The organism is Nocardioides candidus (assembly GCF_041321175.1).
GTDB lineage: Bacteria > Actinomycetota > Actinomycetes > Propionibacteriales > Nocardioidaceae > Nocardioides.
Map to the genome: position 1 here is coordinate 1 of NZ_JBGGWC010000002.1, position 55606 is coordinate 55606.

Annotated in this window: 57 protein-coding genes (1 of these 57 cut by a window edge); 29 read left to right on the forward strand and 28 right to left on the reverse strand. The window is 73.0% G+C overall.

Going from position 1 to position 55606, the window contains the following annotated elements:
- Positions 1-194: 194 nt before the first annotated feature.
- Positions 195-935, reverse strand: a complete 741-nt coding sequence (locus ACAX67_RS09815) for an SDR family oxidoreductase (protein ID WP_370703662.1) — start codon at positions 933-935, stop codon at positions 195-197.
- An 85-nt stretch (positions 936-1020) separates the two neighbouring features.
- Here ACAX67_RS09815 and ACAX67_RS09820 point away from each other — a divergent pair, with 85 nt between their 5' ends.
- On the forward strand, positions 1021-1743 hold the full coding sequence (locus tag ACAX67_RS09820) for a DUF2278 family protein (RefSeq protein ID WP_370703663.1): 723 nt from the start codon (positions 1021-1023) through the stop codon (positions 1741-1743).
- A gap of 6 nt (positions 1744-1749) precedes the next feature.
- Here ACAX67_RS09820 and ACAX67_RS09825 read toward each other — a convergent pair whose 3' ends face one another.
- Complete coding sequence (locus ACAX67_RS09825; protein WP_370703664.1) at positions 1750-2334, reverse strand: DUF4396 domain-containing protein; 585 nt, start codon at positions 2332-2334, stop codon at positions 1750-1752.
- Positions 2335-2473: 139 nt separating this feature from the next.
- Here ACAX67_RS09825 and egtB point away from each other — a divergent pair, with 139 nt between their 5' ends.
- Positions 2474-3793, forward strand: coding sequence for an ergothioneine biosynthesis protein EgtB (egtB, locus tag ACAX67_RS09830; RefSeq protein WP_370703665.1), 1320 nt, complete (start codon positions 2474-2476; stop codon positions 3791-3793).
- Positions 3790-4764, forward strand: a complete 975-nt coding sequence (egtD, locus tag ACAX67_RS09835) for an L-histidine N(alpha)-methyltransferase (RefSeq protein ID WP_370703666.1) — start codon at positions 3790-3792, stop codon at positions 4762-4764. Before egtB ends, egtD begins: the two co-directional genes overlap by 4 nt.
- Here the strand turns inward: egtD and ACAX67_RS09840 are convergent.
- Positions 4678-6174, reverse strand: a complete 1497-nt coding sequence (locus ACAX67_RS09840) for an MFS transporter (protein WP_370703667.1) — start codon at positions 6172-6174, stop codon at positions 4678-4680. The two genes, egtD and ACAX67_RS09840, sit on opposite strands and share 87 nt — an antisense overlap.
- Positions 6175-6234: 60 nt before the next feature.
- Between ACAX67_RS09840 and ACAX67_RS09845 the strand changes: the two genes are divergently transcribed.
- On the forward strand, positions 6235-6696 hold the full coding sequence (locus tag ACAX67_RS09845) for a MarR family winged helix-turn-helix transcriptional regulator (protein WP_370703668.1): 462 nt from the start codon (positions 6235-6237) through the stop codon (positions 6694-6696).
- Positions 6697-6723: 27 nt separating this feature from the next.
- Here the strand turns inward: ACAX67_RS09845 and ACAX67_RS09850 are convergent, their stop codons facing one another.
- The 3 genes from ACAX67_RS09850 to ACAX67_RS09860 form a co-directional block, all read right to left on the reverse strand.
- On the reverse strand, positions 6724-7458 hold the full coding sequence (locus ACAX67_RS09850; RefSeq protein WP_370703669.1) for an acyltransferase: 735 nt from the start codon (positions 7456-7458) through the stop codon (positions 6724-6726).
- Between the two features lie 23 nt (positions 7459-7481).
- Positions 7482-9623: a DEAD/DEAH box helicase gene (locus ACAX67_RS09855; RefSeq protein WP_370703670.1), complete on the reverse strand. Its 2142-nt coding sequence runs from the start codon at positions 9621-9623 to the stop codon at positions 7482-7484.
- Positions 9624-9736: 113 nt separating this feature from the next.
- Positions 9737-10378 carry a LysE family translocator gene (locus ACAX67_RS09860; protein WP_370703671.1) on the reverse strand — a complete coding sequence of 214 codons (642 nt, stop codon included), beginning with the start codon at positions 10376-10378 and terminating at the stop codon, positions 9737-9739.
- 80 nt (positions 10379-10458) lie between these two features.
- On the opposite strand from ACAX67_RS09860, the gene ACAX67_RS09865 reads away from it, so the two are divergent.
- Positions 10459-11301, forward strand: a complete 843-nt coding sequence (locus ACAX67_RS09865; protein WP_370703672.1) for an SDR family oxidoreductase — start codon at positions 10459-10461, stop codon at positions 11299-11301.
- A gap of 25 nt (positions 11302-11326) precedes the next feature.
- Positions 11327-12445: a CDP-glycerol glycerophosphotransferase family protein gene (locus ACAX67_RS09870; RefSeq protein ID WP_370703673.1), complete on the forward strand. Its 1119-nt coding sequence runs from the start codon at positions 11327-11329 to the stop codon at positions 12443-12445.
- A 3-nt stretch (positions 12446-12448) separates the two neighbouring features.
- On the opposite strand, the gene ACAX67_RS09875 is transcribed toward ACAX67_RS09870, so the two are convergent.
- Positions 12449-13312 (reverse strand): TIGR03619 family F420-dependent LLM class oxidoreductase, encoded by an 864-nt coding sequence (locus ACAX67_RS09875; RefSeq protein WP_370703674.1) that lies wholly within the window; start codon positions 13310-13312, stop codon positions 12449-12451.
- 34 nt (positions 13313-13346) lie between these two features.
- On the opposite strand from ACAX67_RS09875, the gene ACAX67_RS09880 reads away from it, so the two are divergent.
- From ACAX67_RS09880 to ACAX67_RS09920, 9 genes are all read left to right on the forward strand, one after another.
- On the forward strand, positions 13347-15287 hold the full coding sequence (locus ACAX67_RS09880) for an oxidoreductase (protein ID WP_370703675.1): 1941 nt from the start codon (positions 13347-13349) through the stop codon (positions 15285-15287).
- Positions 15288-15343: 56 nt separating this feature from the next.
- Positions 15344-15547 (forward strand): hypothetical protein, encoded by a 204-nt coding sequence (locus tag ACAX67_RS09885; RefSeq protein ID WP_370703676.1) that lies wholly within the window; start codon positions 15344-15346, stop codon positions 15545-15547.
- Between the two features lie 85 nt (positions 15548-15632).
- The gene (locus ACAX67_RS09890) at positions 15633-16025 is read left to right on the forward strand and encodes a hypothetical protein (protein ID WP_370703677.1); all 393 of its coding nucleotides are present in this window, start codon (positions 15633-15635) and stop codon (positions 16023-16025) included.
- A gap of 13 nt (positions 16026-16038) precedes the next feature.
- Positions 16039-16851 carry an acyl-CoA thioester hydrolase/BAAT C-terminal domain-containing protein gene (locus ACAX67_RS09895; RefSeq protein ID WP_370703678.1) on the forward strand — a complete coding sequence of 271 codons (813 nt, stop codon included), beginning with the start codon at positions 16039-16041 and terminating at the stop codon, positions 16849-16851.
- Positions 16852-16886: 35 nt separating this feature from the next.
- Positions 16887-17753, forward strand: a complete 867-nt coding sequence (locus ACAX67_RS09900; protein WP_370703679.1) for a hypothetical protein — start codon at positions 16887-16889, stop codon at positions 17751-17753.
- A gap of 9 nt (positions 17754-17762) precedes the next feature.
- Complete coding sequence (locus tag ACAX67_RS09905) at positions 17763-18098, forward strand: hypothetical protein (protein ID WP_370703680.1); 336 nt, start codon at positions 17763-17765, stop codon at positions 18096-18098.
- A 73-nt stretch (positions 18099-18171) separates the two neighbouring features.
- Positions 18172-18645, forward strand: coding sequence for a VOC family protein (locus ACAX67_RS09910; RefSeq protein ID WP_370703681.1), 474 nt, complete (start codon positions 18172-18174; stop codon positions 18643-18645).
- Between the two features lie 36 nt (positions 18646-18681).
- Entirely contained in the window at positions 18682-19308 is a 627-nt protein-coding gene (locus ACAX67_RS09915; RefSeq protein WP_370703682.1) for a maleylpyruvate isomerase family mycothiol-dependent enzyme, read from the forward strand.
- A 65-nt stretch (positions 19309-19373) separates the two neighbouring features.
- Positions 19374-21662: a catalase gene (locus tag ACAX67_RS09920; RefSeq protein WP_370703683.1), complete on the forward strand. Its 2289-nt coding sequence runs from the start codon at positions 19374-19376 to the stop codon at positions 21660-21662.
- A gap of 16 nt (positions 21663-21678) precedes the next feature.
- Here the strand turns inward: ACAX67_RS09920 and ACAX67_RS09925 are convergent, their stop codons facing one another.
- A complete protein-coding gene (locus ACAX67_RS09925) occupies positions 21679-23076 on the reverse strand; it encodes a pyridoxal phosphate-dependent decarboxylase family protein (protein ID WP_370703684.1) in 1398 nt (465 codons plus the stop codon).
- Between the two features lie 67 nt (positions 23077-23143).
- On the opposite strand from ACAX67_RS09925, the gene ACAX67_RS09930 reads away from it, so the two are divergent.
- The 4 genes from ACAX67_RS09930 to ACAX67_RS09945 all read left to right on the forward strand — a co-directional run bounded on the left by ACAX67_RS09930 (position 23144) and on the right by ACAX67_RS09945 (position 26992).
- The gene (locus ACAX67_RS09930; protein WP_370703685.1) at positions 23144-24241 is read left to right on the forward strand and encodes an alpha/beta fold hydrolase; all 1098 of its coding nucleotides are present in this window, start codon (positions 23144-23146) and stop codon (positions 24239-24241) included.
- Positions 24178-25578 carry a chromate efflux transporter gene (gene chrA / locus ACAX67_RS09935; protein WP_370703686.1) on the forward strand — a complete coding sequence of 467 codons (1401 nt, stop codon included), beginning with the start codon at positions 24178-24180 and terminating at the stop codon, positions 25576-25578. Before ACAX67_RS09930 ends, chrA begins: the two co-directional genes overlap by 64 nt.
- A 65-nt stretch (positions 25579-25643) precedes the next feature.
- Positions 25644-26540: an alpha/beta fold hydrolase gene (locus ACAX67_RS09940; protein ID WP_370703687.1), complete on the forward strand. Its 897-nt coding sequence runs from the start codon at positions 25644-25646 to the stop codon at positions 26538-26540.
- Entirely contained in the window at positions 26537-26992 is a 456-nt protein-coding gene (locus ACAX67_RS09945; protein ID WP_370703688.1) for a PaaI family thioesterase, read from the forward strand. Before ACAX67_RS09940 ends, ACAX67_RS09945 begins: the two co-directional genes overlap by 4 nt.
- Before the next feature lie 14 nt (positions 26993-27006).
- Here ACAX67_RS09945 and ACAX67_RS09950 read toward each other — a convergent pair whose 3' ends face one another.
- Entirely contained in the window at positions 27007-27828 is an 822-nt protein-coding gene (locus tag ACAX67_RS09950) for an oxygenase MpaB family protein (RefSeq protein WP_370703689.1), read from the reverse strand.
- Positions 27829-27891: 63 nt separating this feature from the next.
- Positions 27892-28104 (reverse strand): hypothetical protein, encoded by a 213-nt coding sequence (locus ACAX67_RS09955; RefSeq protein WP_370703690.1) that lies wholly within the window; start codon positions 28102-28104, stop codon positions 27892-27894.
- Positions 28105-28244: 140 nt separating this feature from the next.
- On the opposite strand from ACAX67_RS09955, the gene ACAX67_RS09960 reads away from it, so the two are divergent.
- Positions 28245-29462, forward strand: coding sequence for a PucR family transcriptional regulator (locus ACAX67_RS09960; protein WP_370703691.1), 1218 nt, complete (start codon positions 28245-28247; stop codon positions 29460-29462).
- On the opposite strand, the gene ACAX67_RS09965 is transcribed toward ACAX67_RS09960, so the two are convergent.
- Both ACAX67_RS09965 and ACAX67_RS09970 read right to left on the reverse strand, forming a co-directional pair.
- Positions 29435-30823: a fatty acid desaturase gene (locus ACAX67_RS09965; protein WP_370703692.1), complete on the reverse strand. Its 1389-nt coding sequence runs from the start codon at positions 30821-30823 to the stop codon at positions 29435-29437. The genes ACAX67_RS09960 and ACAX67_RS09965 overlap by 28 nt on opposite strands.
- A gap of 95 nt (positions 30824-30918) precedes the next feature.
- On the reverse strand, positions 30919-31308 hold the full coding sequence (locus ACAX67_RS09970) for a DUF3054 domain-containing protein (protein ID WP_370703693.1): 390 nt from the start codon (positions 31306-31308) through the stop codon (positions 30919-30921).
- A gap of 59 nt (positions 31309-31367) precedes the next feature.
- Between ACAX67_RS09970 and ACAX67_RS09975 the strand changes: the two genes are divergently transcribed.
- Positions 31368-32213 carry a uracil-DNA glycosylase gene (locus ACAX67_RS09975; protein WP_370703694.1) on the forward strand — a complete coding sequence of 282 codons (846 nt, stop codon included), beginning with the start codon at positions 31368-31370 and terminating at the stop codon, positions 32211-32213.
- Here ACAX67_RS09975 and ACAX67_RS09980 read toward each other — a convergent pair.
- Positions 32192-33025, reverse strand: a complete 834-nt coding sequence (locus ACAX67_RS09980) for an SCO6745 family protein (protein ID WP_370703695.1) — start codon at positions 33023-33025, stop codon at positions 32192-32194. The genes ACAX67_RS09975 and ACAX67_RS09980 overlap by 22 nt on opposite strands.
- Positions 33026-33120: 95 nt before the next feature.
- Positions 33121-34758 carry an acyl-CoA synthetase gene (locus ACAX67_RS09985; protein ID WP_370703696.1) on the reverse strand — a complete coding sequence of 546 codons (1638 nt, stop codon included), beginning with the start codon at positions 34756-34758 and terminating at the stop codon, positions 33121-33123.
- Between the two features lie 30 nt (positions 34759-34788).
- Between ACAX67_RS09985 and ACAX67_RS09990 the strand changes: the two genes are divergently transcribed.
- Positions 34789-35754, forward strand: a complete 966-nt coding sequence (locus tag ACAX67_RS09990) for an NADPH:quinone oxidoreductase family protein (protein ID WP_370703697.1) — start codon at positions 34789-34791, stop codon at positions 35752-35754.
- A gap of 15 nt (positions 35755-35769) precedes the next feature.
- Here the strand turns inward: ACAX67_RS09990 and ACAX67_RS09995 are convergent, their stop codons facing one another.
- Positions 35770-37503 carry an acyl-CoA dehydrogenase gene (locus ACAX67_RS09995; RefSeq protein WP_370703698.1) on the reverse strand — a complete coding sequence of 578 codons (1734 nt, stop codon included), beginning with the start codon at positions 37501-37503 and terminating at the stop codon, positions 35770-35772.
- Between the two features lie 170 nt (positions 37504-37673).
- Here ACAX67_RS09995 and ACAX67_RS10000 point away from each other — a divergent pair, with 170 nt between their 5' ends.
- A complete protein-coding gene (locus ACAX67_RS10000) occupies positions 37674-38729 on the forward strand; it encodes an AraC family transcriptional regulator (RefSeq protein ID WP_370703699.1) in 1056 nt (351 codons plus the stop codon).
- Positions 38730-38763: 34 nt separating this feature from the next.
- Positions 38764-39786: an RNA methyltransferase gene (locus tag ACAX67_RS10005; protein WP_370703700.1), complete on the forward strand. Its 1023-nt coding sequence runs from the start codon at positions 38764-38766 to the stop codon at positions 39784-39786.
- A 24-nt stretch (positions 39787-39810) separates the two neighbouring features.
- Here ACAX67_RS10005 and ACAX67_RS10010 read toward each other — a convergent pair whose 3' ends face one another.
- Positions 39811-40434, reverse strand: a complete 624-nt coding sequence (locus tag ACAX67_RS10010; RefSeq protein ID WP_370703701.1) for a TetR/AcrR family transcriptional regulator — start codon at positions 40432-40434, stop codon at positions 39811-39813.
- A gap of 76 nt (positions 40435-40510) precedes the next feature.
- Here ACAX67_RS10010 and ACAX67_RS10015 point away from each other — a divergent pair, with 76 nt between their 5' ends.
- Both ACAX67_RS10015 and ACAX67_RS10020 read left to right on the forward strand, forming a co-directional pair.
- Complete coding sequence (locus ACAX67_RS10015) at positions 40511-41902, forward strand: amidase (RefSeq protein ID WP_370703702.1); 1392 nt, start codon at positions 40511-40513, stop codon at positions 41900-41902.
- A gap of 24 nt (positions 41903-41926) precedes the next feature.
- Entirely contained in the window at positions 41927-42643 is a 717-nt protein-coding gene (locus ACAX67_RS10020) for an enoyl-CoA hydratase/isomerase family protein (protein WP_370703703.1), read from the forward strand.
- Here ACAX67_RS10020 and ACAX67_RS10025 read toward each other — a convergent pair.
- The 3 genes from ACAX67_RS10025 to ACAX67_RS10035 are packed head-to-tail and all read right to left on the reverse strand — an operon-like array spanning position 42537 to position 45558.
- Positions 42537-43283, reverse strand: a complete 747-nt coding sequence (locus ACAX67_RS10025; protein ID WP_370703704.1) for a CPBP family intramembrane glutamic endopeptidase — start codon at positions 43281-43283, stop codon at positions 42537-42539. The two genes, ACAX67_RS10020 and ACAX67_RS10025, sit on opposite strands and share 107 nt — an antisense overlap.
- The gene (locus tag ACAX67_RS10030; RefSeq protein WP_370703705.1) at positions 43280-44176 is read right to left on the reverse strand and encodes an NAD(P)H-binding protein; all 897 of its coding nucleotides are present in this window, start codon (positions 44174-44176) and stop codon (positions 43280-43282) included. The genes ACAX67_RS10025 and ACAX67_RS10030 overlap by 4 nt, the downstream gene beginning before the upstream one ends.
- Positions 44173-45558 (reverse strand): cryptochrome/photolyase family protein, encoded by a 1386-nt coding sequence (locus ACAX67_RS10035; protein ID WP_370703706.1) that lies wholly within the window; start codon positions 45556-45558, stop codon positions 44173-44175. The genes ACAX67_RS10030 and ACAX67_RS10035 overlap by 4 nt, the downstream gene beginning before the upstream one ends.
- A gap of 92 nt (positions 45559-45650) precedes the next feature.
- On the opposite strand from ACAX67_RS10035, the gene ACAX67_RS10040 reads away from it, so the two are divergent.
- The gene (locus ACAX67_RS10040) at positions 45651-46535 is read left to right on the forward strand and encodes a MerR family transcriptional regulator (protein WP_370703707.1); all 885 of its coding nucleotides are present in this window, start codon (positions 45651-45653) and stop codon (positions 46533-46535) included.
- On the opposite strand, the gene ACAX67_RS10045 is transcribed toward ACAX67_RS10040, so the two are convergent.
- Positions 46522-47355: a calcium-binding protein gene (locus ACAX67_RS10045; protein WP_370703708.1), complete on the reverse strand. Its 834-nt coding sequence runs from the start codon at positions 47353-47355 to the stop codon at positions 46522-46524. The two genes, ACAX67_RS10040 and ACAX67_RS10045, sit on opposite strands and share 14 nt — an antisense overlap.
- Positions 47356-47627: 272 nt before the next feature.
- Here ACAX67_RS10045 and ACAX67_RS10050 point away from each other — a divergent pair, with 272 nt between their 5' ends.
- Positions 47628-47990: an STAS domain-containing protein gene (locus ACAX67_RS10050; RefSeq protein WP_370703709.1), complete on the forward strand. Its 363-nt coding sequence runs from the start codon at positions 47628-47630 to the stop codon at positions 47988-47990.
- A gap of 19 nt (positions 47991-48009) precedes the next feature.
- Here the strand turns inward: ACAX67_RS10050 and ACAX67_RS10055 are convergent, their stop codons facing one another.
- Positions 48010-48435 carry a MarR family winged helix-turn-helix transcriptional regulator gene (locus ACAX67_RS10055; RefSeq protein WP_370703710.1) on the reverse strand — a complete coding sequence of 142 codons (426 nt, stop codon included), beginning with the start codon at positions 48433-48435 and terminating at the stop codon, positions 48010-48012.
- A gap of 64 nt (positions 48436-48499) precedes the next feature.
- On the opposite strand from ACAX67_RS10055, the gene ACAX67_RS10060 reads away from it, so the two are divergent.
- Positions 48500-49144, forward strand: coding sequence for a GDSL-type esterase/lipase family protein (locus ACAX67_RS10060; RefSeq protein WP_370703711.1), 645 nt, complete (start codon positions 48500-48502; stop codon positions 49142-49144).
- A gap of 46 nt (positions 49145-49190) precedes the next feature.
- Here ACAX67_RS10060 and ACAX67_RS10065 read toward each other — a convergent pair whose 3' ends face one another.
- The 7 genes in view from ACAX67_RS10065 to ACAX67_RS10095 are tightly spaced (each overlapping or abutting the next) and all read right to left on the reverse strand, a layout consistent with a single transcriptional unit that may run on beyond the window.
- Positions 49191-50681, reverse strand: a complete 1491-nt coding sequence (locus ACAX67_RS10065) for an oligosaccharide flippase family protein (RefSeq protein WP_370703712.1) — start codon at positions 50679-50681, stop codon at positions 49191-49193.
- Positions 50678-51754 (reverse strand): GNAT family N-acetyltransferase, encoded by a 1077-nt coding sequence (locus ACAX67_RS10070; RefSeq protein ID WP_370703713.1) that lies wholly within the window; start codon positions 51752-51754, stop codon positions 50678-50680. The genes ACAX67_RS10065 and ACAX67_RS10070 overlap by 4 nt, the downstream gene beginning before the upstream one ends.
- Positions 51751-52548: a phosphotransferase gene (locus tag ACAX67_RS10075; protein ID WP_370703714.1), complete on the reverse strand. Its 798-nt coding sequence runs from the start codon at positions 52546-52548 to the stop codon at positions 51751-51753. The genes ACAX67_RS10070 and ACAX67_RS10075 overlap by 4 nt, the downstream gene beginning before the upstream one ends.
- Entirely contained in the window at positions 52548-53543 is a 996-nt protein-coding gene (gene galE / locus ACAX67_RS10080) for a UDP-glucose 4-epimerase GalE (protein ID WP_370703715.1), read from the reverse strand. Before galE ends, ACAX67_RS10075 begins: the two co-directional genes overlap by 1 nt.
- Entirely contained in the window at positions 53543-54322 is a 780-nt protein-coding gene (locus ACAX67_RS10085) for a hypothetical protein (RefSeq protein ID WP_370703716.1), read from the reverse strand. The genes galE and ACAX67_RS10085 overlap by 1 nt, the downstream gene beginning before the upstream one ends.
- Complete coding sequence (locus ACAX67_RS10090) at positions 54319-55416, reverse strand: glycosyltransferase (protein WP_370703717.1); 1098 nt, start codon at positions 55414-55416, stop codon at positions 54319-54321. Before ACAX67_RS10090 ends, ACAX67_RS10085 begins: the two co-directional genes overlap by 4 nt.
- Positions 55413-55606, reverse strand: the 3' end of a protein-coding gene (locus ACAX67_RS10095) for a glycosyltransferase family 4 protein (protein WP_370703718.1). The gene runs 913 nt beyond the window's last position; the window shows 194 of its 1107 coding nt (coding positions 914-1107); the start codon falls outside the window, past its right edge; its stop codon occupies positions 55413-55415. Before ACAX67_RS10095 ends, ACAX67_RS10090 begins: the two co-directional genes overlap by 4 nt.

Genomic DNA, 55606 nt, shown 5'->3' on the forward strand with positions numbered 1-55606 from the left:
CGATCGCCTGCTGGGCGCAGGAGGTGATCGGGTGCGGCTGCTGGACGAGCTCTGCGACCACCGATCCGACCTTCCCCCGAGTTGATACCCCAATCGTACACGTGTTCGATCCCAAATGCAACAGCAATGCGTCGGATGACTTGAATGCCAGCTCGCCCCACCGGCGAACGAAACCCACCGCGGCGACGAGGGCCCTACTGGGTCGCCAGCCAGGCGCCGTACGTCTCGGGCAGGATCACCGCACCCTCACCCGTCAGCAGCCCGCCGCCCTTGATCTGGCGGCCGGCCTTCCCGGGCACCGGCAGGGAGACCACCTTGGTGCGGTCACCGCGGTGCGCGACGAGGCGCCGGGCGAGGTCGGGCATCCGGTGCTGCTCGGGGCCGCCGACGTCGGGAGCGAGCCCGGCGGGTGCCCCCAGCGCCACGTCCACGACGTGCTCCGCGAGCTGACGGGCCGAGACCGGCTGGCTCAGCATGTCCGGGACGAGCTTGACCGGCCCCGGCGAGCGCTCGAGGAGCTGCCCGGCGAAGTCGTGGAACTGCGTGGCGCGCACGATCGTCCACGGCACCGGACCGCCCCGCACCAGCTCCTCCTGGCGGCGCTTGCCGTAGTAGTAGCCCATGTCGACCCGGTCGCAGCCGACGATCGAGACGACGACGTGGTGGCGGACGCCGGCGCGTTCCCCCGCGGAGAGCAGGTTGCCGCCCGCAGCCTCGAAGAACGCGATGGCCGGCTTCGCCCGGAGCGCGACCACGTTGGAGACGTCGACCACGGCGTCCACGCCGGCAAGCGCGTCGTCGAGGCCGTCGCCGGTGACGAGGTCGATACCAAGGGAACGGGCGATGACGACAGCGGAGAGGTCACGGCGTCGTACGGCGTCGACGACCTGGCGCCCCAGCACGCCCGTGCCGCCGGCCACTGCGATGGTGGTCACCGGGTCAGGCTAGCGACGAGCGACGACGCAGATGTATCAAGGGAGGTGGACCGGCGCTCCTCGATCCAGAAGCAGGAGGTGGGTCATGCCACTCAGCCACGGATACGGCGTCGCCATCGGCACCTTCGCGTCCTTCGCGCGCGAGAACCCGACCGACTACGGGACCTGGTACCACGGCAAGCTCCGCATCGACACGCCCGCCGGTCAGTACGAGGCGGCCCTCGACGTCGACACCCCGAGCGGCGTGGGGGTGAGCTATCGCGTCGTCGCCGACCTGACGACCCACGACATCCCGCTGCTCGCGGCGCTTCCCGACGGCTACTCGCCGCTCGTGCGGACCAGCACCTCCGGCGCCCTCGACTACGTGCGCAGCCCCGTGCTCCAGGACGGCTGGGTGGTCCGACGGCTGCGCTGGTGGATCGGGGCCATCAGCGCCCGACGTCGCGCGGAGCCGTGGGGACCCACCCTGCTCGACCGCACCATCGGCTGGATGCGCTGGCTCTGGCAGTGGCGATGGCGCTCCTTCCCGTGGGTCAGCAGCAACGGCGACAACGCGCTCGACGTGCTCGAGGCCCTGTTCCCGACGGCCACCCGCATCTACGTCCTGGGCGAGCCGTACACGTCGGGTCTCGGCGTGCACAACGTGCACATGAACCAGGGCGACCCGCCCGGGTCTCACCAGGACGACGACGGGACCTGGCAGGACGGCGCCGTGCTCGTGCAGCGGTCCGACGGCTCCGTGACCGCATGGCAGGTCAAGTTCAACACCCAGTCGCTGCACACCGACGACGACGGCCTGCCGGCCTGAGCGGCCTCACGCGGCGATCGACACCAGCAGTCCCCCGAGCACGAAGGCGAGGAGCCCGACCACCAGGGTCGAGGTCGCGATCGAGGGCAGCAGACGGCGCCAGCCGGTCGCGACCGCTGCCCCGTGGTAGCCGTGGGTCAGCGCGTGCCCCTTGCCGCGGGCCAGCAACCAGGCGTTGACCGGGTAGGCCGCGAGGAACGCGACTGCCAGCGCGAGCACCAGCGAGACCCAGAAGGTCGGGTTGACCAGGCCGGCGTCCATCGCGCCGGGGATGACGAGGACCACCGCGTTGTCGACCACCTCCATGGTCGCGATCGACAGGGTGTCCGCGGCGAGCACGACGCCGAGCGCCGCGGCCAGTCCGGTGCCGGCCTTGAGCACCGGCAGGGTCGAGAGCGCGTAGCCGAAGGTGAACGCCAGCGCGATCGAGATCGCGACGGTCCAGCCGTTGGCCAGCCCCGCCGCCGTACCGATCACCAGGCCCAGGATCTCGCCGATCGCGCAGCCGGTGAGGCAGTGCAGCGTCGCGGCGAGCGCCAGGGTGCGGGTCGACCCGGCGTGGTGGTCGTGGTGGTCTCCGTGGGTGTCCATGCCGGCTCGAACGATACCCCATAGGGGTATATTCCCTCCCGGCTACTCCTTGTTCACCACCGCTCCCCTTTGCTTGTCGGTGGTGCCTCCTACGTTGGTGGGTACCTGAAGGCCGGACCGACGACAGCGAGGTACGCGCATGACCAGCACGATCCGACAGGGGCTTGGCTGGGACCCCACCACGTTGCAGGACAGGTACGACGAGGTGCGGGCCTACACCGAGACGCTGGCCGCGCCGCTCTCCCCCGAGGACCAGACGGTCCAGTCGATGCCCGACGTGTCACCGACCAAGTGGCACCGCGCCCACGTCACGTGGTTCTTCGAGACCTTCCTGCTCGCGGACAACGAACCGGACTTCACGCCCTTCCAGGACAAGTACTGGTTCCTCTTCAACTCCTACTACGAGGCCGTCGGACCGCGCTACAGCCGCGCCGACCGCGGCTTCATCAGCCGACCGGGTGCTCATGACGTCGGCACCTACCGGTCCAACGTTGACGACCGCGTGCGCGACCTGCTGGCCCGCCTCGACGAGGGCACGCTGTCCAAGCTGGCGGGCACGATCGAGCTCGGCTTCCACCACGAGCAGCAGCACCAGGAGCTGCTGCTGATGGACATCAAGCACGTGCTCTCGCGCAACCCGCTGCAGCCGGCCTACGCCGGCTCCCCCACGGCCGCCTCGACCCCCGACCGGCTCGGCTGGGTCGAGGTCGACGGCGGGCTCGTCGAGATCGGCCACGAGAGGACGCGCGACGGCGACTTCTGCTTCGACAACGAGCTGCCCCGCCACGAGCAGTGGCTGCGCCCGTTCCGGATCGCCGACCGGCTGGTGACCAACGGCGAGTGGCTCGACTTCATGGCCGACGGCGGCTACCGCCGCCACGAGCACTGGCTCTCCGACGGCTGGGCGAAGGTGCAGACCGAGGGCTGGTCGGCGCCGTTCTACTGGACCGAGGTCGACGGCACCTGGTTCGAGCACACGCTGCACGGCACCTGGCCGGTCGACCCCGGGCTGCCCGTCTCCCACGTGAGCTTCTACGAGGCGGAGGCCTACGCCGCCTGGGCCGGGAAGCGGCTGCCGAGCGAGGCCGAGTGGGAGCACGCCGCCCGCTCCCTGCCGGTCGAGGGCAACCTCGCCAACACGACGAGCTGGCACCCCGAGGCCGCACCTGCCGCAGGGTCGGCCCCCGGTGGCTTGCGGCAGATGTTCGGCGACTGCTGGGAGTGGACCTCCTCGGCCTACCACCCCTACCCCGGATTCCACCCGCCCGCAGGGGCGATCGGCGAGTACAACGGCAAGTTCATGTCCAACCAGATGGTCCTCAAGGGCGGCTGCGCGTTGACCCCCGCCGGTCACGCGCGCGCCTCCTACCGCAACTTCTTCCCCCACCAGTCGCGCTGGGCCCTGAGCGGCGTGCGGCTGGCCGACGACGAGCCCACGAGCACAGGAGCCCGCGCATGAACCAGCCCAAGGTCGACGTGCTCCTCGCCGCCAACTGGGCCGCGTCGGGCCTGGTCCAGGACGTCCGGCGCGGGCTCGGGTCCGTGCCGCGCACCCTGCCACCCAAGTGGCTCTACGACGACGAGGGCTCGCGGCTCTTCGACCGGATCACCCGGCTGGAGGAGTACTACCCCACGGAGTGCGAGCGCACGATCCTGCGCGACCACGCCGCGGAGATCGCGGCGACCTCGGGAGCGACCACCCTGGTCGAGCTCGGGTCTGGCACGAGCGACAAGACCCGGCTGCTGCTCGACGCGTTCGCCGACGCGGGCCGGCTGGACAGGTTCGTGCCGGTGGACGTCTCGGAGGAGACCCTGCGCGACGCCGCCGCCATGCTGGCCACCCGCTACCCCGACACCGACGTCGAGGCCGTGGTCGGCGACTTCACCCTCCACCTCGGCCACCTCACCCGCTACCGGCACAAGCTCATCGCCTTCCTGGGCGGCACGATCGGCAACCTCTACGTCGAGGAGCGCGGCGCCTTCCTCGGCGCGCTGGCCGACTCGATGGACGCCGGCGACGAGCTGCTGCTCGGCACCGACCTGGTCAAGGACGCCGACCGGCTGATCTCGGCCTACGACGACGCCGAGGGCGTGACCGAGGCGTTCGTGAAGAACAGCCTGCGCGTGCTCAACCGCGAGCTCGGCGCCGACTTCGACCTCGACGCCTACTCCTACGTGCCGTTCTGGGACCGCCGGATGCAGCGCATGGACCTGCGCCTGCGCACCGAGATGCCCCAGCACGTCACCATCCCGGGCGCCGACCTGGAGCTCGATCTCGCGTCCGGCGAGGAGATCCGCGTGGAGATCTCCACGAAGTTCACCGAGGAGCGGCTGCGCGACGAGCTAGGAGCGGTGGGGCTCGAGATCGGCCACATGTGGCGCGATCCCAGCGACAGCTTCGCCGTGACCCTCGCGCGGAAGGTCGGCTGAGACCTCGTCGTCCTGGCGGCGCGGGATCGTGGCCGCGATCGCGACCCCGAGGAACGCTGCCGCGGCACCGATCACGAAGCACAGCTGGAAGGCGTGCTGGGTCGGCAGCGCGATCCCGCCGAGGACCTTGGTGTCGCTGGTGAGCACCGTCGCCATGACCGCGGCCGCGATCGTGGTGCCGACGGAGCGCATGAGTGCGTTGAGCCCGACCGCGGCGCCGGCCTCCCGCGGCGGGGCGGCGTCGAGGATGAGCGTGGGCATCGCGGCGTAGCCGATGCCGACACCGGCCGACGCGATGCATGCGGCGACCATCAGCTGCCAGGCGGCGCCCATCAGGAAGAGGGCGACCAGGTAGCCCGCGCCGAGCACGATCGCACCGGCGATGAGGGTCAGCTTCGCGCCGACGCGACCGATCAACGCGCCCGAGACGGGCGAGAGCAGCATCATCATCAGGCCGCCCGGCGCCATCCACAGGCCCGCCTGCAGCACCGTCTGGCCGAGCCCGTAGCCGGTGCTCACCGGCGCCTGCAGCAGCTGCGGCACCACGATCGACTGCGCCATCATGCCGAAGCCGATCGCCATCGCGGCGATGTTGGTGAGCAGCACGGGTCGCTGTGCGGAGGTCCGCAGGTCGACCATCGGCTCGCTCACCCGCAGCTCGTAGGCGCCCCAGGCCAGCAGCACGACGACGCCGGCGGCGATCGCCCCCAGGGTGCGGGCGTCACCCCAGCCCCACGCGCTCGCCTTCGAGACGCCGACGAGGAAGCTGACCAAGCCGAGCGCCAGGCCGAGGGCGCCGACGACGTCGAGACGGCCCCGGTGAGCGTCATGGACGTGCGGCACGACGGCCTCGACCGCCACCACGAGGATCGTGGCCAGCCCGGCGGCGACCCAGAAGAGAAGGTGCCAGTGCCCACTGTCGGCGATCCACGCGGCGAGCGGCAGCCCGATCGCCCCGCCGACGCCGAGGGTCGCGCTCATCGCAGCGACCGAGGTCGCTGCCATCTTCGGAGGCACGATCTCCCGGATCAGCGAGATCGCGACCGGGATGAAGCCCATCGCCACGCCCTGCAGCGCGCGCCCGACCAACATCGGCAGCAGCGTGCTCGACAGCGCACAGACAACGGAGCCCACCACCAGCGTCGCGGCGCTCACCACGAGCACCCGCTGCTTGCCCACCATGTCGGCGAGCCGACCGGAGACCGGCATCGAGATCGCGGCGACGAGCAGGGTCACGGTGACGACCCACGCCGTGTCGGCGGCATCGGCGTGGAGCAGCTGCGGCAGCTCGCTCTGGATCGGGATGACCATCGTCTGCGTGGTGGCAGCAGCCAGGCCGCCGAAGCAGAGTGCGGCGACGGCGACCAGGGGGTTGCGGGCGACCTCGACGGCCTCATCCGGGTTCGACACGTGTGCATGTTACATATGCTTGACTTCAACAACGAAAACCCGAGCACTATCCTCACCCGTGTGACCTCCCCCGAGCCGATCGACGACGCGCTCCTGCGCGCCCTGGGGGACGAGCTGATCCGGCTGAACCGTCGGCGGATGACGACGTACGCCGACGCGGTGCTGGACAACTCCGCGTTCAAGATCCTCTGGCTGCTGGTCGAGACCGGGCCGATGACGCTCAAGGAGATCGCCGAGCACCTCCAGCTCGAGCAGTCGACCATCAACCGGCAGGTCAACGCCGCCATCGACCGCGGCCTCGCCGAGCGGGTCGACGCGCCGGGGCAGGCGGCGCGCCACGTGCAGGCGACGCCGGCCGGCGAGACGGGCTACCGGCACGACGCGGAGCTGCGCGCCGCGGTGATGCGGGAGGCGCTGGCCGACCTCGGCCCCGGCGCCGCGGCCGGGGTCATCGCCGACCTCGGGCGCCTCAACGACGCCTTCGACCGGGCGCACACCCGCGCGGGCAGCGACCCGGCCTGACGCGCGGCTCGGCCGGCGCGGCAACGGTCAGGGCGTGTCGTCCGGGCTCCACGTGACGCCCTCGCGGATCACCCGCGCCGGGCAGCCGGCGACGGCCGTGCGTGGAGGGACCTTCTGACCCCGCACCATCGCGCGGCTGCCCACGACGACACCGTCACCGACCTCGCAGTGACCGGTGATGATCGCGTCACGGCCGAGCCAGACATGCCGACCGAGCCGGATGTGGGCGCCGTAGGGGTTGATGCGTGCGCCCGTCTCCGCGTCCTCCAGGCGGTGCATGTCGTCGGTCGCGATGTAGACGTTGGCCGCCCACAGCTGGCCCGGCTCGGCGATCACCGACCCACCGTTGCGGGCGTCGACGATCGCACAGCGGGTCGCGGTGACGTCGGCGGTCAGCACGACCGTCGAGTGCGCGCCGCAGTAGATCTCGCTGCCGGTGAACGCACTGCGCGGACCCAGGAACACGGTGGCCCCGTCGCCCCCGATCAGGAGCGAGGCGACGTTGTTGGTCGGGCTGGCGACCACGAGGACGACGTCGGAGAACGGGTAGTAGGACATCGTGGCGACGAGCTTCTCCGGCAGGTCGACGTCGTCGACGTCGTCACCGAGGTAGAGGGCGTTGCCGCCCTCGTGCCACCAGCCCGGGAGCGGTGCGTCGACCCGCCGCAGCGCGGTCGACGCCAGCACGTCGGGGTCGACGCCGGCGGCGCTCAGGCGGGCGCGGTGCTCGTCATCGAGCCCCCCGGCACGGGTCCACGGCATGGCGGACAGTGTGCACCACCGCGTCAGAACGCGGCAGCGTTCTCGCGCTTCTCCAGGGCGGCGGTCAGCAGGCCGACCAGCGCCTCGAGCTGCAGGTCGAAGCCGCCGTCGCCCTCCTGCACCTCGGCGTCGAGCGCCCGCGCGGCGAGCCCCGCCTTGCTGCCGATGAGCTCGGCCACCCGGGTGTCGATCGTCTGGGTCGCGATGACGCGCCAGGCCGTGACCGGCTCGGTCTGTCCGATGCGGTGCACCCGGTCGATCGCCTGGGTCTGCTCGGCGTCGGTCCAGGACAGCTCCGCGAGCACCAGGTTGGAGGCCACCTGCAGGTTGATGCCGACACCGGCCGCGGTGAGCGAGCAGACGATGATCTGGACCTCGGGGTCGTTGGTGAACGAGTCGATCGCCTTCTCGCGGGCCGACTTCGACTGGTCGCCCCGGATCGACACCGACGGGATGCCGCGCGCCGCGAACGTCTCCTCGGCGGTGTCCATCACGTCGATGTGCTTGGCGAAGAAGACGACCTTGCCCGCGTTGCGGGCGAGCTGGGCGGCGTAGTCGGCGGCCAGGCCGGCCTTGGCCTGCCCGATCCGGCGCAGCATGCCGAAGACGTTCTCCCCCGAGTCCGTCGAGATGTCCTCGCGCTCCCACGTCGCGACCTGGCGGACCAGGTCGTGGTCGATGCCCTCGGTGAACGTCTGGTTGCGACGCGTCTCCCTGGCGCGGTCGTAGCGCTCCACCAGCCTGCGGGCGAGGTCCTCCTCCGCCTTGCGGATGGAGCGGCCGGCCTCGCCCTCGAGCTCGACCGGCACGTCGGCGATCCGCCGGGCCGGGATGTCGGCGGCGACGTCGACCTTGCGGCGGCGTACGACGCCCATGTCGACCACGATCTGCCGGGCCGCCGGGTAGAACGACCGGTCGGCAGGGGTCAGGCCGGTGTCGTCGAGGTCGGCCATCAGCTCGCCGAGCGGCTTCTTGTCGTCGATCCAGCCGAGGAACTGCCAGATCGCGCGGAAGTCCTCGATGTCGTTGATCAGCGGGGTGCCGGTCAGCGCCATCAGCAGGGGCCGCGGCACCCGCTTGCGGATCCGCTCGGCGAGCTCGAGGACGTTCTGCGAGCGCTGCGAGGTCTTGTTCTTGATGTAGTGCGCCTCGTCGACGATCATCCCGCGGAAGCCGTGCTGGCCGAGCCAGCCGAGGTGCCGGTCGAGGATCTCGTAGTTGACGATGAAGACGTCGGCGAAGCCGTCGACGTCCATCGCGTCGCCGTGGAGGACCGTCGCCCGGCGGCTCGGCGTCCAGAGGTCGACCTCGCGGGCCCAGTTGGTCTTGACGACGTTGGGCACGGTGACGATGAGCGGGTAGGCCTCCGCCGTCTGCGCGGCGAGCAACGCCTGCGCCGTCTTGCCGAGGCCGGGCTCGTCGGCGAGCAGGAAGGTGCGGTGGCCCTCGGCCGCCGCCTCGACCAGCTGCGCCTGGTGCTTCATGAGCTCGCGGCCCGGAGGCAGCATGACCATGCCGGGCTCGTCGGGCAGCTCCATGCAGACGGGCGCACCGGGCGTGGTGTCCTCGAAGGAGCGGAAGAGCGGGCCGAGCAGCTCCCACGTCGACAGGCGTCCGGTCGGCTTGCGCACCTGGACGGCCGCGTCGAAGTCGGGGACGAGGAACGGGTTGGCCAGCTGCCGCGCGATCACCGACTGCGGGATCGCGCGCCGCTCGGCCAGCGCCTGGTCGGGGTCGATGGCCGGCTCGGGCTCCGGGTCGGGGACGTCGTAGCCGCCCCGTCGCTGCAGCTCGCGCTTCAGCTCGACGGCGGAGTCGGAGATCTCGGCGTCCTCGGCGAGCAGCTCGAAGAGCCGCGGGTCGCGCGCCGCCGTCTGGGCGAGGATCGTCGCGATCCCGTCGAGCCGCTTGAGCTCCTCCGACCGCTTGCCGTCCGAGAGCGTCTCGTCGGCCTTGACCCGGGTGCGCTCCTCGCGGGCCAGGAGGGCGACCACCTGGAACTTGGTGCGTACGTCGGGCATCGCCGAGCGCCGCGCCACCGCGGACTCGACCTCGCGCACCACCCGCGCGAGGACGGGGATGATGCCCGTCTCGTCACGACGGACGGTCTTGCTCTGGCCACCTCGACGCTGCTGCGCGGGGCGACGCTGGCCTCCTCGAGCCACGGAAAGTCCCTACCCTCAGGCGCCGACCGGGGCGGCCGGCGGTCATGGCGCGAGCGCGGTCACTCAGAGGACCCGCACGTCTCGCGACGTGCACACCCTAGCAACAACCCGCGCTATTCCGTCGCCACCAGGGTCGCACCGAGCCCGATCATCATCAGGCCGCCCGCCACACCCAGCCGGTCGAGGCGCTGGGGACGCCGCGAGAACCAGTCGCGCGCCCGGCTCGCGGCGAGGGCCCAGATGCTGTCGGACATGACCGCCATCGCGCCGAAGACGACCCCGAGCACCGCGATCGCCGCCCCCGGGCTGCCCGAGGAGCCGTTGGTGAACTGCGGCAGGAAGGCCACGAAGAACACGATGGTCTTCGGGTTGGTGGTGCCGACGATGACGCCCGTGCGGACGGACTGCAGGGCCGTCGAGCGTCGGGGTGGGGCGTCGGCCGCGGCGTCCATGGCCAGCCGGGCGTCGCCCCGGTGGCGGATCGCCTGCACGCCGAGGTAGACGACGTAGGCGGCGCCGACGAGCTTGATGACCAGGTAGGCCTCCGCCGACGCGGCGACGACGGCCCCGAGGCCCACCGCCACCAGGACGATCTGGATCATCAGGCCCAGGCCGTTGCCGAGCACCGAGAGCAGCGCGTCGCGCCGGCCGACGGTCAGCGCGCGGCCGATCGTGAAGAGCAGGCTCGGTCCCGGCACCTGGATGAAGAGGATCGAGGCGAGGAGGAAGGCGAGCCACTGGCTGGACGACGGCACCCGCCGATCATCCCAGGGGGCGCCGACCACGGCCAGTCGTTAACGGGGCGAACTGGAACACGTTCTACTAGGCTCCGCCCGTGAGCACCTACGTCGTGACCGGCGCCGCCTCGGGAATGGGCCGCGCGGTCGCCGAGAAGCTGGCCGCCGCCGGCCACAGCGTGATCGACGTCGACATCGTCGACGCGACCGTCATGGCCGACCTCTCCACTCCCGCCGGCCGCCGGAGGGCCGCCACCGAGGTGCTCGAGCGCTGCGACGGCAGGCTCGACGGTGCGGTGATGGCCGCGGGCCTCGGACCCGCCTCCGGCAGGACCCGGCTCATCGCCGAGGTCAACTTCTTCGGCGTCACCGAGCTCCTCGATGCCTGGCGCCCGGCCCTGGCCGCCGCCGGCAACGCGAAGGCGGTCGTCTTCTCCAGCAACTCGAGCACGACGGTCCCGATGGTGCCCGGACGAGCGGTGCGCGGCTTCCTCGCCGGCGACGTCGACAAGGCGGTCGGCACGCTGCGGATCTTCGGCAAGCAGGCGCCGACCTTCGCCTACGCGGCGAGCAAGATCGCGATCAGCCGGTGGGTACGACGCACCGCGGTCCTCCCCGAGTGGGCCGGCGCCGGGATCCGGCTCAACGCGATCGCGCCGGGCGCCGTGCTCACGCCGTTGCTGGAGAAGCAGCTCGCGACGCCGGCCGAGGCCAAGCAGATCAAGCGCTTCCCCGTGCCGATCGGCGGCTTCGGGGACCCCTCGCACCTCGCGGACTGGGTCGTCTTCATGCTCTCGGAGTCCGCGGACTTCCTGTGCGGCAGCGTGGTGTTCGTCGACGGCGGGTCGGACGCCTGGTTCCGGGCGGACGACTGGCCGCGCGGCGTGCCCGCTCGCCGGCTGCGCGGCTACCTGCGGCGGATGCGGGAGTTCCGCCACTGAGGCTGGGACGGCTTAACCTGCGCGGGTGCAGCAGCAGACCGACGTCGTCGCCTACTTCGGGGAGGACCCGACCCGCGTCTACCAGCTCGTGCAGTGGCTGCCGGTCCTCGAGGTGCTCGACCGCGAGCTCCGCACCCGCCTGGTCGTGCGGAACGCCGAGGTGGCCCGGCTGCTGAGCGACCGCACCTCGCTGTCGGTCGTCCACGCCCCGGGCTTCGACGACCTCGCCAAGGCCTTCGAGACCCTCGACCCGGCGGTGGTCCTCTACTGCAACAACTCCCGCACCAACGTCGACGCGCTGCTCCAGCACCGGATGCTGCACGTGCACGTCAACCACGGCGAGAGCGACAAGCAGAGCATGGTCAGCAACAACGCCAAGGCCTACGACCGGGTGTTCGTCGCGGGCGAGGCCGCCGTGCAGCGGCACCTGGCGCACCTGCTGGAGTTCGACGGCTCCTCGCTGGTGCGGATCGGGCGGCCGCAGCTCGACCTGATCGGGCCGTCACCGCTGCCGCCGAGCGATCGGCGCACCGTCCTCTACGCCCCGACCTGGGAGGGCGACGCCGACTACAACGACTACACGTCCGTCGACCTCCTCGGTCCGGCCATCGTCGAGGCCGTGCTCGACCTGCCCGCCGTGCGCCTGGTCTACAAGCCGCACCCGAAGGTGGTCAGCAGCCTGACCCCGGCGATCGCGATCCATCACGCGGCGATCGTGCAGCGCGTCGCCGAGGCGGCGGCGGCCGACCCCGGGGCCGGGCACGTCGTGGTCACCGACGGCGACATCCTGCCCCTGATGCAGGCGTGCGACGCGATCGTCACCGACGTCTCGTCGGTAGGGCTCGACTGGCTCTACCTGCGCACCGACGCGCCGATCGTGCTGACCGACCGGCACGCCGACCGCGAGGCGCTGCTGCGCGACGTCCCGGTCGCGCGGTGCGCCGACGTCGTGGATCTCCGGTCGATCACCGGCCTGGCCGGGATCCTCGCCGGCAGCCTGGCCCACGACGACCGCCGCGCAGCACGCGAGGCGATGCGGCGGCACTACTTCGGCGACGTACGGATCGGCGAGAGCACCCAGCGGTTCGTGCGCGCCGTCGCCGACCTGGTGGACCTGCGCCACCGGCTCGTGTCCCCGGCGTAGGGCTCAGAGCCGGTCCATCACGTCCTCGCGGAAGCGGGCGACGCCCTCGAGCTTGGCCTGGAGCGGCGCGTCGGGGCGGCAGTAGTACATCCACGGCATCGTCATGCACAGCGTGACGCCGCCCTCCGACGCCCGCGCGAAGTCGTCGGGGGTGAGCGCGTCCGTGAGGGCGGGCGCGACCTCGAACGGCACGTCGCCCCTCCCCTGCTCCTCGCGGAACGTCCGCAGCCGTCGTGCGACCTCGACGGCCTCGTCGACCGTGGCCATGTCGCCGACCCAGCCGTCGTGGCGTGCCGCGCGCCGCAGGGCGATGTCGGACAGCCCACCCACCCACACCGGCACCGGTCCGGGGGGCTCCGGCTTCATGACGAGCCGGTCGCACCGGTAGAACTCTCCGTCGAACTCGGTCCACCCGGGCTTCCAGAGCTCCCGCATCAGGGCGAGGCCCTCGTCCGTGCGCCGGCCGCGGGTGCCGAACTCCTGCTCGAGCAGCTCGAACTCCTCGCGGCACCAGCCGACCCCGACGCCGAGCGCGACCCGGCCGCCGGACAGTGCCGCCGCGGTGCCGACCGCCTTGGCCACCACGAACGGGTTGCGCATCGCCGCGACGTAGACGGAGGTGAAGAACTGCAGGCGCGTCGTCACCTGGGCCAGCGCGCCGACGGTCACCCACGGGTCGGGCCAGTCGACGTCGGGCTCCCAGCGGCGTCGTCCGTCGGACGTGTAGGGGTACGGCGTCGCGACCTCCTCGAGGTCGACGACGTGATCGGCCAGGCTGAAGGCGCGGAAGCCGTGCTCCTCCGCCGCCCGAGCAAGCGGGACCAGCTGCTCGACGGGTTGGTAGGCGGCCACCATGGCGAAGTCCACGCGGTCAGGTTAGCCATGAAGTAGAACAGGTTCTATGAATGCGCCGTCGTACGACCACCTCCTCTCGCCGGGTCGGATCGGTCGGATGGAGCTCCGCAACCGGATCGTCATGTCGCCGATGGAGACCATGTACGGCACCTCCGACGGATTGCCCTCGGAGCGCACGATCGCCTACTTCGCCGCCCGCGCCGCCGGCGGCGCGGGCCTCGTCACCGTCGGCGCCACCGGCGTGGACCCGCTCCATCCAGAGACGCCCGGCGGGCTGCAGATCGGCACCGACGACGCGATCGCCGCGCACCGCCGCCTCGTCGACGCGGTGCACGCGCACGGTGCGCGGATCCAGCCGCAGCTGGTCCACGCCGGTCCCGACGGCCTCGGCCCCGAGATGCACGGGGTGACCTCGCTCGGCCCCTCGGTCATCCCGTCCTACCTGACCGGCCGGCCCTCGGCAGAGGCGACGAAGGAGCAGATCGCGGTCGTCCTCGACCAGCTGCGTGCGGCGGCCGGCCGCGTGCGCGAGGCCGGGTACGACGGCCTGGAGCTCCACGCCGCGCACGGCTACATGTTCCTCGGCTCCTTCCTCGCACCGCAGCGCAACCGGCGCGGCGACCGCTACCGCGGCTCGTCGGTCGAGGGGCGGATCCGGGTCGTGCTCGAGGCGCTCGCCGCCATCCGGTCGGAGGTCGGCGCGGACTTCCCGGTCACGCTGCGCATCTCAGGTCACGAGCGGGTCGCCGCGGGCCGCCCGGTCCACGACACCGCCACGATCGCGCCGCTCCTCGTCGAGGCCGGCGTCGACGCCTTCCACGTCAGCGGCGGGGTGATCGACCGGCTGGTCACGGGGATGGTCAACGGCTCCGACCGCGGCGACGGCCTCAACGTGGGCGCAGCGGCCGCGGTGAAGGAGGTCGTGGACGTCCCGGTCATCGCGGTGGGGCGGTTGCACTCCCCCGCGCTCGCCGAGTCGGTGCTCGCCGACGGTCGCGCGGACTTCGTCGCCCTCGGCCGCCCGCTCCTCGCCGACCCGGACCTGCCCCGCAAGCTCGCCGCCGGCGAGCCCGCCCGGGTCCGGCAGTGCATCTCCTGCGAGAACTGCATCGACACCCTCGAGGAGAAGCTCGCCACCGAGTGCGCCGTCAACGCTGCGACGGGCCATGAGACCGAGCTGGTGCTCGAGCCGGGCCGGCGCACCCACCGGCTCGTCGTCGTGGGCGGCGGGCCGGCCGGCCTGGAGGCGGCCCGGCTCGCGTCGGCGGCCGGCCACGACGTCGTACTCATGGAGCGCAGCGACCGGCTCGGCGGCGCTCTCGTCGCGGCGTCGGCCGTGCACCCGGAGAACCGCCCCTACCTCGACTGGCTGCTGGCCGAGGTGGCGCGAACCGGTGCCGCCGTCGTGCTGGGGGTCCCGGCCACCGTCGACGCGATCGCCGCCGCGCGCCCCACCGCTGTGGTCGTCGCGACCGGCGGACGCCTCGTGCTGCCGCAGATCCCCGGCGCGGACCTCCCGCACGTGACGGGCGGACTCGACCCGGACGCCCGCCCCGAGGGTCGGCGGGTGGTCGTGGTGGGGGGCCGCCTGGCGGCGGTGGAGTACGCCGAGGTGCTGGCCGCCCGTGGATCGCTGGTCACAATCCTGGAGCCGGGTCCGGAGATCGCGCCGGAGTTCGGCGCGAAACGGCGCTCGGAGCACTTCGACCGGATCGACCGGCTCGGCATCACGGTGCACGTGGGCTGCTCGGTCGGGGCGATCGAGACCGCCGGGGTCCGCTACACGCCCGTCCACGGCACGACGCGGCTGCTGCCGGCCGACGCGGTCGTGCTCGCCGGGACCGTCGTGCCGGACACGTCCCTCGCGACGGAGATCTCCGAGCGGCTCCCGGAGACCGAGGTCCACACGATCGGCGACGCTGCTCTGGGACTCGGCCTCATCCGCGGCGCGACCGCGAGCGCGGCCCGCGCGGTGCGTTCGATCTGACCGCGGTCGCGCTTTCTCCCTAGGTGGCCGGCGGGCCTCGGGCCTACGGTCGTCGCGTGCGACTGGACGTTGACGGCGAGACCTTCGAGCTGAGGACCGACGAGCACGGCGGGACCCACTACGACTGGGTCAGCGGCCCCAACGCCGGCTACGGGTTCGGCTCGAGCCCGACCGCGGGGACCGTCGACCAGCACGTCGAGAACATCCGGGTGTTCCTCTCGATGATCGATCCCGCGACCGGCTACATCGGGGACGACTGATGGCCCCTGCGATCGATCCTGCGAAGGACGGCGCCGAGCCGCTCCCCTGGCGCCGAGGACGCCCACCTCGCCTGGCGTGCGCGACATGACGGATCTCGACCAGGCCTGGGTGGAGGCCGTGTGCGCCGCGTGCGACCCGGTCTTCGACGCCGCGAATGTCGGGTTCCTGCGTCAGGTCCAGCACGCGGAGGACGGGACGGTAGGGGCCGTGTTGTGGGAGGCCGACCCGCGCAGGTTCGCCGAGCGCTACCCGGACAGCGGCATCGTCGAGGCGTACGGCGCCGAGCAGTGGAGTGGGGTGCCCTGCATCGACTACTGGGTCTACGTCGACCACGTTGCGCGCACCGCGCGCGTCAGCGTGGAGGGCTGGAACCTGCCGGAGGTGCGGCTCCCCCTCCGAGGCGATCTCCTCGACGCGACCGCGCTGGCCGACCTGTTCGCGCGGATCCTCGGCGTGCCGAGCCCCCGGACGGGCTGACAGACTCGAGCCCGTGGAGCAACGTCGACTCGTGGGCCCCGACGGCGTGCGGTGGGTGCCGGACGCCGCGACAGGGGTCGGCGCCCTGGTCGTCGCGGGCTCGAGCGGGCGCGTGGACTCCCCCCGCGCCGAGCTGCTCGCGAGGCAGGGCGCGCTCGCCGAGTCGATCCGGTGGTTCGGCGGTGCGGGCCAGCCCGCAGGCCCGTGGGACGTGCCGCTGGAGACGTTCATCGCGCGCGTCGACGACCTGGCGCGCGACTGCGACCGCGTCGTGGTGCTCGGCACGTCGTTCGGCGCCGAGGCCGCTCTGCACGTCGGCGCGCTGTGCCCGGCGGTGACGGCGGTGGTCGGCTTCGCTCCGTCCGACGTCACCTGGGCCGGCGTACGACCGGACGGGTCGGTCACGTCGCACTGGACGCTGGGCGGCGAGCCGCTCCCGTTCGTCGCGTACGACGACGGATGGACGCCGGACAACGACGTGCCGGCGTACGTCGGCCTCTATGCAGCGAGCCGCGAGCGCTTCGCCGCCGACCTCACCCGGGCCGCGATCCCGGTCGAGCAGATCGGGACCGTGGTCGTCGTCGCCGGTGGGGACGACCAGGTGTGGCCCTCCGTCGTGATGGCCGAGTCGATCCGGCATCGACGGGCCGACGCCGGCAGGGAGACCCTCGTGGTCACCGACGCCGACGCGGGCCATCGCACGATCCTCCCGGGGGAGGCCGTGGTGACCGGCGGGACCACCATGCGCCGGGGCGGCACGGAGGAGGCCGACCGTCGCATCGGCGCGGCGGCGTGGTCCCACGTCGTCGGCCTGCTCTCCGGGTGAGTCCCGGGACCACCCCCGCGGCCTACGCTCCGCGCATGGGTTCGCAGGTCGTCGTACGACGCGCGGTCGGCGCGGCGGTCCTCCCCCTGCTCGCCTTCGCGACCGGTTGCTCGTCCGAGCCCGGCCCGTCACGACCCGAGGCGACGGCCGGCGAGCGATCGAGCAGCCGCGCGCCCGGCACCAGCGCTCCAGACCCCACCGCGACCACGGACCCGCCGCAGCGCCCTCCCCGCTACCACCCGCTGTCCACCGAGGTCGACGCCGAGGCGAAGCGGGTGGCCGCACGCGCGGTCGAGGCACTGCCGAGGGTGCGTCGGGTGACCTACACCCAGTACTTCGGCTACCTGCCGCCGAGGGCCGACATCCTGGTCGAGGCCGACTTCGCGAGCGGCGGCGGAGCGACGTACTCCGTCCTCATCAGCCGGCCGGGCGACCGGTGGCGGGTCGACGACGTCCGGGAGGCGCACCCTCCCGCGGCCCTGCCGGACCCGGGCCCGTTGGCGCGACGCGTGCTCGACAGCAACCGGATCACCCTGCCCTGGGCCGGGCGGGCGGACGTCGCTGCCGGAGACGTCGCCGATGCGGTGCTCAGGTCGATGCTGGCGATCGCGCGGCAGCACACCATCGGCGTCAGCGTGCTGATCTCGGCCCACCCGGTCGACGTCTTCGGCACCGACCGGCGCAGCGACCACCCCGACGGGCGCGCCTACGACATCGGGCGGATCGACGGCCGTCTCGTGGTCTTCCCCGGGACGATGGGCCGGGTGCGTGACGTGATGCGCCTCGCGGCGGGCACCGGCGCCTACCAGGTCGGCGGCCCCGAGGACCTCGACGGCGGCGGCAGCCAGTACTTCTCCGACGCCACGCACAGCGACCACGTGCACGTCGGCTTCCCCGGGTAGCGTCGCCCCATGTCGGAATCTCCTGACGGGTCCGGACCGGCCCGGCGCATCGGTCAGGCCGATCGCGAGGACACGGTCTGGTGGTTCACCTGGCTCGGCGTCGTGCTCGCGGCGGCCGGACTGGCCGACGGGATCTGGCTGGCGACTCGGGAGCGGATCGCCGACTGCCCCGACGGCAAGTACTTCCCCGAGGGCACGACCGACCTCGACTGCTACGCCCACCCGCAGCTCGGCCTCGGCATCGGGATCGCCGTGCTGTCGGTGCTGCTCGGGATCCTGGTGGTGTTCGCCAGCATCCTGCTGCGCGCGCACCTGGCGGACAGGATGCCCCCCGAGGGGCGATGATTCCTCGCCCTCGCCGGGGTCACTACTCGCACACGACCCTCGGACAGGGGGTCCCCGGGTCCGAGGAGACGTCATGGCATCGGTACGCACACACCTGTGGTTCGGCAACGACAAGGCCGTCGAGGCGGCCCGGTTCTACGCAGAGAACATCCCCGGCTCGTCCGTCGGACGGGTGACCACGGCCCGCACGGCGCCGGACAGCAGGGTGGCCGACGTCGTCGAGTTCACGGTGGCCGGGCACGAGGTGATCGGCCTCAACGCCGGGCCGATGTTCCATCCCGACGAGGCGTTCTCCTTCTACCTCCGCGTCGACGGCCAGGACGAGGTCGACCACTACTGGGAGGTCCTCACCGCCGACGGCGGCGAGCCCGGCTCGTGCGGATGGTGCAAGGACAGGTACGGCGTCTCGTGGCAGGTCATCCCGCGCCAGCTCGAGGAGCTGTCGGGCGACTACTCCACCGAGGCCAACCAGCGCGTCTGCCAGGCGATGCTGAAGATGGGCAAGATCGACGTGGCCGAGCTCCAGGCGGCGTACGACGGCGCCTGACCGCCGGTCCTGGCCGGACGTTCCTACGATGGCCGGGTGGACGTCCACTCCCGTACGGCGGCGAACCGCCGGATGCTGGCCGACTTCTTCGACGCACGCACGCCCGACGAGCTGGCCACGCACAGCCTGTGCGACGCGTGGTCGGTGCGTGAGGTGCTCGGTCACCTCGTGATGCCGTTCGCCGGGGGCGCCCGGAGGTTCGTCCGTGAGCTGGTCCGCGCGCGCGGGTCGCTCGATCGCGCGAGCACGCGGATCGCGGCCGACCTGGCGACGCGGCCGGTTGCCGAGCTCACCGCGGTGCTCCGCGACCACGCCGACACCACGTTCCGCGCGCCGGGGGTCGGTCCGATGGGGCAGATGGCCGACGGCTGCCTGCACCTGCGCGACTGCGCCCGCCCGCTCGGCCTCCCGGACGACGTCCCCCTCGCCGACTGGCGGATGGTCCTCGACTGGCTGCCGACCGGGGTGCCCGGTCTCGCCCCGAAGCGCCGCTCGGCAGGCCTGAGCCTGCGCGCCACCGACCAGGACTGGTCGTGGGGATCGGGCGAGGAGGTGACCGGGAGCAGCGAGGCGCTCGCGATGGCCCTGGCCGGCCGCGCTACCGCCCTCGAAGACCTCGAGGGTCCCGGCGTCGGGACGCTCCGCACCCGGTTGACGCGCTGACCGAAGGGCCTGGATCAAGAGGACGCCCGCGGGTACCCGCCCTGGACTACTTCTCGGGAGGACTCATGGTCGACAGCGGCAAGGCAGCACGGGTGGTCAAGAAGGCGGTGCGTTCGGCGGTCACGCAGGCGGCGGAGAGCGCCCTGGCGGCGGTGTCCGGCACGGACAAGCCGCCCGCCCCGGGGGTGCCCGGTCCCAAGCCCCCGAAGGCGACCGAGCCGACCAGGCCGGTGGACCCGCTGCCGCCGAAGCCCGACCAGACCGGCCCGGACCGTCGTACGGCCACGGGGGCGGAGACGCTCGTGCCCCGCGAGGACGTGGCCCAGCAGGGCCGGTTCCTCACGACGTCGCAGGGCGTGCGGCTGCGCGACACCGACCACTCGCTGAAGGCCGGGGACCGCGGGCCGACGCTGCTGCAGGACCACCACCTGCGCGAGAAGATCACCCACTTCGACCACGAGCGGATCCCGGAGCGGGTCGTCCACGCGCGCGGCGCAGGCGCGCACGGCGTGTTCATCGGCTACGGCAACGCCAAGCCGATCTGCCGCTCGGGATTCCTCGGCCGCGGCGTCGAGACGCCCGTGTTCGTCCGCTTCTCCACCGTGCTCGGCTCGCGCGGCTCGGCGGACACGGTTCGCGACACGCGCGGCTTCGCCACGAAGTTCTACACCGACGAGGGCACCTTCGACCTGGTCGGCAACAACATCCCCGTCTTCTTCATCCAGGACGGCATCAAGTTCCCCGACGTCGTGCACGCCGCCAAGCCGCACCCCGACCGCGAGATCCCCCAGGCGCAGAGCGCGCACGACACGTTCTGGGACTTCGTCTCCCTCCACACCGAGGCCCAGCACCACACGTTGTGGAACATGTCGGACCGCGGCATCCCCCGCTCCTACCGGACGATGGAGGGCTTCGGGGTCCACACCTTCCGCACCGTCAACCAGGCCGGCGAGACGTCGCTGGTGAAGTTCCACTGGAAGCCCAAGCTCGGCGTGCACTCGCTCACGTGGGAAGAGGCCCAGCTGATCGGGGGCATGGACCCCGACTACCACCGTCGCGACCTCGCCGACGCTATCGAGTCCGGCGCCTACCCGCAGTGGGAGCTCGGCGTGCAGGTCTTCGAGGACACCGACGACCAGACCTTCGAGGGCATCGACCTGCTCGACCCGACCAAGCTGGTGCCGGAGGAGCTCGCCCCGGTCCAGCCGATCGGTCTGCTCACGCTGACCCGCAACCCCACGAACTACTTCGCGGAGACCGAGCAGGTCGCCTTCCACGTCGGCAACCTCGTCCCCGGCATCGACGTCACCAACGACCCGCTGCTCCAGGCACGCCTCTTCTCGTACGTCGACACGCAGCTCACCCGGCTCGGCGGGCCGAACTTCTCGCAGATCCCCATCAACCGGCCCCACGCGCCGGTCAACGACATGCTCCGCGACGGCTTCCACCAGCACGCGGTGCACGCGGGCGTGGCGCCGTACCGCCCGAACTCCCTCGACGGAGGCTGCCCGTTCCACGCCTCCGGTGCTCGCGACGCCGCCTTCGTCGACGCCGCGGTCCGAGTGGCGGAGTCGGTGAAGGGACGCGAGGCCCCGGCGTCCTTCGCCGACCACTTCAGCCAGGCGAGGCAGTTCTGGCTGAGCATGACGGAGGTCGAGCAGCAGCACATCGTGCTCGCCTACACCTTCGAGCTGTCCCGCTGCTACGAGCAGGCCATCAAGGAGCGCCAGCTGCAGGCGCTCGCACAGATCGATCCGGTGCTCTGCCAGGAGGTCGCGACCGGACTGGGGCTGCCCGCACCCGAGCCCGAGGGTGCGCTCGCGGCGGTCGAGCCGAGCCCCGCCCTCTCGCAGCTCGGGCAGGAGTGGCCGATCGACGGCCGGATCGTGGGTATCGTCGTCGCCGACGACGGGGACCTCGACGGCGTCAGCGACCTGGTCGAGGCCATCGCAGACCACGACATGGTCGCCCTGGTGATCGGTCCGCACGGCGGCAAGCTGTCCGACGGCACGACGGTGCAGCGCACCTTCGGCGCCAGCCGGTCGATCGAGTTCGACGCCCTCCTCCTCGCCGGCTGCCCGGCACCGGCTCCCGACGCCCTGCCCGTTCGCAACGCCAAGGCCGACGAGCCGACCGCGCCGCTCGACCCGCGGGTGCGGCTGATGCTCGAGGAGTGCTACCGGCACGCCAAGGCGATCGGCGCGTGGGGCGCCGGCACCGACGCGCTGCTCGCGACCGGCATCCCCGAGGCGGCGCCCGGCGTGGTGCGGGGCGAGGCGGGCGAGGACACGCTGGCCGAGCTCGAGCAGCTGATGCGCAACCACCGGGCCTGGGAGCGGTTCGCCCCTCTGTGACGGGCCCGGCCGGCGGTCAGACCTCGCGGAGGAGCGCGAGCACCGCCGCGTGCAGGTCCGGTACGGCGGCCTCGTGCTCGGGCTTCATCAGCACCGACCGCAGGATCCGGCCCGCGTCGACGTCGGCCTCGACCCGGTGGCCGCGCGCGGCGAGCGACGCTCCGCCGACGGTGTAGGTCGCGAGGTGCAGCGACTCGTCGAGCGGGAGCGCCATCCCCTGCGCCAGCACCGCGGCGCTGACCGCGTCGACCTCGGACAGCCGCGCCCGGGCGGGCAGGTAGGTGACGATGTCGAGCGCCGGCGGCTGGTAGAGCGCGAGCTCGCCGGAGTCCTCGATCAGCCCCGCCCACGCCAGTGCGGCCCGGCGCCCGGGCCGGAGCACCTCGCCCAGCCCGTCGGAGGTGAGCGGCAGCAGCCGCGTGGTCAGCCAGAGCGCAGCGGCGGCCGCGCCGGCGCGTGAGCACTCCAGCGAGATCTCGCCGAGGTGCAGGTCGTCGGAGGTGAAGTAGGTGTAGGGCGAGTCGTGCAGGTAGTGCGCCGCCACGCCGGGGTCGCGGAAGAGCACCGCCCCGCAGCCGTAGGGCTGGAGCCCGTGCTTGTGGGGGTCGATGACCACCGAGTCGGCGTCGGCGATCGCGGCGAACGGCGCGGCGGCGACCCCGTCGGGGGTGTCGTCGGCGATCAGCCGGAAGAAGCCGCCGTACGCCGCGTCGACGTGCACCCGCACGCCGTTCTCCCGCGCCAGCGGGACGATCTCGTGCACCGGGTCGACCGCACCGAGCCCGGTCGTCCCGGTCGTGGCGACCACCGTGCCGACGCGTCCCGAGGCGAGCAGGTCAGCCAGCGCCTCGAGCGACATCGACCCGTCGGGTCCGGTGGGTACCGCGACCGCCTCGATGCCGAGCACGTGGGCCATCCGGGCGTGCGTGTAGTGCGCGTCGGCACTGTGCGCGATCGCCTTGCCGGGATGGGTCTCGCGGGCGACGAACAGCGCCTCCAGGTTGGCGATCGTGCCGCTGCTGGTCAGGTGGCCGAGGTGCCCCGGGGCGGGCGGGAAGCCGAACATGGCCGCCAGCTGGGCGACCACCTCCTTCTCCATCGCAGCGGTCGCCGGACCGCCGTCGAGCGCGTGGTTGTTGGGATTGACCAGCATCGCGGTGACGTAGCCGATGATCGCGGCCGGATGGGGCGGCTTGAGCATCTGACCCGCGTAGCGCGGGTGGTGGAAGGGGTAGTTGTCGCGCAACCGGCTCCGCAGGTCGGCGGTGGCGGCCTCGAGCGCACCGAGGTCGACGTCCTGGGAGGGATGGGGCGCGACGTCGCCGTACTCCCGCATCCACGCGGCCAGCTCCTCGACGGCGACCTGCAGCTGCTCCCCCAGCACGCCCGCACCTGCCGGTATCGCCTTCAACATGGTCCCGACCCTAGCCAGGTGCGGCAGGATGTCGCCCGACCCCAGCCGCTCCCGCGTGAGGTGACCGATGGCCAGAGTGCTCGACCCCCGGCGGCCGATGGCGATCCGTCGCCAGTCGGTCCTCAACCTGTGGGACTTCCTGGTCAAGGGCGGCATCGCCGACACCACGCGCACCCCGTCGGAGATCATCGACACGGGCCGCACCCGCGAGCTGCACCGCTACGACAAGGCGACGGGCGTGCGGTCCAAGGGCCTGCCGGTGCTGCTGGTGCCGCCCCTCGGTGCCCAGGCGTCGTGCTTCGACCTGCGCCGGGGGCTCTCGCTGGCCGAGGACTTCGTGAGCAGGGGCCGACCGACCTACCTCGTCGACTACGGACCGCTGAAGGGCGAGGACCGGCTCGTGGGCATCGAGCACTTCGTCAACGACGTGCTCCCACCGGCGATCCGCAAGGTGTCGGAGGACGCCGGCGGGCGCGACGTGCACCTCGTGGGCTGGTGCATGGGCGGCCTGCTCTCCCTGGCCACGACGTCGATCTACGACGACCTTCCGATCCGGTCGGTGGCGATGGTGGCGAGCCCGTTCGACACCTCCAAGATCCCCACGCTGCGGCCGATCCGGGCGATCGGCAAGGTGACCGACGGCCGCATCGTCGGCACGGCGCTCAAGGCGGCCGGGTCGGTGCCTGCGCCGCTGGTAAGCATCGGCTTCAAGGCGACCGCGCTGCCGACGTACCTCAAGAAGCCGCGCACCCTCTGGAACCGCCGCGAGGACCGGGAGTTCCTCGGCCAGATCCAGGCCGTCGACATCGTGATGAACAACATGCTCGCCTACCCGGGCCGCGCCACGCTGCAGGTCTACCAGCGGATGGCGCTGCGCAACGAGCTCGCCACCGGACGCATCCAGGGACCCACGCACCTCATCGACCTCGCCAAGGTCACCGTGCCGGTGATGAACGTCGCCGGGAGCAGCGACGTGCTCGTGCCCCAGGCTGCGGCACACCATGTCGGCGGCCTCGTGACGGGCTCGCCCGACGTACGTCTCCCGGTCGCGCCGGGTGGCCACCTCGGCGTGCTGACCGGGACCAGGGCGCCGGACACGACGTGGCGCGAGATCCACACGTTCCTCACCGACTACGACCGGAGGAGACGGCCGTCGACGACCTGATCCCGCTGCGGGAGGCGACCCGGACCTGGTTCGCGATCTCGCTGCAGACCTTCGGCGGACCCGCGGGCCAGATCGCGGTGATGCAGCACAAGCTCGTCGACGAGAAGCGCTGGATCGGTCAGCAGCGGTTCCTGCACGCCCTCAACTTCTGCACCCTGCTTCCCGGCCCGGAGGCGCAGCAGCTGGCGATCTACACCGGCTGGCTGCTCAACGGGACGCGCGGCGGCCTCATCGCGGGCGGCCTCTTCGTGCTCCCGGGCGTGGTCGCGCTGATGGCGCTCTCGGCCGTCTACGTGCGCTTCGGCGAGACCGACTTCGTCTCCGCCCTCTTCGCCGGGGTGGCACCCGCCGTCATCGCGATCGTCGTGTCGGCCATCCAGCGCATCGCCCGGCGCGCCCTCGCCCACCGGGCCCTGGTCGCGATCGCGGTCGCCGCGTTCCTCGCCCTCACCGTCTTCTCCGTGCCCTTCCCGCTGGTGGTGCTGGCCGCCGGGGTGGTGGGATGGCTGCTCGGTCGCTGGATGCCGGGGATCTCCGCGGGCCAGGCGCACGGTGCGACCGACCCCGGCCCACCGCCGCTGATCAGCGACGACACGCTCCACCACGAGCTGCCGTCGAAGCGCCGCTCGCTGACGATCCTGGTCGTCGGGGCGGTGCTCTGGATGGCCCCGGTCGCCGCCTTCGCCCTGCTCGTCTCCTCGACCGACGTCTTCGTCGACCAGGGCCTGTTCTTCTCCGGCGCCGCGGTCGTCACGTTCGGCGGCGCCTACGCCGTCCTGTCCTACGTCGCCCAGCAGGCGGTCAGCGTCTACCACTGGCTCGCGCCGGGCGAGATGGTGCGTGGCCTCGCCCTCGCGGAGACGACGCCCGGGCCGCTCATCATGGTGGTGCAGTTCGTCGCCTTCGTCGGCGCCTACCGCCACCCCGGCGCGTTCGACCCGTGGGTCGCCGCGGCCCTGGCGTCGCTCCTCGTGACCTGGGTGACCTTCGTGCCCTGCTTCCTCTTCGTGCTCCTCGGAGCGCCCTACGTGGAGCGACTCCGCCACAACCCGCACCTCCGCGCCGCGCTGACAGGCGTCACGGCCGCGGTGGTCGGCGTCATCGCCAACCTCGCGGTGTTCTTCGCGCTGCACAACCTCTTCGACCGGGCGCACGAGGTCGACAGGGGGCCGGTGCGGCTCGACGTGCCGGTCGTCTCCACCTGGGACCCGGTCGCCTTCGGGATCACCGGGGTCGCGCTCGCCGTGATGTTCGGCCGGGGCTGGGGACCGATGCGCACCCTCGGTCTCTGCGCCGCCCTCGGCGTCGTCGTGTACGCCGTCGGGCCGGCCCGGTAGCGCCGGCGGACCTCACCAGCCGGACCGCCTTCCCACCGTGACAGTGGTACTGGCAAGGTTCACCCATGCAGTCGCCGTCGCTCGCCGATGCCGGCCGGGTCTCGATCGCCTACGAGACCTTCGGCTCGCCCGACCACCCCACCGTCGTGCTCGTGATGGGCATCGCCACGCAGATGATCGGCTGGCCCGACGGCTTCTGCCGGGCGATCGCCGACACCGGCTTCCAGGTGGTCCGCTTCGACAACCGTGACGTCGGACTGTCCACCCACCTGCACGACGCGGAGCTGCCCGAGGTCGACCTCGGCGGAGGCGGCGACCGGCAGGCGCCGTACCTCCTCGCGGACATGGCCGACGACGTCGCGGGTCTCCTCGACGCGCTGGGTCTCGATCGCGTGCACCTGGTCGGGCTGTCGATGGGCGGCATGATCGTCCAGGAGGTCGCGCTGCGGCACCCCGGGCGACTGCTGAGCCTGACCTCGATCATGTCCACCCCGTCCGCGAACGTCGGCGAGCCCACGCCCGAGGCGATCGCCGCGCTCCTCGCACCGTCGGCACAGACGGCCGAGGAGGCGGCGGACCGGGCCGTCGACACCTACCGGGTGATCGGCTCGCCCGGCTACCCGATGGACGAGGCCTGGATCCGCGCGATGGCCGAGGAGTCCTTCCGTCGCAGCAACGACCCGAAGGGCGTGGTGCGCCAGTTCGCCGCGATCCTCGCCTCCCCCGATCGTCGGCCCGGCCTGCGCGAGCTCGCGCTCCCGACGTTGGTCCTCCACGGCGAGGCCGACCCGCTGATCCAGCCCGACGGGGGTCGCGAGACCGCTGCCGCCGTGCCCGGCGCGCGCCTGGTCACCTATCCCGGCATGGGCCACGACCTGCCCGAGCCTCTCTGGCCGGCGATCGTCGGCGAGATCACCGAGCACGCCCGCGCGGCGCAGACCCAGGAGGAAGCAGGGCGATGAGCAGCTTCGAGGCCGAGACCCGGGCCATGCACCAGCTGATCCCGATCCTCGGCCACATGGGCATCACCGTCGTCGACGCCGGCCCCGGCCACGCGACCGTCGAGCTGCCCGCCGGGCCCAACGGCAACCACTTCGGCGTGCTCTACGCCGGCTCGCTGTTCACCGCCTGCGAGGTCCTCGGCGGCATCGTGCCGCGCGCGTCCTTCGACCTCGACGGCGAGCTCGCGGGCTACGTGCCCCTGGTGAAGTCGGCCGAGATCAACTACCTGCGACCGGGGCTCGGCGACGTCCGCGCGAGCGGCACCATCGCTCCCGAGGAGATCGAGCGCGTGCGCGCGGAGGCCTTGGAGACCGGCAAGTCGAACTTCGTCATGGAGACGGAGATCAAGGACGCGCAAGGGACCGTGGTCGCGACGATGCGGGCGACCAACCAGCTCCGCAAGATGGTCTGACGCCCCGCGGTCCGTCAGGTCAGGCGCCACCCGCGCCGGATCCGGAGCCGGACCTCGGCGAGCTGGAGCCGGACGGGCAGCATGCGCACCCAGCGCGGGAGCAGGCGCGAGCCGAAGCGGCCGAGCCCGATCAACCGGTCGAAGCGCTTCTGGTCCTTCGCGGTCCACGCGATGCCGATCGCGTCACGGAACTCCGGCGGCAGGAAGCCGGCCGTCGCCAACCGGTTGATCGACGCGTTGCCCCACCGCATCCACCGCGGGATCATCCGCAGGTCGACGATCGCGAGCAGGTGCTGGCGCACCGGCTCGTCGTAGCGCACCCTGGCCAGCCCCTCGGCCCAGTACGTCGCGAAGGCCACCCGGTCGGCCGGCCACCGGTCCTGTGGGACCTGGAGCGACGTGCCGAGCCGGCTGCAGTAGGCGTAGAGCGCGTCCTCGGTCGCCTCGTCCATCGGACCGAGGAAGGCCAGCCGCATGTCACGCACCCCGACGTAGAGACAGGCGGCGACCCACAGCTGCAGGCCGGGGTCGAACGCGTTGTAGCGCACCGGGCTGTCGGGACCCGAGTGCACCGGCACGTGCGAGCGGTTGACGGCTTCGCGGTACGCCGCGCGGTCGGCCTCGTCGCCGAAGAGCGCCACGACCAGGTAGCTGATCGTGGTGCGCAGTCGCTTCCACGGGTGCAGCATCACGTTGCCGCTGTCGACCTTGCTCTCGAGCACGCCGTAGCCGACCTCGGGCCACCCGAGCTGCATGATCACGTTGGCCGCGGAGCCCAGGAAGCCCGCAGGACCGGGGATGTGGTCGCGGATGTCGAAGTCGTCGCCCTTGCGCACGCGACCCAGACTAACTGGAAACGCGCGTAGTCACCTAGTCGTCCAGGGCGGGAAGGGGCAGGATCACGCCGCCTCGGGCAGGGCGACCGGGTGGTCGGCGACGTGTCCGGCGCGGGTCTGCTCCTTGGCGGCGGCCACGCGTGCCGCGACGGAGTCGACGTCCTTGCCGCCGAACCGGTCGAGCAGCCAGCCGATCGAGACCGAGAAGACCGGGATCCACACCGGCAGCAGCATGAAGCCGTAGAGCGGGACGTAGGTGCTGAGGGCCTGGTTCATGCCGACGAGTCTGGGCGACCCGACCTCTTCGGCACTCGTGACGACGCGCCAACATCCACGGGGCCCTTTGGGCGTCCGCACAACGGCTCCACCGCGGAAGGCGCGGACCCGCTACGTTGCTGCCGAGCGAGAGGGGAACCATGTCCGAGCGGCCCGCCATCGACGCGTGGATCGCCGACTTCGTCGCCCGCGAGTCGGCTCCCGGTGCCGTCGAGGACTGGGTCGGCCGGGTCGCCGCGGCAACGCTCGCCGCCAACCCCGACATCGACGACGACCCCGCCCTGGCGCGCGCGGTCGCCGAGACCGTGCGCGCGCAGTGGCTGGCGTTCCTGGCCGATCTCGCCGATCCCGCCGGGCACCGCCTGGTGCGACCCGCCGCAGAGATCGCCGCCGAGCTCGCGCGCCGCCGCTACCCCGCGACCGCGCTCTTCCAGGTCTACCGGATCGCCCAGCAGGCGGTGTGGGATTACGCGACGACGGTGACCGCCTCGGCCGGCGGGTACGACGTCGACCCCGCCGAGGTCCTGGTGCTCTTCTGGAGCCGGGCCAGTGCCTGGCTCGACGCCAGCGTCGAGGCGTCCGTCGAGGTCTTCCAGGACGAGCAGGACCGGGTGCGGCAGGGCGCGGACGCGCAGCGGCTGGACGTAGTACGCGAGATCCTGGGTGGGGCCGGCGGCGACCCCAAGGAGCTCTCCGCCCGGCTGGGCGGGCACCCGCTCTCGGGCTTCAACACCGCACTGCTGCTGCACACCGAGGACTTCGAGGCGATCCCGGAGCTGGCCGCCGCGGCCCACGAGCTGGCGCGCGTCGCCGGGGTGCGACCACTCATCGCCCACCCGGGTGGGCGGGACCTGTGGTCCTGGCTCGGCACCCGGCAGCCGCCCGACCTGGCCTCGCTGGCGGCGGCGGCTCCGTGGCTGGCGCAACGGAAGGTCTCCGTCGCCGTCGGCACGCCGGCCGAGGGCCTCGCAGGCTTCCGGCTCTCCCACCACGAGGCCCAGGAGGCCCAGCGGGTGGCCTTCCTGGCGACCCGTCCCGCGCCGGTGACCCTCTTCGCCGACGTCGAGCTGCTGACCCTGCTGACCGCGTCACCCGAGGCCGCGCGCCGGTTCGTCGCGCGGACCCTCGGGCCGCTCGCCGATCCGGCCGAGACACCCACCCGGCTGCGCCAGACGCTCAGCGCGCTGCTCGCCAGCGGCAGCGTCGACGAGGCCGCGACCCGGCTCTCGGTGCACAAGAACACCGTGCGCTACCGGGTCAACCAGGCCGAGGAGCTGCTCGGCCGGCGCGCCTACGACGCGCCGACCGAGACGGAGCTGGCCCTGCGCTACTACGACGCCTTCCTCGCCTCGGAGTAGTCGAGCGGCACGAAGTCGACCTTCTCGCGGACCCCGCAGTCGGGGCAGCACCAGTCGTCGGGGACGTCGCTCCAGGCCGTGCCTGCGGCGAACCCTTCGAGCTCGTTGCCCGCCTCGACCTCGTAGGTGTACCCGCACCCCGGGCAGCGGGCCGCGAGCACCTCCTGGGTGAAGACCTGCGCCGTCGGGTCGACGGTGGTGCCGACCGCCCGGCGCGCCTCCTGCGGGAAGCGGCGCTCGAGCTGCGCCCGCTTGCCCGGCTGCACGTTGGCCAGGTTGAGGTCGCCGTCGTAGTGCGCGACCACGCGCTTGTCCATGATGTGCCGGAACAGCGGCGGGACGAGCGCGACGACGATCATCCCGGTGTAGCCGGTCGGAAGGACCGGAGCCTCCTTGAAGTCGCGCAGCGTCTGGTAGCGCCGGGTGGGGTTGGCGTGGTGGTCGCTGTGGCGCTGCAGGTGGTAGAGCAGCACGTTGGTGGCGATGTTGTTGGAGTTCCAGCTGTGCGCCGGGGTGACCCGCTCGTAGCGCTGCCGGCCCTCGGCGCCGACCTTCTGGCGCAGCATCCCGTAGTGCTCCATGTAGTTGACGACCTCGAGGAGCGAGAAGCCGACGACCGCCTGCAGGAGCAGGAAGGGCAGGATGCCGACACCGAGCCAGACGACCAGCACGCCCCAGAGGACCACCGACATCGCCCAGGCGTTGAGCACGTCGTTGCCGGGCCGGAACGGGTGCTGGCCCTTCCGCGCGTAGCGCTTCCTCTCCAGGCGCCACGCACTTCTGAGCGACCCCGAGACGGTGCGCGGCCAGAACCGGTAGAGGCTCTCACCGAGACGGCTCGACGCCGGGTCGAGCGGCGTCGCGACGCGCACGTGGTGGCCCCGGTTGTGCTCGATGAAGAAGTGGCCGTAGAAGCTCTGCGCGAGCGCGATCTTGGAGAACCAGCGCTCGTGGCTCTCCTTCTTGTGGCCCAGCTCGTGGGCGGTGTTGATCGCCACGCCCGCAACGGTGCCGATCGAGATCGCCATCCCGACCTTGTCCGCCACGGAGAGATCAGCGGTCGCGAGGTACCACATCGCGAGGACGAAGCCGGCGTACTGCACGGGAAGGTAGAGGTAGGTCACCCACCGGTAGTAGCGGTCGTTCTCCAGCGCCTCGATGACCTCGTCGGGCGGGTTGGTGTCGTCGTACCCGGTGACGAGGTCGAGCAGCGGGATCACGACGAAGAACGCGACGGGCGTGATCCAGAGGAACCCGCCCCAGCCCGTGCCCTGTAGCAGCGACAGGCCGACGAGCGGCAGCACCGGCACCACGAGTCCGAGGATCCAGAGGTACCGCTTCTTGTCTTTCCAGTTCTCCATGTCCAGACGTTCGCACAACGAGATCGCCCACTTCTCCCGCCGGACAGCCAAGAACGGCGCCCCGCGTTGGCCGATCGCACAATGCCGAGGCTGTGTCAGGGTGACCGTCGCGCCGCGACGAGCCGCGCCACCGCCCGCCACCCCAGCACGGTCACGGTGAGGAAGACCGCCGCCACCACGAGGAAGCCGGGAGCCAGGCCCCGACCCGAGAGCCCGCGCAGCAGCATCCCGAGCCCGTAGGCGACCACGAGGACCGTGAGGCCCTCCGGCACGATCCGCCGGGTCGACGCGCCGCGCGCGAGCAGGACCACGTGCGCCGCCAGGACGGCGAGGGCGAACGGCCACACGATGACCAGCACGACCCACGCGGAGTCACCCGGCTCGTGCGAGCTCTTGCCCCCGGCCGCGAGCGCGAGCACGCACAGCAGGTCGGCGACGAGCGGCCAGGCCCACCGGCCGACCGCCCGCGGTTGCGTCGACGTCACCCGACCAGGGTCCCAGGCGTGCCCGCGCGGCCCGCTTGCGGGGCGGGGAGGATGGGCCCGTGAGCGACGACGTGCTGCCCCACCCGGCGACCGGTCGGCCGTTCCCGTCGCCGGTGCCGCCGGGCACGGGCTGGCCGGGCGACCCCGCGACCGCCGCGACACCGGTCGCCCGGACGGCCGCCCAGGTGCGCCGCGGGGCGCGGGGCGTCGCGCTCGGCGAGCTGGACGCCCGGGTGAGCGTGTGCCGCGCCTGCCCGCGGCTGGTCCGCTGGCGCGAGGACGTGGCCGAGACCAAGCGGGCGTCGTACGCCGACGAGCCTTACTGGGGCCGGCCGATCCCGGGGTTCGGCTCGGCGACCCCGAGCATCCTGGTCGTCGGGTTGGCGCCCGCGGCCAACGGTGCGAACCGCACCGGCCGCGTCTTCACCGGCGACCGCAGCGGTGACTGGCTCTTCGCCTCGCTGCACCGCGTCGGCCTCGCCACGCAAGGCACCAGCGTCCACGCCGCCGACGGCCTGGAGCTCGTCGACACCCGCGTCGTCGCCACCGTGCGGTGCGCGCCACCGCAGAACCGGCCGACGACCACCGAGCGCGACACCTGCTCGCCGTGGATCGAGGCCGAGCTGGGCCTCCTCGCCGAGCACGTCCGCGTGGTGGTGGCGCTGGGCGGCTACGGCTGGGACGCGACGCTGCGGGCGTACGCCGGCCTCGGCTGGTCGGCGGCCCGGCCCAAGCCGCGGTTCGGCCACGGGGTCGAGGCCACGCTGGAGGGCGACGGCCGGTCGGTGACCCTGCTCGGCTGCTACCACCCCAGCCAGCAGAACACCTTCACCGGCCGGCTCACCGAGCCGATGCTCGACAGCGTGCTCGCGCGGGCGGCGGGCTACTCCGACCACGCCTCCTGACAGCGCCGGGCGAGCGGCTCGAGGAGGGTGACCAGCTCGTCGAGCTCGGCAGGGGTCAGGCCGTCGTACGGCGCCTCGGCGAGCGCGTCGGTCAGTGCCTCGATCCGGTCCTTGGTGGCCCGCCCCTCCGGCGTGAGACGACCCTCGGTGTCGACCAGGCCGCGGTCCCGCAGACCGCCCATCACCTCGGCCAGCAGCGTGGCGGGCAGGTGGTGGATCCGGCCGAAGGACTCCGGCGGATGGATCCCCATGTCGAGCGCGCTCAGCACGTGCGCCTCGAGCCCGCCGATCCGCTCGGAGACGAGCGCGACGACGTGGCCGTCGCCGCGGTGCTCGCGCAGCATGTTGGCGGCGTGCCACAGGAGCGCCCAGGGCTCGGTCGGCAGGGGCAGCGCGCGCAGGCCGGCGTACATGACCCGTCCGTGGACGGGGGCGCTCGTCGACGCCTTCGCGAGCAGCTCGGCGGCGCGCGGGAGGCCGCCGGACCCGGCGAGGTCGCCGAGGATCCGCCGGAGACCCTCGAGGCAGCCTCTCTCCCGCGCGGCGTGGGCCGCCTCGGGCGTCGTGGTCCCCCAGACCTTCGGCAGGTGCCGGGCCACCTCGCCGGGCCCGAAGTTGTAGAAGGCCGCGTCGACCACCGCGGCCGGCACCCGGCCGAACGGTGCGGAACGGCCGGCGAAGTAGCCGTCCCAGTAGTTGTCGAAGCCGAGCTCCGCCATCGCCTCGTTGGGCTCGTCGGCGAAGAAGTTGACCAGCGCGATGGGCTCGGTCAGGTCGAACATGCGGCGCGCGACCGGCTGTGCGTGGGGCATCGGTGATCTCCTGGGGTGGCCGGGCGCCGTACGTCGGCGCCTCTCACCAGTGCTACGAACGGACCGTGACCGATCCGACAGGCGCGTCGTGGAGCTCACACCTCCCTCTCGGACAGCTCGCGCTTGAGCACCTTCCCGGTGGGGTTGCGCGGGAGCTCGTCGAGGAACACCACGTCGCGCGGGGTCTTGTAGCGCGCGAGGTTGCCGGCGACGTAGGCCTTGACGTCGTCAGCGGTGAGCTCGGCTCCGTCGTGGAGCACGACGAACGCGCGCAGGCGCTGACCGAAGCGCTCGTCCGGCACGCCGATGGCGGCGGCCTCACGGACGGCCTCGTGGCCGAAGAGGAGCTCCTCGATCTCGCCCGGGAAGACGTTCTCGCCGCCGGACACGATCATGTCGTCGTCGCGGCCGTCGACGAAGAGCCGGCCCGCGGCGTCGAAGTGTCCGACGTCCCCGGTCGACATCAGGCCGTCGATGCGGTCCTTGTCGCCACCGCCGGTGTAGCCCTCGAACTGGAAGTCGTTGCCGACGAAGATCCGACCGGTCGTGCCGGTGGGCACCTCCCTGCCCCGGTCGTCGAACAGCTTGACGGTCGTGCCCAGCACCGGGCGGCCCACGCAGCCCGGCTCGGCCGCGAGGTCCTCCGGGGTGGCGATGGTGGCGTAGGCGACCTCGGTCGAGCCGTACATGTTGTGCAGGACCGGCCCGAACAGCGCCGTGGCCCTCACGGCGAGCTCGGCGCCGAGCTGCGAGCCGGCCACGAAGATCGCCTTGAGGTGGGTCAGGTCGGCCTCGGCGAAGGCGTCCTCGCCCAGCTCGGCCATCTTCTGCAGCATCACCGGCACGGCGACCATGCCGGTCGCCCGGTGGTCGGAGAGGTCCTGCAGCACCAGCGCGGGATCGAACCGCCGGCGGACGACGAGGGTCGCGCCGAGCCCCCCGTTGAGCAACGCCTGGGCGAAGCCGAGCGTGTGGAACATCGGCGCGGGCAGCACCACGGTGCCCTTGGCCTCGAACGGCACCTTCGAGAGCAGGGCGCCGATCGGCGCGAGCGACCTGCCCTCCGCCGCGCGGGGTGCGCCCTTGGGCGTGCCCGTGGTGCCGCTGGTCAGCAGCACGATCTTGGGCTCCTGACCGGCCCGCGGAGCGGGCGAGGAGTCGCCGTTCGCGACCACGCCGGCCAGGGTGTCGGCGCCGCGCTCGGTCGCGTCCTCGGTCCAGGCGCGCAGCCGGCCCAGCCGGGTCCCGACCTCGGCCAGCAGGTCGCCGTACTCGTCGTCGTGCACGAGGAAGTCGGTGCCCTCGCGGGCCGCGACGTCGCGGATCTGCGGACCGGCGAAGTCGGTGTTGAGCAGCACGATGCGCGTGCCGCAGCGTGCGGCGGCGTAGGTCGCGACCAAGAACCACCGGTGGTTGCGCGCGAGGATCGAGACGCCGTCGCCCGGGCCCAGACCCAGCGACAGCCAGTGGTTGGCGAGGGCGTTGACGGCGTCGTCGAGCTCGCCGTAGGTCATCGTGCCGAGCTCGTCGATGACCGCCGCCTGGTCGCGCCCGTGGCGGATCGAGGCCATCGCGGGGATCGCGCCGAGCATCCCGTGGCGCCACAGCGCCGCGCCCAGCTGGGCGACCTTCCAGGGAGGGTCGATGCCGATCACGCCGCGTCGGAAGGCCCAGGAGGCGTAGAGCGCCTCCTGCGAGGCGCGACGGGCGATCTGGAGGGGCAGGGTGATCACGGCGACACGCTAACGCCCTATCGTCACCGCATGCGCTCTGTCCAAGTCACCGCCCTCGACGGCCCCAGCGGCGTCACGATCCAGGACGTCCCCGACGCCGTGGCCCAGGCCGGACAGGTCCTGGTGGAGGTCAAGGCGCTCGGGATCTCGTGGCCCGACCTCCTGCAGACCAAGGGCGAGTACCAGATCAAGCCGGAGCTCCCGTTCCAGCTCGGCGTCGACTTCGCCGGCGTCGTCCGCGCGGCGCCCGGCGGCAGCGGGCTGACGGAGGGACAGCGGGTCGCCTGCTGCCTGCCGTACGGCGGCGGAGCCGACCTGGTCTCGATCCACCCCGAGTCGGTGTTCCCGCTGCCCGATCGCTACAGCTTCGAGCAGGGTGCGGCGATCCCCATGAACTACCTGACCGCGGAGTTCGCGCTCGCCACCCGCGGCGCGCTGACCGAGGGCGGCACCCTGCTGGTCACCGGCGCGGCCGGCGGCGTCGGCACCGCGTCCATCCAGGTCGGCAAGGGGCTCGGCGCCCGGGTCATCGCGGTCGTCTCCAACGACGAGAAGGCGGAATTCGCCTTGCGGGCCGGCGCCGACGAGGCGGTCGTCGGGCCCGACTTCCTGCCCGCGGTCAAGGAGCTGACCGGCCGTGAGGGCGTCGACGTGGTGCTCGACGTCGTCGGCGAGCCGCTGATGACCGACGCACTGCGCTGCCTCGGACCGCAGGGCCGCCTGCTCGTGGTCGGGTTCACCGGCGGCGCGATCCCCGCGGTGAAGGTCAACCGGCTGCTGCTCAACAACATCGACGTCCGCGGCGTGGGCTGGGGTGCCTTCGCGATGGTCCGGCCCGGCTACATGTCCGCCCAGTGGGAGCGCCTGCTGCCGATGATGGAGTCGGGCGTGATCGACCCGCCGATCGGCACGGTCTACGCCCTCGACCAGGTCGGCGACGCGCTGGTCGAGATGGACGAGCGCCGCACCCTCGGCAAGTCGGTGGTCCGTCTCTGACCTGACGCGCGGGCGTCAGAGCCAGTCGGCGGGCGTGTCCAGGGTGGTCCGGTCGAGCGTCGCCAGCAGGTCGAGCTGCGGACCGGTGCGGGGCAGCTCGTAGCGGTAGAAGTACGCCGCGGCGGCGCGCTTGCCGTCGTAGAAGTCACCCTCGCGGCCGTCGGCGGCGAGCAGCTGCTCCAGCCACATCCAGGCGATGACCGTGTGCCCGACCGCCTCGAGGTAGAGCGAGGCGTTGGCCAGGCCGAGCACCGGGTCGCCGGGCGCCCAGATCGCCTGCGTCACCTCGACGACCCGGCCGATCGCGGCGCGCAGGGCCGGGGCGTGCTCGTGGTCACCGGCACGGGCGAGCGTGTCCTCGACCGCTGCGACCAGCGCGCCGAGCCCGGCGCCGCCCTGCATCACCACCTTGCGACCGAGCAGGTCCTGCGCCTGGATGCCGTGCGTGCCCTCGTGGATCGGGTTGAGCCGGTTGTCGCGGTAGTGCTGCTCGACGTCGTAGTCGCGGGTGTAGCCGTAGCCGCCGTGCACCTGGATCGCCAGGTCGTTGGCCGCCAGGCACCACTGCGAGGGCCAGCTCTTCGCGACGGGCGTCAGCACGTCGAGCAACAGGTGGGCCGCCTCGCGCGCCTCCTGCGTCGCGGCCGTCCTCTCCTCGTCGACCAGGCGGCTGCAGTAGAGCACCAGCGCGAGCGCGCCCTCGACGTACGACTTCTGCGCGAGCAGCATCCGCTTGACGTCGGCGTGCTCGACGATCGGCACCGCCGCGCCCGACGAGCCCGCGGGCCGGCCCTGGACCCGCTCCTTCGCGTACCGCAGCGACTTGAGGTAGCCGGTGTAGCCCAGCGCCGTGGCGCCGAGCCCGACCCCGATCCGGGCCTCGTTCATCATGTGGAACATCAGCGCCAGGCCGCGGCCCTCCTCCCCCACCAGGTCGCCCACCGCGCCGCCGCGCTCCCCGAAGTTGAGGAGGGTGTTGGTGGTGCCGCGATAGCCCATCTTGTGGTTGAGCCCGGCCAGGGTGACGTCGTTGCGGGTGCCGCCGGGCAGCACCTTCGGGACGATGAACAGGCTGAGCCCCTTCACGCCGTCGGGCGCACCCGCGACCCGCGCCAGCACCAGGTGCACGATGTTGTCGGAGAGGTCGTGCTCCCCGGCCGAGATCCACATCTTGTTGCCGAACAGGCGGTAGCTGCCGTCGGGCTGCGGCTCGGCGCGGGTGGTGACGTCGGCGAGCGAGGATCCCGCGCCCGGCTCGGAGAGGCACATCGTGCCGAGGTAGCGGCCCTCCAGCATCGGCCGCACCCAGGTGTCGACCTGCTCGGGGGTGCCGTGCGTGAGCAGCAGGTTGGCGTTGGCCATCGTCAGGAACGGATAGCCCGACGTGCCGACGTTGGCGGCCTGGAACCACGTCATCAGCGCGCTCGCGACCACGTGGGGCAGCTGACCGCCGCCGACCTCCTCGTCCATCGACGCGGCGATGAGGCCCGAGGCGAAGTAGGCGTCCAACGCCTTGGCCACCTCCGGCACCAGGTGCACGCGCTCGCCGTCGAAGGTCGGCTCGTGGGAGTCGACCAGCTTGTTGTGCGGCGCGAAGTGCTCGGTGGCGATGCCGGCCGCGAGGTCGAGCGCCGCGTCGAAGGTGTCGCGCGAGTGCTCGGCGTAGCGCTCGCGTTCGGTCAGCCGCTCGACGGCGAGCCACTCGTAGAGGAGGAACTCCAGGTCACGCCGCGACATCAGGACCGACATGGGCCCAACCTAGTCAGCCGTGCGCGCGAGGGGCTTGTCGACGGCCCAGCACGGTGACCACGAGGTCACGCACGGAGGCGAGGTAGAGACGGGGCACGTCGCGAAACTAGAACCGGTCCCACCTGCCCCCACAGGTGACCACCGGCCACAGAGTTACTAGATTCGGACACATGATCACTCCGGAGGCACCCACCTGGCCGGCCCCGGACTCCCGACGACCCGCCATGGGCACCCTGCTCCTGGTGCGGCTGGCCGTCGAGCGGGGACTGTCCCCCGATGCAGCGCTGGCCGGGTCGGGCCTCGTCGTGGACGACCTGGAGTCGCCCGACCGGGAGTCGACCGCGGCCGCCGAGATGCAGGTCATCCGCAACCTCGCCGCCTGGGCCGGACCGGCGTCCACCTGGGGCCTGGACGCCGGCCTGCGCTACCACCTGACGACCTTCGGCATCTGGGGCTTCGCCCTCGTGAGCGCCTCCACCGTGCAGGAGGCCGTCGACATCGGGATGCGCTTCATCGACCTCACGTCGGCGCTCACCGCGCCTCGTCCCGACGTCGACGACGCGGGGCACCTCCGCATGGTCTTCCACGAGCCCGACGAGCCGGCCGACGTCGCGCGGTTCGTGGTCCAGCGCGACCTCGCCGCCGTGCAGGTCATCCTCGAGGAGGTCCTCGGCCGAGGTGCCCGCTTCCGCGAGGTCACCTTCCAGCACGAGCCCGTCCCCGGCACCGAGGAGCGCTACCGCGAGGTCTTCGGCACGGAGCCCACCTTCGGGGCCGAGCGCAACGCGGTGGTCTTCGACCCCACCACCCTCGAGGCCCGGCTCCCCCAGGCCGACGAGCACACCTCCGCGCTGGCCCAGGACCAGTGCCGGCTCCTGCTGGACCGTCGTCGGCGGCGCGCGGGCCTGTCGGGCCAGGTCCGCGACATCATCGTCGCGGGGCTGCGGCACCCGCCGTCGGCGCCGGAGGTGGCCGCCGCCCTCAACCTCGGCGAGCGCACCCTGCGCCGCCGGCTCGCCGCGGAGGAGACCTCGGTGCGGATCCTGACCGACGAGGTCCGTGCGGGCCTGGCCGCAGAGCTGCTCGTCTCCGGCAGCCTCACCGTCGCCGAGATCTCCCACCGCCTGGGCTACGTCGAGGTCTCGAGCTTCTCGCAGGCGTTCCGGAGGTGGCACGGGATGAGCGCCCGGTCCTACCTGGCGGCGCACCCGCGCTCGGACGGCTGACCTGCCGCGCCACCGCGCCCCCTACGCTCCTGCTGTGCCAGCGCAACCCTCGAAGCTCGCCCAGCAGCTGCTCGACGCCCAGGTCGCCCACCACCTCGCCGAGCTGCGCGGCGACCGGCTGACGGCCACCGCGACGTCGCTCGCCGACGACCTGCTCGACGCCGCCGGACAGCACCAGGTCGCCGACCTCGTCGACGCCGACCTCGTCAAGGACGTGGTCGCCCGTGCGCTCTCCACGGTGCCGCGCAGCCCCGCGGTCAGCGGCGTCATCGAGCTGGTGCTCGACGTCGTGCGGGCCGGGCCGGCCGAGCCCGCGCCGCTCAGCGACCTCGTCGAGCGCGAGCGGGTGGCGGACCTGGTCGACGCGCTGCTCGCACTCAGCCCGGTGCTCGACCGCGCACTGTCCCAGCTCGCCGACAGCCCGCTCATCGGCACCGTCGCGACCCGGTTCATGGGCCGGATCGTCGGCGAGGTGCTGCAGGCCAACAAGGCCGTGACCGACAAGGTGCCCGGGCTCGGCACCCTGATGTCCTTCGGCACCAGCACCGCGGCGAAGGTGGTCGGCGCCGCCGACCGGCAGTTCGAGGGACTGCTGGGCGACACCGTCGGCAAGAGCGGTGCCTTCGCCGTACGACGCCTCAGCCGGATCATCGTCGAGACCATGCAGGACCCGACCACCCGCGATGCGATCCTGCAGGCCTGGGACGTCGTCGCGGCCGAGAAGGTCACCGGTCTCGACCGGCACGCGTCGCGCGAGGAGATCGGCGACGTCGTCGACGCCGTCCACGAGCTGGTCGCCTCCGCCCTCGAGAGCGAGCAGGCCCGCCAGCTGTCCGGTGTGCTCGTCGACGCCTTCCTCGACCACTTCGGCGGCTACACGGCGACCGAGCTCCTCGAGCAGCTCGAGCTCGACCGCGTCGACCTGCGCGACGACATCGTGCGGGCGGCGCCCACGCTGGTCGGCCTGCTCGACGAGAGCGGGGCCCTCGAGAGGATCATCCGGTCCCGGCTCGAGCCGTTCTACGCCTCGTCCGAGGTCGCAGCCATCCTGGGCTGACCCCCGGGCTGCTCCCTGGGCTGGTCAGCCGCGGGCCAGCTCCAGCGCGAGCTCCTCGTGGCCGTTGTCGAGCAGGTGCCCCAGCAGCAACGCGCGCAGGGCCCGGTAGGTCCCCTCCTCGTCGATGCATCCCGGCTCGGCCAGCCGGTGCAGCGCCAGCCCGTGGGCGAGGGCGGTCATCGCCGGCGCGAGGCGCTCGGGCTCGGGGGTGTCGAGCACGGCGAGACCGGCGGTCGCGACGGACCGGGCGGCGGCCAGGGCGTCGGCCACCGCCTCCCGGAGCTCGGGGTGGCGAGCCGCGTGGAGCAGCGCCTCGAAGAGCGCGAGGGTCTCGGGCAGCCGCGGAGCGGCCGCCAGCGCGAACGCGCGGCCGGCCTCGTCCGCGGTCATCTCCGCGACCGCCAGGTCGTCGGCGAGCGCGGCCTGGGTCTGCTGCTCCTCGGCCATGAACGTGCGCAGCGCCTCTCCCGCGAGCTCGTCGATGGAGGAGAAGAAGTAGCTGACCGTCGCGAGCGGCAGACCGGCGCGCTCGGTCACCGCGCGGTGCGTCACCCCCGCCACGCCGAGCTCGGCGGTCACCTCGACGGTGGCCCGCAGCAGCGCCTCACGACGGGCCCGGGCGCTGGGACCGTGACGCCGAGCACTCATGGGACCTCATCGTAGACAGGGTCTGGAAGATCTTCTACAGTCTCTGGAAGTTCTTCCAGACTTCCCAGGAGCACGCATGTCCCGAGTCCACGCCTTCGCCGACGACGCCCTCGCCGACCACGACGCCGTCGAGCTCGCGCGCCAGGTCGCGGCTCGCGAGGTCAGTGCCGACGAGCTCGCCCGCGCCGCCGCCGAGCGGGTGCGTCGCGTCGCGGAGCTCAACGCCGTCGTCGCCAGCTACGACGAGCCGCGGCACGCCGCCGGCCCGGGTGGCGCGCTCACCGGGGTGCCGACCTTCGTCAAGGACAACGTGCTGCTCGCCGGGCTGCCCACCCAGAACGGCAGCACCGCCTACACCGGGGCGCCCGCGAAGCGGGACGGCCGCTTCACCGCCCAGCTGCTGTCGACCGGCGTGACCGTGCTCGGCAAGACCCGGCTGCCCGAGTTCGGCTTCAACGCCACGACCGAGTACATGAGCGACGACCCGGTCCGCAACCCGTGGCACACCGAGCACTCGGTGGGCGCCTCCTCCGGAGGCTCCGCAGCGCTCGTCGCGGCCGGGGCCGTGCCGATCGCGCACGCCAACGACGGCGGTGGGTCGATCCGGATCCCGGCCGCCTGCGCCGGTCTGGTCGGGCTCAAGCCGACCGTCGGGCGGTTCGTCGACAGCGAGGACACCCGCACGCTCCCGATCAACATCATCGGCGAGGGCGTGGTCACCCGCACGGTGCGCGACACCGCGGCCTTCTTCGCCGCCGCCGAGCGTCACCGGCGCACCCCGACCCTGCCGGCGGTGGGCCACGTGCTCGGTCCTGCGCAGCGACAGCTGCGGGTCGGCGTACTCCTGGAGAGCCCGACGGGAGCCCCGATCGACGAGGCGACCCGGGCAGCCGTGGAACGCACCGCGTCGCTCCTGGAGAAGGCCGGGCACGCCGTGACGCCCGCGACGGCGCCGGTGGGCGAACAGTTCGCTGCGGACTTCCTGCAGTACTGGGCGATGCTCGCCGACCTGGTCACCACCACAGGCAGGCTGCACCTCGACCGGTCCTGGGACACCGCGAGGGCCGACGGCCTCACCCTCGGCCTGAAGGCGCTGCACCGCCGCTCCCCGCACCGCACGCCGGCCGCGCTCGTGCGCCTGCGCCGGGTGCGACAGACCTACGCCCGCTGGCTGACCGAGCACGACGTCGTGCTGTCGCCGGTGCTGGCCCACACCCCACCGCGGCTCGGCCACCTGTCCCCGGCGCAGCCCTTCGACCAGCTGCTCGAGCGGCTGCGGGCCTACGTGTCCTTCACTCCCCTCCACAACGTCGCGGGCGCACCCGCTCTGTCGGTGCCGGCGGGGTTGTCGCCGGACGGCCTCCCCGTCGGGGTGCACCTGTCGGGCGCGCACGGCGACGAGCGCACCCTGCTCGAGCTCGGCTACCTGCTGGAGTCCGAGCAGCCGTTCCCGCGCATCCAGGACTGACGCCTGCCGCTACGATCGCGGTCCGTGACTGCCCTCCTGCGCGAACGCCTCCCCGACGGCATCGAGGTGCTGCGGATCAACCGCCCCGACAAGCGCAACGCGCTCGACACCGCCACGTTGCGGCTGGTCAACGCGGCTCTCGACGAGCTGGCCCAGGACCCGGACCTCCGCGTGGTCGTCGTCTCGACGACCTCGACCACGGCGCTGTGCGCGGGCGCCGACGTCGGCGAGAGCCTCGACGCTGCGGGCGGCGTGCGGCGGATGGAGGAGTTCGCGCGGATGTACCGCCTCATCGACGAGGTGCCGGTGCCGACGATCGCGGTCTGCGTCGGCAACTGCGTGGGCGCCGGCGCGGAGATCGTCGCCGGCTGCGACCTGCGCGTCGGCGGCGACAACCTCAAGCTGGCCTGGGCCGGCGCGCGGCTCGGCGTGCCGGTCGGCCCCGCGCGCCTGACGGGGCTGGTCGGCCTCTCCCGCGCGAAGGACCTCGTCTACACCGGGCGTCCGGTCGGCATGGCCGAGGCCGACGCGCTCGGGCTCCTCCACCGCACGGCGGCCGCCGAGGAGGCCGAGACTGCCGCCCTCGAGCTGGCCGCCGACGTCGCACGACAGTCGGCGCCCGGCGTGCGGCGGATCAAGCAGATGTTCCGCGAGCTCGAGGGCTCCGCCGACCGGATCGCCTACGAGAACGAGCACCTGCTCGACTTCCAGCGGCACGGGACCGGCCTGCCCCAGGGGTGACGGCCGGCGTCGGCTCGGCGAAGAGCGGCGTCACGAACCGCACCATCAGCGCCGACCAGGTCGCGTGCGTGATCGCCGGCGCGACCACCCCGCCCGAGGCCCGGCGCTCCAGGCCGAACAGCCCGCCCATCGCGACCGACGCCAGCGTCAGCGCCGGGTTGCCGGTGGCCGCCGTCGAGGTGGCGTGGGAGATCGTCGAGGAGAGGACCGGGTGGCGGCCCCCGAGGGTGTCGTACCAGGCGCCGCGGAAGAAGAGCTCCTCCCCCACTCCCGTCGCGAGCGTGGTGACGAGCACCAGCCGGGTGTCACCCTCGACGGCGTGGGCCAGCACCCGTCGGATCGCGGACTCCAGCGGCGGGATGCGGCGCGCGACCAGGGCCGCGGCGTAGAAGGCCACGAACGAGCCGCCGGCGATCGCCAGCGGCGTGCCGACCGGGTGGCGGAGCCCGCCGCCCTCGCGACGCCCGGGTGCGGTCAGCCCCGCGCCGGCCACCCAGATGCCCGCGACGCCCGCCGTGCCGGCGTAGAAGTCGCGCGAGCCGGGCGGGGAGGCCAGCGAGGAGCGCAGCAGGCCGGTGCCGGCGCACCAGCTCGCGACCGCGGCGCCGCGGCGCAGCCCGCGCCGTCGATCGGGGGTCACAGCACCTCCAGCCGCTCCTCGAGCGCGGCCTTGACGGCGTCGTCGTAGCCCATGGGCTCGAACGGCACGACCTCGCGGACGGCGGGGTCGCGCACGACCACCTCGTTGACCATCGAGTCGATCAGGTTGCGCCCGGTGCGCACGTCGACATCGGTCACGAGCGAGAGCCACAACGAGGAGAGACCCGGTGTGAGCAGCGGGACCGGCACGATCGGGAGCGGCCGGTGGGAGATGGCCGCCACCCTCTTGAGCATCTGGGCGTAGGCGAGCACGTCGCGACCGCCGATCTCGAAGACCCGGTCGAGGGCGTCGGGGTGGCCGAGGACACCGACGAGGTAGCGCACCACGTCGTCGATCGCGATCGGCTGGGTGCGGGTGCGCACCCAGCGCGGCGTGACCATCGCGGGCAGGTGCTCGACGAGCTGGCGGGTGATCTCCCAGGAGATGCCGCCGTGCCCGACGATGATCCCCGCCCGCAGCACCGTGACCGGCACGCCGCCGCTGCCGAGCAGCCCCTCCACCTCGCGCCGGCTGCGCAGGTGCGGCGAGAGCTCGTCGGTGTCGTCGCCGAGGCCGCCGAGGTAGACGACCTGGCCGACACCCGCGGCTCCGGCGGCCGCGCCGAAGGTGGCCGCGGCGGCGGCGTCGCGGGACTCGAAGTCGTCGGAGCCGAGGGAGTGGACGAGGTAGTAGGCCGCGGACGTGCCCGCGAGGGCCTCCTCCACGGAGGCGGCGTCGGAGACGTCGCCGCCCACGGCGGTGCCCGGGCCGTCGTACTCCTCCGGCCGCCGGGTCATCACGCGCACGGTGCGACCCGACTCCACCAACGCCGGCACCAGCCGGCGGCCGACGAACCCGGTGCCGCCGGCGACGAGCACCTCCTCCCCGCTCATCGGCCCCGCACCTCCTGGTAGCGGTCGAGCGCCTCGCGCCGCTCCTCGTCGTGGTCGACGACCGGCTCCGGGTAGCCCTCCGCGTAGCCGTCGTCGTGTCGCCACGGCTCGTGCGCGGCCTTGCCGGAGAGGTGGCGCAGCTCGGGCACCCAGCGGCGCACGTAGTCGCCGTCGGGGTCGAACCGCTTGCCCTGGGTGATCGGGTTGAAGACGCGGAAGTACGGCGACGCGTCGGTGCCGGTGCCGGCGACCCACTGCCACCCGTGGTTGTTGGAGGCCAGGTCGCCGTCGACCAGGTGGTCGAGGAAGTGGCGGGCGCCGACCGGCCACCACACGTGCAGGTCCTTGACGAGGAAGCTCGCGGTCACCATCCGCACCCGGTTGTGCATCCAGCCGGTCTCGAGCAGCTGACGCATGCCGGCGTCCACGACCGGGAAGCCGGTGCGGCCCTCGCGCCAGGCGTCGACCAGCTCCTCGACGGACCGGCCCGAGTCGTAGCGCATGTCCGACAGCTCTCCGCGCAGATCGCCCCACGCGGACTGCGGGGAGTGCCACAGGACGTCGGCGTAGAACTCGCGCCAGGCGATCTCGTCCATGAAGGAGCGTGCCCCGTCGGACTGCCCGCGGCGACCTCGGCGCAGGTCGGCCAGCAGCGTGCGCGGGTGGATCTCCCCGTGCTTGAGGTGGACCGAGAGCCGGCTGGTGCCGTCGAGGTCGGGCCGGTCGCGCGCCTCGGCGTAGTCGTGCAGGCCGTCGTCCAGGAACTCCTGCCACCGCTCCAGTGCCGCGACCTCGCCGACCGGACCGAACGAGCGGCCCCGCTCCACCAGCCTCTCGTCGAGGTCCACGCCGTCGACGGTACGCCGCCACCGCAGCCCGTCCGGCCTCGCAGCGGGCGGCTCGACCGGGTGGTCGCGCCAGGCCCGCGCGAAGGGGGTGAACACGCGGTAGGGGGTGCCGCCGCCGGTGCGCAGGGTGCCCGGTCGGACGGCGTACGGCGTCCCGCCTGCGACCAGCGGGACGCCGTACTGGTCGAGGCTCCGGGCGACGTCACCGTCGCGCGCGCGGGCGTACGGCGTGAACTCCCCAGACACGTGCACGCTCTGCGCCCCGACCTCCGCGGCCACCTCGGCCACGACCTTGCGCGGGTCACCCTCGCGGACGACCAGTGCCCCGTCGCTCGACGCGCGCCATGCGTCGAGCGACGCCTCCAGCCGTGCGCGTCGGGCCCCGCCAACCCGGGCCAGGCGGGGATCGCGCACGAAGAGCGGCAGGACCGGGCCCTCCCCCGCCGCCGCGACCAGGGCGGGGTGGTCGGCCAGCCGGAGGTCACGTCGCAACCACAGGACCGCCGTCATCGCCCGCACCGTCGCGACGACCACGGGAGCATCGGCCGAGCGTCTTCCGGGGACAGGAACACCTTCAGAGAGTAGAGTGTTTGTCGAAGGTCTGTCAAAGGTTCGTAGAAGGTGTGATGTACCCGATCAAGCGCGCCGCCGAGCTCGTCGGCACGAGCGTCTCCACCCTCCGCGCGTGGGACGGCCGCTACGGCGTCGGCGCGTCCCGGCGCAGCGAGCACGGCTACCGCCTGTACGACGACGACGACGTCCGCCGGCTGCGCGCGATGCGCGACCTGGTCGACCGCGGGTGGTCGGTACGCGCGGCCGCGGAGGAGGTCCGGATGCGGGCCGCCCGTCCGCAGCCGGTCACCCCCGGGGAGGCGCTCTCACCCGAGGGGGCGACCGACCGGTTCGTGGCCGCCGCCGCCGACTACGACGCCGCCGCGATCGGCGCGCTGCTCGACGAGCAGTTCGGCAACGCCACCTTCGAGCGGGTCGTGGACGGCTGGCTGCTCCCCGCGCTGAGGGAGCTGGGGGCCGCCTGGGAGTCCGGCAGGGTCAGCGTCGCCGCCGAGCACCTCGCCGCCAACGCGGTGGTGCGTCGGCTCGCCATGACCTTCGAGGCTGCGGCCTCCCTGGAGTCCGGCCCGCGCGTGGTCCTCGGGCTCCCCTGCGGCTCGCGCCACGACATCGGGCTCCTCGCCTTCGCGACCGCTGCCCGCCGCGCGGGGTTGGTCACCACCTTCCTCGGCGCCGACGTGCCGGTCGCGGACTGGAGCGCCGCGGTCGGCGCGCAGCGTCCCGACTGCGTGGTGCTCGCGGTGCCGACCGCCGAGGACGCCGAGGCCACCGCCGCCGTGGTGGCCGCGGTCGGCGAGGCCCGTCCGGGCGTCCTCGTCGCCGTCGGCGGGTCCGCCCAGGACCAGGCGCCGGACGGCTGCCTGCGGCTCGGGCACCGGATCGGCCCCGCGGCCGTCCTGCTCGCCCACGCGCTGGAGCGCCGCGTCACCCGGGGATGAGCGACTCGCACGAGCGCAGCCGGTCCGCGCCGTCGGTGGTGACGGTGTCACGGCCGCCCTCGCAGAGCACGCGGTCCGCGCCCGGCCCGCCGTCCAGGCGGTCGTCGCCCGCGCCACCGCCGACACGGTCGTCGCCGCCCTCGCCGTAGAAGGTGTCCTTGCCGTCGGTGCCGACCAGCTGGTCGGCGCCGTCGCCGCCCCACACCAGGTCGGCGTCCGGACCGGTCCGCACCCAGTCGTCGCCGCCCCCGCCCCACACCTGGTCGCGGCCGGTGAACCCGTTGAAGAAGTCCGGCCCCGCGCCGAGGAGCGCGACGTCGTCGCCGGCGTCGGCGAGCACCGTCATCGCCACGCTCTCCGGCAGCGTCGAGCCGTCCACGTAGTCGTCACCGAGCCGCGGCCACACCTCGACCAGGAGCGGCTGGTCGACCCCCACCCACGCCGGCACCCGGCACACCGCCGCGACCCCGGCGTCGGCCTCCAGGCGCCGGCAGGCGCGCGGCAGCCTCTTGAAGCGCTCGGTGCCCGTGTCGGCGTACTCGAGGCCGTCGGCGGTCAACGTGATCGTGAGGTGACTGTCCTGCTGGCCCGCGCGGTAGACGTAGCCGTGCCGGGTGCGGGTGATCATCGCCTGGTCGGGCAGCGGGACGAGCGAGTACTGCCCCATCAGCGCGGTCGCGTAGTGGTACGGCGGCCCCGCGGTCCCCGGCCCGTCCGGCGGTACGTCGTCGGCGACCGCCGGCCCGCCGTTCGCACCGGCGACGGCGACCGGGACGGCGACCAGGGCGGCGGCCAGGGCAAGGGCGGTACGGGGTGTCACCCCTCCAGGCTGGGCCGGGTACACCGCCCGGCCGGCCTCTTCCGCGAGGGTCTGACCGACCTCCTCGCGGGGGTGGTCAGGTCGCGCCAGGCCGGACCGGCCGGTCGGGCCCGAGGGTCCTGGGACCCCCGGCAGCCCCCGGGCGCCCCCGAACGGCGTGGTGTTGGTGGACGCTTGACACCAGGCGTACTGTCGAAGTGGTTGGGAAAACAGCCGAGCGATCCTCCCATCGCACCACTCGGGAATTCTTTCAGTGAGGAGCTCTGGCTCCCATGTCCGTCACCACCTCGGCAACCAACCCCGACCCGGCGTCATCGGCGATCCTCGACGTCCGCATCCAGTTCGCGCCCAACCTTCCGCTCGTCCGTCTCGTCGGCGAGCTCGACCTCGACTCGCACCACCTGCTGACCGATGCCCTCGACGCGATCGAGGCCGCACACTGCCCCGGTGACCTCGTGGTCGTCGACCTCGAGGGAGTCACCTTCTGCGACGTCGCCGGCCTCCGCGCGCTGGAGCACTGCGGGCACGCCCTCCAGCTGGCGGGCAAGCAGCTGATGCTCTACCACCCGCCACGGGCGGTCACCCGGCTGATGACGATGACCGGGGTCGCGCAGGGCTTCGCGACGCGTAGCTGAGGGCCTGCCCCGCGACCGGCTAGGCCTGCTCGGTGAGCTTGGTCAGCAGGTTGGCCAGCTGGGTGCGCTGGCCGGTCGTGAGGGGTGCCAGGAACCGGTCCTGCACCGCGCCGGCGATCTTCTCGAGCCGCTCGAGCTCCGCCTCGCCCTCGGCGGTCGCGGAGACGATGTTGCGGCGCCCGTCCTGGGGGTCCCGGGCGCGCGAGACGAAGCCACGGGCCACCAGCTCGCCGACGGCGGCCACGACGTCGGAGGGGTCGATGCTCGTACGGCGGCTCAGCTCGGCCTGCGAGGCGTCGCCCTCGTCGGTCAGCGAGGCCAGCAGGCGGGCCTGGTACCCGGTCGTCCCGGCCTCCGCGTAGGCCTCGATGCGGATGGCCTGCGCGCGGGCGTAGGCCCGCGCCAGCAGGCGCGTGGGCAGCTGCTCGATGCGGTTCCCGCTCATGGCACCATCATCTTCCAGTAAGGGCCAGGCGTCCGCTGCAGGACGCCACGACAGGGGCGAGGACATGAACTCCGACAAGGTCTACAGCATCCTGATCCCGATGCTCCGCCCCATGGTCAAGGGTCGGATGGGGGCGGCTCGCCGCCGCCACTTCGAGGTCGTCGGCGTGCCGCCGCGACGGGTCCTCTTCATCGGCGACAGCCTCACCGAGGGCGGGCTGTGGTCCGACCTGCTGCCGGAGCTGCCCACCACCAACCGAGGCATCGGCGGCGAGGGGACCTACGACCTCCTCGAACGGGTCGAGAGCGCGATCAACGATCCGTTGGCGGTCTCGCTGCTGATCGGCACCAACGACCTGCACGGCCCACGGGAGCTGCGCGGTGTCGAGCAGGTCGCCGAGCGCACCGAGGAGATCATCCGACGGATCCGCGCGCTGGCGCCGGACGCGCTGCTCCTGGTCAACAGCCTGCTCCCCCGCACCGAGCTCTTCCGCGACCGGCTCCGGGAGATCAACGCGCTGAACGAGGAGGCCGCCGCGCGGCACGGGGCGACGTACGTGGACCTCTGGCCCACCTTCGCCGACGACGCCGGCGTGATCCGGAACGACTACACCCGCGACGGGCTGCACATCACCCCCGCGGGCTACCTCGCCTGGGCCGCCGTGCTCCGCCCCTACCTGGCGCCGTTCGCCGTCGGCGAGCCCGCCTGACGCGGCGCGCCGCCGGGTCGCCGGCGGCGTCCTGGGTGGTGCTGGCTCAGCACGCGGCTCCGGCGTCACGGGTCTCTCTTCCCTCGGCTACCGAGGGGTGGTACCCGCCACGGACCAGACCACGCGCCCCGACCAGAGCGGCGGGGTCGGCGACGCGCATCGCCGCCGCGAGGGCGGCGAAGAAGACGACCACGCTGGCCAGGAGCGCGACCAGCACCCCGTCGACGACCTCGGCGACGAACCCTGCGCACACGGTGGCCACCACCACCGCCAGGAGCGGTCGGTAGGGCACCACGTTGCCGGCGACCTTGGTGAGGGCGACCATCAGCACGATCGCCTGCAGGAGGAAGGCGAAGCTGGTGGCGAACGCCGCCGCGGCCAACCCCCAGACCGGGATCAGCCAGAGGTTGGTGACCACGTTGACGACGAGCGCCACCAGGCTCGCCGTGAGGACGGTCGGGTCGGGGCGCAGGGCGAGCAGGACCGAGGCCGCGAGGTGCATGATGCCGAAGAGCAGGGGCGCGGCCGCGAGGCCGAGCAGCACGCCGTGGTCGACGTAGGCCTCCCCGAAGAGCAGCGCGACCAGGTCGTCCCCGCGGAGCGCGAAGACGGCGCCGTAGGGCAGGTAGACGACGAAGGCCACGACCAGGCCGCGCCGTGCCCACAGCCGCACGTGCTCCTTGTCGTCGGGGCGGCTCGCGATGACCGGCGCGAACGCGCGCGACAGGGTCCAGCTCACGAAGAGCACCGACTCGAAGATCCGGTAGCCGGCGCCGTAGACACCGGCCGCCGTCGTGCCGAGGAGGACGGTGACGAGCGCCGCGTCGATCCGGAACACGCCCATCGCCGCGACGGCCCCGATGCCCATGACCGGCGCGGCGTCCAGGATCATCCGCACCTCCGGGCGGCTGCCGCGGACCTGCGCGCGGACACCTGCCCGGCGGGCCGCACCGTGCATCGCGACCGCCCCGACGCACGTGGCGACGAGGTAGCCGAGCGCGGCACCGATGGCGCTGCCGGTGACGACCAGCACGCCGGCGGACAGGACGAGGGTGGCGAAGCGCTGCAGCACGAGCACGAAGGCGGAGAACTCCTGCCGCCGGCGTGCCCCGCACGCGGCTCGGGACGCGTCGTTGACCGTGTCGATCAGGCAGCTGGCGACGAGCAGCGACACGGTGACGGCGTGCGCGCCCCGCATGGTGGCCAGCAGCACGACCGTCGTGACGGCCAGCACCGCGATCGCCAGCACGACCCGGATCGCGACGAGTGCTCCGTAGCACCGGTCCAGCAGCTCGGGGCGTGCGCTGCCGAGCTGCACCACGCGTGCGTCGAGCCCCAGCGACGAGAAGACGGCCAGGAGCAGGCCGAGGCTGATCCCGAAGGACAGCACGCCGAACTCGGTCACGGCGAGCAGGCGCGCCATCACCAGGAACATCACGAACGTGGCGACCTTGCCCAGCAGCTCGGAGGCCGCGAGGGCGAGGACCGCCGTGCCCGTACGACGCAGCGTGCCCGGCTGCTCGAGGACCTCTGTCATCGGGAGACCAGCCTCCGCACGGCAGCCTCGGGGAGGGTCGCCTTGATCCGCTGACGCGCCACCCGCTCGCCCTCGTCGACCGCGGTGATCCACCGGTGCGAGTGCGCCCTCAGCTCGTAGCGGTGGACCTCGTCGTTGCCGTACTTGCCGTCGGTCGTGCCGCGCAGCCAGTCGAAGGTGGCCACCTCGGGGTCCTGCTCGGCGGCACGGACCGCGGCGAGGTCGCAGATCGAGCCGCCGCTGTAGCGCTGGAGCTCCTCGGCCACGCGACCGTCGAAGAGCCGGTGCGCCCCGCCGTCGCGCATGACCAGGCCGAAGCCCGCCACGGCGCGGTCGACGACCACGAGGTGGAGGACGGCCCGGTCGCGGGCGAACGCGGACCGCACGACGGCCTCGTAGAAGGCACGCGCGGCCGGGTCGTCCAGGTGGCTACGCCGGCCATGTCCGTGGTCGCGGGCCCGGCGGACCTCGATGATCGGGTGCAACCACTGCTCCAGGCCCGTGGGGTCGTCGATCACGAGCTGCTCCCAGGCCACCCCGTCCACCTCGAGGCGGTTGAGCATCTTGGTGTTCTTGCGGATCCGGTTCCTGCTGACCCGGTAGTCGGTGCCCACGCCCGCGATCAGCGGCATCGCCGGTCCCTCGACCACCACCCCGCCGAGGCGGGCCGCGAGGGCGGCCGCGACCGGGTCGCCGGCCGGGAGCTGGCTCAGCGTCAGCGTCCAGCGCCGCTGTGCGACCACCCAGCCCGCGAGGCTGTCGGCGAGCGCGGCGGCGGCCTGCTCGTCCTCGGCGAAGAGCTGTCCGTAGTCGTTGAGCTCGCCGCCGAGCAGCTCGATGCGGCGGGCGCCGCGTCGCTGCAGGACGCTCAGGGGGGCGAGCGCGACGGTCGCGCCGTCGCGGCGCACGGTGAGCAGCACGGGCTCGCCGGGAAGGTGCTCGGCGGCAGCGGCCAGCCACGCGGCGGTGGTGCTGAAGGCGGTGCTGTGGCGGTCGATGAACCCGGCCTCCGCATGGATCGCGGCGCGGGCGGCGTCGCCGGTGTGCACGTGGGTGGTCAGGGTCGGGGTCATGAGACCTCCCGGGGGTCGGTCACGAGCTCGTCCGCCCACTGCTGCGCCGCCCGCCAGCGCTCGCGGCGCCGTGCGGTCTTGGCGACGTCGGTGTCGTCCGACGGGCTGGTGATCTCGCTGGTGTAGGTCCGCAGGGTCAGCCAGCGCAGCTGGGTCGCCAGCGCCGGGTGCTCCTGCACGGGCACGGAGTTGAGGAGCAGCTGCCAGGCCGCGCGGGCGACCTCGCTGTCGACCACGTCGACGATGAGCATGACCAGGTCGTGGTGGCGCGGACCGCGCGCGGTGAGCTCCCAGTCGATGACCGTCACCCCACTGCCGGGGCGGCCGTCCGTCCCGGAGTTGAGCACGTTCTTGCGGTGGAAGTCGTTGTGGACCGTCACGGAGCGCGGCAGCTGGTCGAAGGCGGTCCGCGCGGCCACGAACTCACGCAGGTCGACGCCCGCGCGGAGCAACCGGGCCGCTCGCAACGGCACCGACCGGCGCGGCGCCCGCCAGGCCGTCGGGCTGCCGGCGAAGTCCGGGCAGGGCAGGTCCTGGATCCGGGACGCGGCATCGAAGGCGGCGAGCACGTAGGACCACGGTTCGCCGGGCTCGTCCCGTGCGCGGCGGCTGACGAGCCAGAGCCCGTCCGGGTGCACCGCCACGGTCTCGGCCGTGCCGATCCCGTGCCGGGTCGCCCACTCCCTACCGGCGATCTCGCGCCGGATCCGGACGACGTCCCGCGCGTTGCGGGCCTCGTCGACGACGACGGCGGGGTCGCCGGCGTACTCCTGCGGCGCGAGCACGGTGGCCACTAGCTCCCCACCGCGATCAGGTCGGCAGGGCGCTCGCCCCAGGCGAGCGCGTCGGCGATCGCCTCGTCGAGGTCGAGCTCCGCCGTCCACCCGAGCAGGCGGGCGGCCCGGTCGCTGCGCGTGTAGGCGCCGGCGGTGTCGCCCTCGCGGGGTGGGGCATCGACGACGGGGACGGATCGGCCGGTGACGCGCTCGAACGCGGCGACGAGCTCACGGACGGTGGTGCCCCGGCCCGTGCCGAGGTTGATCGCGACCGCGCGTTCCTCCCCCAGCGCGACGTCGAACCGCTCGAGTGCCGCGACGTGGGCGCGCGCCAGGTCCCAGACGTGCACGTAGTCGCGGATGCCTGTGCCGTCGGGCGTGGGGTGGTCCGTGCCGGTGACGGCGAACGGCATGCCCGTACGACGAGCCTCGAGCAGCCGGCCCAGTGCGTGGGTCGCGCCGGGCCGCGGCCCGGTGCGCAGCCGCGGATCGGCGCCGACCGGGTTGAAGTAGCGCAGCGACAGCACGCGGAGGTCCGTCGCGGTCGCCAGGTCGGCGAGCACCTGCTCGGCCATCGCCTTCGTGCGGGCGTAGGGGCTCACCGGGTGCCACGGCGAGGACTCGTCGACGGTCAGGTCGGCCTGGGGTGCGTAGATCGCGGCCGAGCTGCTGAGCACCAGGTCGCGGACGCCGCCGGCGAGCAGGGCCTCCGCGAGGTCGAGCGTGCCGACGACGTTGGTCCGGTAGTAGCGGCCGGGCTCGGTGACCGACTCCGGCACGACGACCCGAGCAGCGCAGTGCACAGCAGCGCGGATCCGCCGGTTCTCCTTCAGGATGCGGCGCACGAGGGCGCGGTCGGAGACGTCGCCGATGTAGGCGTCGTGCCCGCGGAGGAATGCCCGCTCCCCGGTCGACAGGTCGTCGAGCAGGACCGGGCGGTGGCCCGCGTCGGCCAGCGCCGACGCGATCGTGCTGCCGATGTAGCCGGCACCGCCGGTGACGAGGACCTCCATCACCGGCACCGTCCCGGCACGTAGGGGCGCACGCCGTCGGGCACGGCGTAGGCGACCACGCGCTGCAGCCGCAGGTCCGCGGGCACCTCGTGGAAGAGGCGCAGCCGCACCTGGTGCGAGCTGCCCGGCCCGAAGCAGTAGAAGCGTCCGGAGATGACCTGGGCGATCCGTCCGCCGCGCGTCAGGAAGGCCTGCGCGGCGACGTAGCCCGTGAGTCGTCCCTTCGCGGTCAGGTCGGCGGTCACGACCGTGTCGCCGTCGTACCTCTCGAACCGCGGAGCGGACGCCACGACGTCGGCCGCGCGGCCCTTGCCCAGCTGGACCGACTGCGGCTCGACCTCGACGCGCGCGATGTCGGAGACGGTGTCGCCGAGCTCGGCGAAGAGACCGAAGTCCTTCCCCGGCGGCAGGCCCACGATCGTGCAGCAGACGTCGGGGGCGGTGCCCGCGGTGGACACGACGGTCGCGCCGTCGCTGTCCGTCGCGGTGATCCGCACGCGCATCCGCTCGATCGGCTGTGTCGAGCGGTTGCGCACGATGACGGCCAGCTGACCGCTCGACTGCCCCCACGACACGACCTTCACCACGGGCGGCGGCTCGGCGTCGCCGGTCGGTGTCGAGATCGGACCGGGGGTGGTGCCCTCGTGGCCGCCGGAGCCGTCGGAGTCGTTGAGGCCGCCGGTCATCAGCACGTAGCCGGCGACCATCGCGACCAGGATGACCGCGAGGCCGAGGAAGACCGGCCAGACCGATCGGCGCTTCTCCGTCCAGGGGCTCATCGCGCTCCTCCGGTCGTGGTGAGGAGCCGGCCGGGGGTCCCGGCCAGCTCGGCGTAGATGGCGCGGTAGCGCGCGACCATCGCGTCGGCGCCGAAGCGCGTCGCCGTCAGCGCGCGACCGCGGGCGGCCAGCTCGGCGCGCACCGCGCTGCTGCCGACCACGTCGGTCAGGGCCTCGACGAGGGCCGGCGCCGAGCCCGGGTCGACCAGGCGCACGGCGTCGTGGAGCTCGGCCAGTCCGCCGACCCGCGAGCCGATGACGGGGAGCCCTGCGGCCATCGCCTCGAGCACCGAGACGGGCAGCCCCTCCCAGTCGGTGGGCAGCACGAGGAAGTCGCTGGCCGCCACGAGCCGGGCCACGTCGGAGCGCTCGCCGAGCAGGTGCACCGGGGCGTGCCCGTCGGGTCGCGCCACGCGGGCGGCGATCCGCGGTCGCGTCGGGCCGTCGCCGGCGAGGAGCAGGTGGGCCGGCCGTGTGCGGGCGCCGAGCCGCGCCCAGGCGTCGAGGAGGAGGTCGTGCCGCTTCTGCTCGACCATGCGTGCGAGGCAGAGGCCGACGACCGCGTCGGCGGGAAGGCCGAGCTCGTCCCGCGCGCGTCGCCGGTCGTACGGCGGCAGCGGCTCGACCGCGTTGGGGACGACCTCGACGCGGCCGGCCGGGAAGCCCGCCGCGACGAGCTGGTCGGCGAGGTGGGGTGCCACCACGACGACGCGGTCGGCCGCCCAGCGCAGGATCCGCGCGGCCGCCCGCCGCTCGCTTCGCGGCACCCCGTGCAGGGTCGCCACCAGCGGGACGTCGCGGCCGAAGGCGGCCCGCGCGACGAGGGTCGCCTTCGGGTTGTGGGTGTGCACGACGTCGGGGGCCGGGACCGCACGCAGCCGGCCCACCGACCGGGCCAGGTCGACCGGGTTGCGCCCGGCCAGCCGGAGTGCGAGGTGGTCCACCCCGGAGGCACGCAGCCGCTCGACGCGGTAGCCGGGCGTGCTGGCCAGCAGCACGTCGTCGCCGGCCGAGGCGGCGCCCGCGGCGATGGTCAACGCCACGGCCTCGGCACCCCCGGCGCCGAGCTCGGCGATCACGGTCTGGATCCTCATGCGGAAACCTCCTCGTACACGTCCAGGAGCGCACGGACGGTGTGCTCGATGCCGAAGTGCGCGGCGACCCGCTCGCGCCCGGCCGCGCCGAGCCGGGCGCGCAGGCCCGCGTCGCCGGCGAGCAGCCGCAGCGCTGCCGTCAGCTGGTCGACCGCACCCGCGTCGACGAGCACGCCGTCGACGCCGTTGC

Excerpts from the sequence above, each read along its gene's own strand:
- ACAX67_RS09820 (WP_370703663.1), top strand. The coding sequence starts at position 1,021 with ATGCCACTCAGCCACGGATACGGCGTCGCCATCGGCACCTTCGCGTCC.
- ACAX67_RS09825 (WP_370703664.1), bottom strand. The coding sequence starts at position 2,334 with ATGGACACCCACGGAGACCACCACGACCACCACGCCGGGTCGACCCGC.
- egtB (WP_370703665.1), top strand. The coding sequence starts at position 2,474 with ATGACCAGCACGATCCGACAGGGGCTTGGCTGGGACCCCACCACGTTG.
- egtD (WP_370703666.1), top strand. The coding sequence starts at position 3,790 with ATGAACCAGCCCAAGGTCGACGTGCTCCTCGCCGCCAACTGGGCCGCG.
- ACAX67_RS09850 (WP_370703669.1), bottom strand. The coding sequence starts at position 7,458 with ATGCCGTGGACCCGTGCCGGGGGGCTCGATGACGAGCACCGCGCCCGC.
- ACAX67_RS09880 (WP_370703675.1), top strand. The coding sequence starts at position 13,347 with ATGAATGCGCCGTCGTACGACCACCTCCTCTCGCCGGGTCGGATCGGT.
- ACAX67_RS09890 (WP_370703677.1), top strand. The coding sequence starts at position 15,633 with ATGACGGATCTCGACCAGGCCTGGGTGGAGGCCGTGTGCGCCGCGTGC.
- ACAX67_RS09900 (WP_370703679.1), top strand. The coding sequence starts at position 16,887 with ATGGGTTCGCAGGTCGTCGTACGACGCGCGGTCGGCGCGGCGGTCCTC.
- ACAX67_RS09905 (WP_370703680.1), top strand. The coding sequence starts at position 17,763 with ATGTCGGAATCTCCTGACGGGTCCGGACCGGCCCGGCGCATCGGTCAG.
- ACAX67_RS09910 (WP_370703681.1), top strand. The coding sequence starts at position 18,172 with ATGGCATCGGTACGCACACACCTGTGGTTCGGCAACGACAAGGCCGTC.
- ACAX67_RS09920 (WP_370703683.1), top strand. The coding sequence starts at position 19,374 with ATGGTCGACAGCGGCAAGGCAGCACGGGTGGTCAAGAAGGCGGTGCGT.
- ACAX67_RS09925 (WP_370703684.1), bottom strand. The coding sequence starts at position 23,076 with ATGTTGAAGGCGATACCGGCAGGTGCGGGCGTGCTGGGGGAGCAGCTG.
- ACAX67_RS09930 (WP_370703685.1), top strand. The coding sequence starts at position 23,144 with ATGGCCAGAGTGCTCGACCCCCGGCGGCCGATGGCGATCCGTCGCCAG.
- ACAX67_RS09940 (WP_370703687.1), top strand. The coding sequence starts at position 25,644 with ATGCAGTCGCCGTCGCTCGCCGATGCCGGCCGGGTCTCGATCGCCTAC.
- ACAX67_RS09945 (WP_370703688.1), top strand. The coding sequence starts at position 26,537 with ATGAGCAGCTTCGAGGCCGAGACCCGGGCCATGCACCAGCTGATCCCG.
- ACAX67_RS09955 (WP_370703690.1), bottom strand. The coding sequence starts at position 28,104 with ATGAACCAGGCCCTCAGCACCTACGTCCCGCTCTACGGCTTCATGCTG.
- ACAX67_RS09960 (WP_370703691.1), top strand. The coding sequence starts at position 28,245 with ATGTCCGAGCGGCCCGCCATCGACGCGTGGATCGCCGACTTCGTCGCC.
- ACAX67_RS09965 (WP_370703692.1), bottom strand. The coding sequence starts at position 30,823 with ATGGAGAACTGGAAAGACAAGAAGCGGTACCTCTGGATCCTCGGACTC.
- ACAX67_RS09980 (WP_370703695.1), bottom strand. The coding sequence starts at position 33,025 with ATGCCCCACGCACAGCCGGTCGCGCGCCGCATGTTCGACCTGACCGAG.
- ACAX67_RS09990 (WP_370703697.1), top strand. The coding sequence starts at position 34,789 with ATGCGCTCTGTCCAAGTCACCGCCCTCGACGGCCCCAGCGGCGTCACG.
- ACAX67_RS09995 (WP_370703698.1), bottom strand. The coding sequence starts at position 37,503 with ATGTCGGTCCTGATGTCGCGGCGTGACCTGGAGTTCCTCCTCTACGAG.
- ACAX67_RS10000 (WP_370703699.1), top strand. The coding sequence starts at position 37,674 with ATGATCACTCCGGAGGCACCCACCTGGCCGGCCCCGGACTCCCGACGA.
- ACAX67_RS10010 (WP_370703701.1), bottom strand. The coding sequence starts at position 40,434 with ATGAGTGCTCGGCGTCACGGTCCCAGCGCCCGGGCCCGTCGTGAGGCG.
- ACAX67_RS10015 (WP_370703702.1), top strand. The coding sequence starts at position 40,511 with ATGTCCCGAGTCCACGCCTTCGCCGACGACGCCCTCGCCGACCACGAC.
- ACAX67_RS10030 (WP_370703705.1), bottom strand. The coding sequence starts at position 44,176 with ATGAGCGGGGAGGAGGTGCTCGTCGCCGGCGGCACCGGGTTCGTCGGC.
- ACAX67_RS10040 (WP_370703707.1), top strand. The coding sequence starts at position 45,651 with ATGTACCCGATCAAGCGCGCCGCCGAGCTCGTCGGCACGAGCGTCTCC.
- ACAX67_RS10050 (WP_370703709.1), top strand. The coding sequence starts at position 47,628 with ATGTCCGTCACCACCTCGGCAACCAACCCCGACCCGGCGTCATCGGCG.
- ACAX67_RS10055 (WP_370703710.1), bottom strand. The coding sequence starts at position 48,435 with ATGAGCGGGAACCGCATCGAGCAGCTGCCCACGCGCCTGCTGGCGCGG.
- ACAX67_RS10060 (WP_370703711.1), top strand. The coding sequence starts at position 48,500 with ATGAACTCCGACAAGGTCTACAGCATCCTGATCCCGATGCTCCGCCCC.
- ACAX67_RS10065 (WP_370703712.1), bottom strand. The coding sequence starts at position 50,681 with ATGACAGAGGTCCTCGAGCAGCCGGGCACGCTGCGTCGTACGGGCACG.
- ACAX67_RS10070 (WP_370703713.1), bottom strand. The coding sequence starts at position 51,754 with ATGACCCCGACCCTGACCACCCACGTGCACACCGGCGACGCCGCCCGC.
- galE (WP_370703715.1), bottom strand. The coding sequence starts at position 53,543 with ATGGAGGTCCTCGTCACCGGCGGTGCCGGCTACATCGGCAGCACGATC.
- ACAX67_RS10085 (WP_370703716.1), bottom strand. The coding sequence starts at position 54,322 with ATGAGCCCCTGGACGGAGAAGCGCCGATCGGTCTGGCCGGTCTTCCTC.
- ACAX67_RS10090 (WP_370703717.1), bottom strand. The coding sequence starts at position 55,416 with ATGAGGATCCAGACCGTGATCGCCGAGCTCGGCGCCGGGGGTGCCGAG.